Genomic DNA, 57,671 nt, shown 5'->3' on the forward strand with positions numbered 1-57,671 from the left:
CGCGGCGCTCCGGGCCTACCCGGACGATCCGGCGGGGGTGCGCGCGGCGGGCTTCCCCGAGGGCTCGGAGTTCCTGTGGCCCTACCATTACGCGAACTTCTGGCAGCTCACGGCGCGGATCTATCAGCAGGAGATGGACCCCTCCTACACGGGGGATCCGGCCGACTACGACTATCACGCGCGCAAGCCGTACGCGGCGGTGGCGAAGATCGCGCTGACGGGGCGGATCACCAAGCCGCTGATCACGTTGCACGGCACGCTGGACTGCCTGCTGCCGATCTCCAAGGACTCCGACCAGTACGCCGAGATGGTGGGGCCGAATCGCCCGTTCCGGTATCACCGGATCGAGGGTGGCAACCACTTCGACGGTCTGGTGGACAGCTACCCCGACGGGCTGAGGCCCATGGTGCCGGAGGTGCGTGACGCCCTGGTCGAGCTGGAGCAGTGGGTCGGGGCGCGTTGACTCAGCGATTGGGGTCGGCGATGAGGTTCACGTACGGTGCGCGGACCTCGCGGCTGGAGGCCGCCTTGAGCTGCTCGCGCAGTGACCCGCCCGCCTGCTCCCCGACCTGCTCGATCAGCTCGCGCACGCGTGCCAGCGCCGTCGTCGCCGCGTCCTTGTCGACGGCCTCGTGCAACATGAGCAGGGTCTGCGCTTCGAGCAGCGGGGTGCGCATCTGGCGGAACAGGGCGGCCGCCTTCTGCAGGCGGGTGGCGGCCTCGGCCGGCTCGCCCGCCGCGAGCGCCAGCTCGCCGAGACCGGCCAGGCAGTGCGCCTCCGCGAGCCGGTGGCGGGAGCGGTCGGCCAGGGTGAGCGCCTGGCGCAGCAGCGGCTCCGCCACCTGGAGCTTGCCCTGCCGCAGCCGGGCCACCCCGCCGCCGTGCAGGGCGAACGCCTCTCCGATGATGTCGCCGATCTCCTGCACGACGGAGAGCGACTCCTCGAACGCGCCCGCCGCGATGGCGATCTCGCCCGCCAGCAGGTGGACGTGGCCCATCCGGTGCAGCACCTGGGCGGTGACCCGCCGGTTGCCGCCGAGCTTGCTGCGGACGAGCGCCTCGGCGAGCAACATCTTGGCGCCGTCGATGTCGTCGGAGTCGGCGCGGATCTGGGCGAGGTTGTGCAGGGTGTGCGCGGCGGCTATCTGGTCGCCGATGGTGGAGAAGATCTTCAGCGACTGTTCGAGATGGCCCATCGCCGCGTCCATCCGGCCGTTCATCCGTTCGAGGACGGCGATGTTGCGGGTGGTCCTGGCGATCTGCAGCTCGTCCCCGACCTCCTGGAACAGGGCCAGCGCCGACTCGAAGTCCCGTGCGGCGTCGTCGAAGTGCTGCTCGGTCAGCGACAAGGAGCCCCTGGCGTACAACATCTCGGCCTGGCCGCGCTTGTCGTCGCCGGAGCGGGCGGCCTCCAGGGCGATCTCGTGAGTCTCGCGCCAGTCGTCCAGGTAGACGCGCAGCTCGAAGAAGGCTTCCGCGTTCATCGCCAGCCGCCAGCACAACTCCACGAACCCGGCCTGCGCCGCCTGCCTGATGCCGGCGAGCAGGACGTGACGCTCGCGCTCGAACCAGGCGATCGGCTTGGCGACCAGCCGCTCGACCAGTTCGTCCGGCAGCGGCGACTCCATCTCGATCGGCGGGTACGACGCGGGCGACGGGCCGTACTCGCGCCGCCGGGCCGCCTCGGTGAGCTGGAGCAGCGCGCTGAGCATGCGGGCCAGCGCGTCGGCGCGCATGGCGGGCGTCTCCTCGGCGGCCAGGCGCTCGCGCGCGTACACGCGGATGAGGTCGTGGAAGCGGTATTGGACGCCGGCGTTCCTGCCGGTGTTCACGACGTCGACGAGCTGGGCGTCCACCAGGTCGTCGAGCAGGTCCTGTACGTCGAGGAGCGGCTGGTCGAGCAGGGCGGCGCTGATCCAGGCGGAGACGATGTGGGCGTCGAGGATCGCCAGCCGGCGGAAGAGGCGGCGCGCCGGCTCGCTGATGCCCTCGTAGGTCAGCGACAGGCTGGCCCTGATCCCCATTTCGCCGTGCATCAGCTCGTCCAGCCTGCGGGCCTCGTCCCTGAGCCGCTCCACGAGCTGCTCGACCCCCCAGTGCGGGCGGGCGGCCATGCGGGCGCCGGCGATGCGCAGGGCGAGGGGCAGACGGCCGCACAGTTCGGCGAGCGCGGCGGCCATCTCGGGCTCGGCCCACACCCGATCCGTCCCCGCGATGCGGGAGAGCAGGTCGATGGACTGGGCCGAGTCGAACAGGTCCACGTCCACCTGGGTCGCGCCGGCCAGCCCGCCGAGCCTGCTGCGGCTGGTGACGATGACGGCGGAGGCCGGGTTGCCCGGCAGCAGCGGCATCACCTGGCTCTCGGAGCCCGCGTCGTCGAGCACGATGAGCATGCGGCGGTCGGCCAGGAACATGCGGTACATCTCCGCCCGCTCCTCCAGGCTTTCCGGCAGGGCGCTGCCGGACACGCCCAGTGCCCGCAGGAACCGTTCGAGCACCTGCATCGGGCTCGCCGGGCGGGAGGCGCCGTGCATGTCGGCGTAGAGCTGCCCGTCGGGGAATTGGGCCGAGACGCTGTGCGCGGAGTGCACCGCGACGGTGGTCTTGCCGATGCCGGCCCGGCCGGAGATGGCCACGATGGGTACGGCGAAGCGGGCGGCGCCGTCGGGCGGTTCCGTCAGCCTCTTCTTGATCTCGTCGATCTGGCTCTGACGGCCGATGAAGTCCGCGATCCCGGCGGGCAACATGCCGGGGACGGAGGTGTAGGTGAGCCGCTGGTCGAGGACGATCTGCGTGGGCGGCGGAGGGGCGTCGAGGCTCTCGTCAGCCGTGAGGATGGCCGATTCGAGCTGTTGTAACTGCTCGTTGGGCTCGATCCCCAGCTCTTCGATCATCATGCGCCGCGCGTCGCGATAGACCTGGAGGGATTCGGCCTGCCTGCCGGAGCGGTAGAGCGCGGTCATGAGCTGGGCGATGAGCCTCTCACGCAGCGGGTGGAGGCTGACCAGACCGGCGAGCTCACCGACCAGCTGGTGGTGGAGGCCGAGGTCGAGTTCGAGCTGGATGCAGTCCTCGTTGGCGGTGATGCGCTGCTCGGTGAGCCGGCCCGCGATGGCCTGCAGCAGCCTGCTCTCGATGCCCTCCAGCGCGGGACCGCGCCACAGCCCGAGCGCCTGCCGATAGTGCTGGATGGCCTCGTCGAGGTTGCGGCTGTCGCGCTGCTTGCGGGCCTTGGCCAGGAGATGCTCGAAGACGCGGGCGTCGATCTCGTCAGGCTCCGCGTGAAGTTCGTATCCCTGGGGTTTGGTCACGATCCTGTTCGGGTCTCCATGCGCCTCGAACAGGCGTCGCAGCCCCGAGATGCAGATCTGCACCTGGGCGCGGGAGGTGGCCGGAGGTTCGTCGTCGTAGATGGCTTCCATCAGGCGGGACAGCGTGACCGGCCGATCCGCATTCAGTAAAAGGGTCGCCAAAGTGATTCGTTGCCGCGTGCCCCCGAGTTCAATACTTACTCCACCCACGGTGGCTTCAAGTGCCCCCAGCAGACGAAACTCCACGCGCATCTCCTTGATGAAGCCGCCGCCCTCTCGCGAACCTCACGCCCCCTAGCTGAATGAGGCAGGACGGCATTAGGCAGACACCGTAATCGAGATTATGGTCCCTAAGTACCTTGGTGGGATGCTTCTATCCTACAAGATCAGCGTGCTTCGTGATGATCTTCCCCCCTGTGTCGGTCCTTGAGAAGTTCGACCGATTTGGGGGTTAGACTACAGTGTTGGTCGAAGTGTGGCCACTGCGTATTTTCCGCGCCGCCCTGTCACCTAGCAGGTGCCGGCCACTTATGCACTCCGTGATAACGCAAAACGGCCGGGATGGCAATCGCCGGCCGTTTCGCTTCTGACCAGGAGATCCTCAGCCCCAGGGGTCGCCGTGCATGGTCGCCTTGCCCCACGGGTCGCCGTCGTCGTGCTGGTGGCCGAGACGGCCCCAGGGGTCACCGAAGCCATTGACGGGTCCCGCGCCCCAGGGGTCGCCGTCGTCCTGCATGGTGCTCACGGGGGAGGCGGTGGCCGCCAGTGCGGCTGGGCTCATTGCGACGAGAGTGCCGGCGGCAAGGGCCGCGACGATGATCGACTTGCGGATCCTGCCGGCCGTGCTGGCGATGGTCGAGCCCATGGTGCCTACCTCCGGTGTGGTCTTCGCGGCGTCGTCTTCACCGCTCGCCACAGACGCTCACATCGGCCGCCATCAGGCCTTTATCGGCGCGCTTCCGGCCCACCATTCACGCAGGTCAATGGCATGGCCGGCCGATCTTCCCGAGAAAATCGAGCACGCTGCGATAACAGGCCCATCCGATCCCCCGATGCCACGATGGCGGGCCGATAGCGAGCCGAAGGCGTGGCGATAACCGGCCGCGATAACCATGACGTGAGCCCGGGTGGCGCGCGTATACGCCGGGCCACTCGGGTGGCCAACACATGAACCGGTAAACGACAGGTGGCGTTACATGGGCATTGACGTGCAGGCGTTGGACAGCGTCTACGGCCGCCCGGCGGCCAGCGTGGACGTGCGTCTGGACCGTGCCGACAACGGCCAGTGGGTGATGGACGCCCGAGCGGTGACGGATCACGAGGGGCGCGTCAAGGAGTGGCTCGAGCACAGGCTCGATCGCGGCCTTTATCGAATCGTGTTCGGCAGTGATCGTTACTTCGTCGGCCTGGGACTGAGCGCCGCTTATCCGGAGATCGTCGTCGTTTTCCGCATGATCGACGAGACCTGTACTTATCAAATTCAGGTTCTGCTTTCGCCGCACTCATATTCGGCCTATTTCGGCTCGTTCAACTGAGTACGACGCGCGAACAGTGAGGGATCCGCCATGAAGATCAATCGCTACGCAGCATTCCCGATGGTCTCACTCGACGACCGCGCCTGGCCGGCCGCCACGATCACCGCCGCGCCCCGCTGGCTCTCGACCGACCTGCGCGACGGCAACCAGGCCCTGGCCCGGCCGATGAGCCCGGAGCGCAAGCTCGCCATGTTCGAGCTCCTGGTGAGCGTGGGCTACAGGGAGATCGAGATCGGCTTCCCGTCGGCCAGCCAGGACGACTACGACTTCGTCCGCCTCCTCGTCGAGGAGGACCGCATCCCCGACGGCGTGCGCATCACGGCGTTCGCGCCGGCGCGCGAGGAGCTCATCGAGCGCACCATGGAGAGCCTGCGCGGCGCGCCCACGGCGACCCTGCACCTCTACAACGCCACCTCGCCGGCGGTCCGGCGGCTGGTGTTCGGGATCGACCGCGAGCAGTGCCGGGACCTCGCCGTCCACGGGACCCGTACGGTCATGGCGTACGCGGACAAGCTCATCCCCGACTGCGACCTGGCGCTGCAGTACTCGCTGGAGCACTTCAACGACACCGAGCTGGACTTCTCCCTGGAGGTCTGCGAGGCGGTCATGGACGTGTGGGAGCCAGGCCACGACCGGCCGATCATCCTCAACTTCCCCACGACGGTCGAGCGCTCCATGCCCAACGTCTTCGCCGACCAGATCGAGTGGATGCATCGCAACCTGTCCAGGCGCGAGCACATCTGCCTGTCGGTGCACCCCCACAACGACCGGGGCACCGGGGTGGCGTCGGCGGAGCTGGCCCTGCTGGCCGGGGCCGAGCGGATCGAGGGCTGCCTGTTCGGGAACGGCGAGCGGGCCGGCAACGTGTGCCTGGTCACGCTCGGGATGAACCTCTTCACGCAGGGCATCGAGCCGGGCATCGACTTCTCGGACCTGGACCGGGTCCGCCGGGTCGTGGAGAGCTGCACCGGCATCGCGGTGGCCCCGCGGCACCCGTACGGCGGGGACCTGGTCTACACGGCGTTCTCCGGCACGCACCAGGACGCGATCAAGAAGGGCATCGACGCGATGGAGCGGGAGGCCGCGCGCGTCGGGCTGCCGGCGTCCGAGCTCCCGTGGGACGTGCCCTACCTGCCCATCGACCCCAGGGACGTGGGGCGGACCTACGAGTCGATCGTGCGCATCAACAGCCAGTCGGGCAAGGGCGGCCTGGCCTACCTGATGCGCTCCAGGCACGGGCTCACGCTGCCCAGGCCGCTGCAGATCGACTTCTCCCAGGTCGTCCAGGCGCTGGCGGAGGCCGAGGGCGGGGAGATCGGGGTGGACCGGATCAGGGAGGTCTTCGAGGACACCTACGTCGTCGCGCAGGGGGCGCCGACGGTGGAGGGCGCCTCCATCGAGCTGTACATCGACGGCCCCGAGTACGGGGCGAGCCCCGCCTGGACCGAGACCCTGAAGACGCTGCGCTCGGTGCTGGCCGTCAAGGGCTTCGAGGTGCGCGCGGTCCACCACATGGGCGGCCGGCCGGGCGACCGCGAGGAGACGGCCGTCTACGTCCAGTGCACGCTCGGAGACCGGACCGCGTGGGGCGCCGGGATCCGGGCCGACCTCGCGAGCGCCGCGCTGGCGGCCGTCGGGTCGGCCGTCGTCAGGGGATTGCCGGAGCCCACGGTGCACCAGCCCGGCCGCGTGCGCCCGCCCTCCGACGCCGAATGCCGCCGCCAGCGGCAGCGGGCGCGGGCGGTGATAGCCGGGCGATAAAGAGGCGATGGCCCCGCGGCATAGCGTTCGAAGCAAGCCGATGAGGGTGAGAGAGCGCAACACCACACTCGTGACGGCTTCCGCGGCAAGTCGAGAGGAGACAGCCATGGAACTCATCGAACGACAGGAGGAACTGGCTGCTCTTGAGTCGCTCCTCACCAAGGCGGTGCAGAGCAGGGGCAGGATCGCTCTGATCAGCGGCGCTGTCGCGACGGGCAAGAGCTCGCTGCTGCGATCGGTGGCCGAGCAGGCCATCGAGCTGGGCGCGCTGGCCGTGTCCTCGACCGCCTCGCTCATGGAGCGCGATCTGCCGCTGGGCGTGCTGCGCCAGCTCATCCAGGACGCGCCGCTCGTGGAGACCGAACGGGAACGCGCGATAGCGCTGGTCGAAGAGGGTACGCGAGCCGTGATCGACTCGGGGGCCGACCAGCTCATCGACCCGCAGATCGTCCACTCGTTGTGCACGGTCCTGCTGGACCTGTCCGAGCGCTGCCCGCTGGTGATCATCGTCGACGACGTGCACCATGCCGACCGCGCTTCGCTCCTCTGTCTCGCCTACCTGGCCCGGCGGGCCAGGAACGCCCGGATCGTGGCCGTGTTCGCCCACTCCGACCGGATGCGCTACACCGACGCCTACTTCGAGACGGACCTGCTGCGCCAGCCCCACTGCCGCAGGCTGCGGCTCTCGCCGCTGTCGCGCCAGGGCATCGAGGAGCTGATGACCGAGCGGCTGGGCATGGAGGCGGGCGGGCGTTTCGCCAAGGAGTGGTACACGCTCAGCGGCGGCAACCCGCTGCTGGCCGGAGCCCTGGCCGAGGACTACACGCAACTCCTGCGCGCCGTGGGCGAGCCGCCCGCCGAGCCCGTCGCGGGAGACCAGTTCGGCCAGGCCGTGCTGTCCTGCCTGCAGCGCGGCCACCCGCAGACCATGCAGGTGGCGCGCGGGCTGGCGGTGCTCGGCGAGAGCGACGACCTCGACCGGCTGCTCGACATCTCGGCCATCGACATCAGCAGGGAACTGCTCTCGCTCAGCTCGGCCGGCCTGGTCGCGGGCCGCAACTTCCGCCACGAGTCCATCTGCCGCGCGGTCCTGGCGGGGACGGACCAGGAGGAGCGGATGGCCCTGCACCACAAGGCGGCCCAGGTGGCCCACGACGCGGGCATGACGCCCTGCGTGGTCGCCGACCACCTCCTGCTGGCCTCCAAGGTCGAGGCGCCCTGGGTGCTGCCCACCCTGGAGGAGGCGGCCATGAACGCGCTGCGCGGCGGTCAGGTCGAGTCCGCGGTGGCGTACCTGCGGATGGCCTGGCGCGAGTGCACCGACGAGAACCGCCGCCTGAAGATCACGACGATGCTCGTACGCGCGGAGTGGCGGATCAACCCCGCCGCGCCCACCGGGCACCTGGCCGAGCTGGCCGAGGCGGTGAACCGGGGCAGCCTGCGCGGCGGCGACGTCATCGTGCTGGCCCGCGCCCTGCTGTGGCACGGGCGCTTCGACGACGCCCGCGACGTGCTGGAGCAGCTCGGCGACGAGGGCGACGTCGTCGACCACGAGACGCTGGCCGAGATGGTGGTGGCCCAGCTCTGGCTGCGCGTCACCTACCCGCCCCTGCTGGCGGGCGCGCCGCGCCCGGCCGGTCGGCGCGCGCTGGCCGGCATGGTGTCCGTGGCCGTCAACCGGCGGGTGGAGGCCACGCTCGCGCTGGCCGAGGTCCTCACGCGCGGCCCGCGCGAGGAGAGCCTGAACGCGGTGGAGCGCATCCTGGAGGACGCCCATCTCGACGAGATGTCGATGGACACCGTGGAGAACGCGCTGCTCGCCCTGACGTACGCGGGCCGCTTCGAGTGCGCGCTCCCCGCGTGCGACATGTTCAGCGCCGAGGCGATGTCCAGGCAGGCCCCCAGCAGGCAGGCCAGGCTCGCGGCGATCCGCGCCGAGATCGCGGTCAGGCAGGGCGACATGCCCGCCGCCGCGCACCACGCCCGCATCGCGCTCGACACCATCCCGATGAGCAGCTGGGGCGTGGCCATCGGCGGGCCGCTGAGCAGCCTCATCATCGCGCTCACGGCGATGGGCAGGTACGACGCGGTACGCGAATACCTCGACAGACCCGTGCCCGAGACCATGTTCCAGACCCGCTACGGCCTGCACTACCTGTACGCCCGAGGCCGCTACAGCCTGGCGAGCGAGTACTTCGCGCTGGCGCTGCGCGACTTCCAGCTCTGCGGCGAGCTGATGGTCACCTGGAATCTCGACACGCCGGGGCTGATCCCGTGGCGCGCGGACGCGGGCGAGGCCTGCCTGCGCATGGGCCACGTCGAGGAGGCGAGGGAGCTCATCGAGACCCAGCTCGCCCGCTGCGGCGCCGACAGCCGCAGGACCAGAGGCATCGCCCTGCGGCTGCAGGCCGCCGTCTCCGAGCCCGCGCGGCGTCCCGCGCTGCTGCGGCAGGCGACCGAGTACCTGCAGATGGCCGGCGACAGGTACGAACTGGCCAGAGCGCTGTTCGACCTCGTCGAGGCATATGACTCGCTCGGCGAGTACCGCAGGGCCAGGACCATCGCCGGCCGCGCCCAGACCGCGGCGCGCGAGTGCCGGGCCGAGCCGATGATCAGCGCGCTGAGCCGGGCCGACGACCCGACCATCGTGCCGACGCCGCTGCCGAGCGAGCTGATCAGCGAGCTGAGCGACGCCGAACGGCGGGTGGCCGCGCTGGCCGCGGCCGGATACGCCAACCGAGAGATCGCGGCCCGGCTCTACATCACGCTCAGCACGGTCGAGCAGCACCTGACCCGCACCTACCGCAAGCTGAACATCAGCCGGCGGGTCGATCTGCCGCTGGTCGTGGAGTTCGACGACCAGGTCGAGCACTGAGGCTCGACCAGGTCGAGCACTGAGGCTGTCTGCCTCATCCGCATTTGTGCTCTTCGTGGGGAATCCGCAATCTGCGAAAAGCCCTCTCCCGTCACCGAACGCATCCTGGTGAGACGCCCGCGCCGTCGGTTGGTGAGGAGAGGTCCACAATGTCGACGTTTTTAGGTTCGCTCCGAAGGCTCGTACTCGCGCCGTCCCTGACCGAGGTGACCTTCGCGGGGCGCGGCTTCCCCGTCGTCCCGTCCGCGGAGACGGAGCTCCTGGAGGCGATCCCGCAGGCCGTCGTCTGCGGCTTCGAGTGGGGCATCGACGCGCGTGACCAGTGGGAGGTCGAGCGCAGGCTCGACATGGTGCGGACCGACCTGCGCGGCTTCGCCTACGAGGGCGTGACCATGGCCTTCACCGTGCTCGACGCCATGGCCGGCGGACGCGGCAAGCGGACGCGTGAGCTGCTGCTGGGCCCCGGGCAGCCGCACATCTTCCTCGCCTACATCGGCATCGGCTTCGCCATGGCCCGCCTGCCCAGGGTCCTGTGGAAGAAGGTGCTGCCCGATCTGACCGGCTCGCCCTACCACCCCGTGATGAGCTGGCTCGCGATCGACGGCTACGGCTTCGACCTGGCCTACTTCCACACCCGTCAGTACGTGGACGAGCAGCGGGTGCCCGCGGCGTACCCGTGGCGGGGCCGTCCCAACTACTTCCCGCGAGCCGTGGACCAGGGCATCGGTCGCGCGCTGTGGTTCATCCACGGAGGCCGGGTGACGGACGTCGCCACCGCCGTGCGCCGCTTCGCCCCCGAGCGGCAACCGGACCTGTGGAGCGGCGTCGGCCTGGCCGCCACGTTCGCGGGCGGCGGCGCGGTGGACGCGCTGGCCCTGCTGCGCCAGGAGTCCGGGGAGCACAGGGACGAGCTCGCGCAGGGCTCCGTGTTCGCGCTCAAGGCCCGCCACTACTCCGGTCACGTGCCCAAGCACAGCGAGGCGGCCGCGAGCGTGCTCACCGGTATGTCCGTCGCCGGCGCGGTCGCGCTGGCCGACGACACCGCGGTCGGGCCGGACACCTCGGGCGACGTCCCGGATTATGAGTTGTGGCGCCGGCGGGTGCGCCTGCATTTCGCCGCGGAAAACGCGCGTCGCTGACCTCTCGAATCGCCCCACATTTACTCCGGTAATTCTCGGCGGTGGCTTCGCCGTGGCCTGAATACGCCGTTCTGATGAGCACTACCGGAGTTGTGTCGACATTCGGCCTCATGTGTCAATGGGATCAGAATATCCGCTGGTTGAGTGGTGAAGGGTTGCTATGGCCGGCTTGCTGCGATCGCTGAGAAGGCGAATACTTACCCCGAATATCGCGGAGACGAAGCTCGCCGTCCGCGGTTTCCACGTGAAGGACGAGGCCGCCCGCGAGTTGCTGGAGAAAATTGGCGAGATATTCCTCACCGGCTTCGCGTACGCGGTCGAGTCCGGCACCACGGCCGAGGCGGAAGAACGGCTGGAACAGATTCCGGAGCGATTCCGCGGATTCGCCTACGAAGGCGCGGGAATGGGATTCGCCATTCTCGACTGCGTTACTTTCGGCGATCTGCGCAGAGTGCGGAGCCTGCTCGCCGGCCGCGGCGAACGTCACAACTACATGATCTACGTCGGGATCGGGTGGGCCATGGCCAGGCTGCCCAGGTTCCTGTGGCCGAAGAGCGACACGCTCGACCCGCTGCTGCTCTGGCTGGTCCACGACGGCTACGGCTTCCACCAGGCGTATTTCCACACCGATCGGTACGTCCGTCAGCAGCGGCCGGAGACCGGCTTCGGCTGGCCCGCCGGGCAGGAAGCGTACGCGCGGCGCGCCATCGACCAGGGCATCGGCCGCGCCCTGTGGTTCGTCGGCGGCACCGACGCGGAGCAGACGGTCAAGCTGATCGAGAGCTTCCCGCGCGAGCGCCACGCCGACCTGTACGCGGGCACCGGCCTGGCCACCACCTACGCGGGCGGCGCCACCGAGGACGAGCTGCTGTGGCTGCGCCACCAGGCCGGCGCCCACCTCCCCCAACTGGCCCAGGGCAGCGCCTTCGCCGCCGAGGCCAGGATCAGGGCCGGGCTCCTCGTGCCGCACACCCGTCAGGCCACCCAGATCATCTGCGGCGCCACGGCGGAACAAGCCGCCGAGACCTGCAGCAAGACCCGCCCCGACTCGTCACTGCCGGGTGAGCTGCCCGCCTTCGAGATCTGGCGGCAGCGCATAGCCGACGCATTCGTCTCCCTTGGAGGTGTTACCCCGTGACCACGGTAGCCACCTGGCTGCGCAGGCAACAGGCGGGAATCGTCGCCCTCGTGGTGATGGCCGCCCTGTTCGCGGTAGGCCGCCCGTCCTTCGCCTCCGACGAGGCCAAGGCCGAGCTGGCAAGCGCGTACTCGTTCCAACCCCTGAGCATCGCGCTGCCGGCGAACTACCCGCAGCAGACCGTCCGCAAGGTGAACCAGCGCTATAAGCACATCGACGCCTGGATCTCCTCCGTCGGGGCCGGGATCGCGATGAACGACCTCGACATGGACGGCAGGTCGAACGACCTGTGCGTCACCGACCCGCGCATCGACCAGATCGTGGTGACCCCCACCCCCGGAGAGCGCTCCGACAGGTATCAGCCGTTCGCGCTGAACCCGGGGACGCTGCCGATGAACGAGGCCATCGCCCCCATGGGCTGCCTCGCGGGTGACTTCAACGAGGACGGCCGCACCGACATCCTCACCTACTTCTGGGGCCGCACCCCGATCGTCTACCTGGCCAAGCCCGGCGTCACGGCACTGGCCAACGACGCGTACGTGCCCACCGAGCTGGTGCCGAACAAGGGCGGCGCCACCTACGACGGGCCGCAGTGGAACAGCAACACCGCCACCAGCGCGGACTTCGACGGTGACGGTCACCTCGACATCTTCATCGGCAACTACTTCCCGCACGGCCCCGTGCTGGACGACAAGGTCAACGGCGGCGTCGAGATGAACGACTCGATGTCCCACGCGGTCAACGGCGGCGAGAACTACTTCTTCCGCTACACCGGCGTCACCGCCGGCGCCCCCGCGGCGCCCACCTTCGCCAAGCTCGACAACGTCTTGGCCACCAACGTCTCCAAGGGCTGGGAACTGGGCGCCAGCACCGCCGACCTCGACGGCGATCTGCTCCCCGAGCTGTTCCTGAACAACGACTTCGGGCCCGACCGGCTGCTGTACAACCAGTCGACACCGGGGAAGATCGCGTTCAAGCTGGTCGAGGGCGTCTCCTCGCCGTTCGTGCCCAAGTCCAAGACGCTCGGGCACGACTCCTTCAAGGGCATGGGCTCCGACTTCGGCGACCTGGACGGCGACGGTCTCTACGACTCCTTCGTCAGCAACATCACCACCTCGTTCGGCATCGAGGAGAGCAACCACGCCTTCTTCAACACCGGCAAGGACAAGGCCGACGTCCGCGCCCAGCTCACCGATGGTGTGGCGCCCTTCACCGACCGCAGCGCGCAGACCCGTACCGCGTGGACCGGGTGGGGCTGGGACGTCAAGATCGACGATTTCGACAACAGCGGCGTGCCCGCCATCGTCCAGGCGACCGGATTCGTCAAGGGCGAGGTGAACCGCTGGCCGCAGCTCCAGGAGCTGGCCACGGCCAACGACGGCGTGCTGCGCAACCCGCACTCGTGGCCCGTGGTCAACGCGGGCGCGGACATCGCGGGCAGCCAGACGCTCGCCTTCTTCACCAAGGAGAAGAACGGCGCCTACGCCGACGTGGCGCACGAACTCGGCCTGGCCATTCCCGTGCCGACGAGGGGCATCGCGACCGGTGACGCCAACGGCGACGGGCTGCTCGACCTCGCGGTGGCCCGGCAGTGGGACGCCCCGGTCTTCTACCAGAACCAGAGCAAGTCGGCCGGATCGGCCATCACGCTCCAGCTCACCCACGAAAGCGGCTCGCCGGCGGTCGGCGCCGAGGCGGCGACGTCCGTCGACGGGCGCACCGTGATCGGGCGTGTGGACGGCGGCAGCGGCCACTCCGGCCGCCGCAGCCACGAGGTGCACCTCGGCCTCGGCAAGAACGTGACCGGACCGGTGACGGTCAACCTGCGCTGGCGTGACCGCACAGGACAGGTGCGCGAGCAGGATCTTCAGCTCTCTCCGGGCAGGCACGCCATCCAGCTCGGCTCGCAAGCGAAGGAGAAGTGACGTCATGGCCGCTGAGAAGACCGCCGCGGCGAGCGGGCCGGCGAAGGCCGGCGGCCCGCCGCGCCACGACCCGAAGGTCATCACCGCGTTGCGCAGGTTCGCCCTGTCGATCACCGTCTTCAACATCCTCGGCTACACCGTCCTGGGCTTCGAGCAGCCGTGGACGTGGCCGCTGATCGCCCTCGCGACCGCTTACAGCGTCGAGATCGGCCTCGAATGGATCGGGTCCCGCGCTGAGGGCCGCCCGGCCCGCTTCCTCGGGAACGGCCCCCGCGGGCTGATGGAGTTCCTCTACCCCGCGCACATCACCGCCATCGCGATGAACATGCTGATCTACGTCAACGACCAGGTCCTGGTGATGATGTTCGGCATCACGGTCGCGGTCGGGGCCAAGTGGGTGCTCAGGACCCCGGTGCGTGGCCGCCTGCGGCACTTCATGAACCCCTCCAACTTCGGCATCGCCGTGATCCTGCTGCTCATCCCCTGGGCCAGCATCGCGCCGCCGTACCACTTCACCGAGCACGTGACCAACCCGATCGACTGGCTCATCCCCGTCATCATCATCGCCGCGGGCACGATGCTCAACGGCAAGCTCACCAACCGCATGTGGCTCATCGTCTCCTGGGTGAGCGTCTTCGCCCTCCAGGCGGTCGTACGAGGCCTCATCCTCGACGACGTCTCCATACTCGGCGGGTTGTCCATGATGACCGGCGTCGCGTTCGTGTTGTTCACCAACTACATGATCACCGACCCGGGAACCAGCCCCTCCAAGCCGCTCTCGCAGATCGCCTTCGGCGCCGGCGTGGCCGTGACCTACGGGGTGCTGACCGGCATGAGCATCCCGTACGGGATCTTCTTCGCCACCGCCATCGTCTGCCTCATCCGCGGTGGCTTCCTGTGGTCGCTGCGGATCGTGGAGCTGTCCCGCGAGCGGGACGCGGCCCGTGTCACCGCGGCCGCCGTCGCGGCGGTCAAATCCGCTGACAAAGAGGTCGCGCGGGCATGAGCAGGATCGCGATCGTCGGGCTGGCCTGCCGGTACCCCGACGCGGACACGCCTCGCGCGTTGTGGGAGAACGCCATCGCCGGACGCAGGGCCTTCAGGCGACTTCCTGATGAGCGCATGCGGCACGACGACTACTGGGATCCAGATCCCACCACGCCCGACCGCTTCTACGCCAAGACCGCCGCCGTCATCGAGGGCTACACGTTCGACCGGGTAGCACACCGGATCGCCGGCAGCACCTACCGCTCGGCCGACCTCACCCACTGGCTCGCCCTCGACATGGCGGGCCAGGCCCTGGCCGACGCCGGGTTCCCGCGGGCCGAGGGGCTGCCGAGGCAGCGCACGGGCGTCGTCGTGGGCAACACGCTCACCGGCGAGTTCAGCCGGGCCAACGCGCTGCGGCTGCGCTGGCCGTACGTGCGGCGCACGCTCGCGGCCGCGCTCAGGGAGCAGGGCTGGGACGACGCCAAGCTGGCCGGCTTCCTGTCCGGCTACGAGGCCGCGTTCAAGAGCCCGTTCCCGCCCGTGGACGAGGACACCCTCGCCGGCGCCCTGGCCAACACGATCGCCGGCCGGATCTGCAACCACTACGACCTCAACGGCGGCGGCTACATCGTCGACGGGGCGTGCTCGTCGTCGCTGCTGTCGGTGATGACGGCGAGCAGGTCGCTGGTCGACCGCGACATCGACGTCGCGATCGCCGGCGGTGTGGACCTGTCCATCGACCCGTTCGAGGTGATCGGGTTCGCCAAGACCGGGGCCCTGGCCAAGCACGACTTCCGGCTCTACGACCGGCACTCCAACGGCTTCTGGCCGGGCGAGGGCTGCGGCATGGTCGTGCTGATGCGCGAAGAGGACGCCGTGGAGTCCGGGCGCCGGATCTACGCCACCATCGCAGGATGGGGCATGTCCTCCGACGGCCGGGGGAGCATGACCAGGCCGGAGGTCAGCGGCTACAAGCTCGCGGTGAGCAGGGCGTACGAGATGGCCGGGTTCGGCATCGACACGGTCCCGCTCTTCGAGGGCCACGGGACGGGCACGGCGGTCGGCGACGCCACGGAGCTGACCGCGCTGTCGCAGTCCAGGGCCGAGGCGGACCCGTCGGTCACGCCGGCCGCCATCGGCTCCATCAAGGGGATGATCGGGCACGCCAAGGCCGCCGCCGGGGTGGCCGGTCTGATCAAGGCCGTCATGGCGGTGCACGAGCAGGTGCTGCCGCCCACCCTCGGCTGCGTCGATCCGCACGAGGTGCTCACCGGCGACTCCGCGACGCTGCGCGCGCTGCGGGTGGCCGAGCCGTGGCCCGACGGGGCTCCGCTGCGGGCCGGCGTCAGCGCCATGGGCTTCGGCGGCATCAACTCGCACGTGGTGATCGAGAACAGCGCGCCCAGGCGGCGCGTGGGGCGTCGTACGAAGCTGCTGGCCTCCTCGTTGCAGGACGCCGAGCTGCTGCTGTTCGACGGCGGCTCGCCCGAGCAGCTGCGCGAGCGGGTGGCGCGGCTGCACGACTACGTGCCCGTCGTGTCCTACGCCGAGCTCGCGGACCTCGCCGACACGCTCCAGGGCGAACTGCGCGGCCTGCCCTACCGGGCGGCCGTCGTCGCCTCCTCTCCCGAGGAGGCGGAGCGGCAGCTCGCGCGGCTGCTGGAGGCCATCGACTCGGGCGAGGACAGTCTGCTCACCCCCGACGGCAGGGCCTTCTACGGCCACGCCGCCGGACCCGCCAGGCTGGGCTACCTCTTCCCCGGACAGGGGTCGGGGCGCGCCACCGGCGGCGGGGCGCTGCGCAGGCGCTTCGCCGACGTGGACGAGCTCTACGCCGAGGCCGCGCTGCCCACAGGCGGTGACGTGGTGGCCACGGCCGTGGCCCAGCCGCGCATCGTGACCGGCTCGATGGCCGGGCTGCGGGCGCTGTCCATGCTCGGCATCGAGGCGGAGGTCGCGGTCGGCCACAGCCTGGGCGAGCTCTCGGCCCTGCACTGGGCCGGGGTGATGGACGAGGACGCGCTCCTGCGGCTGGCCACCGGCCGCGGCCAGGCCATGACCGAGCACAGCGAATCCGGCACCATGGCCGGTCTGCGTGCCGGGCCCGACGCCGTGCGGGCACTGATCGGCGACCTGCCGGTGGTGATCGCGGGGTACAACGGCCCCGGCCAGACCGTCATCGCGGGCTCCGTCGAGGCGGTCGAGGAGGTGGGGCGGGCGGCCAGGGCGGCCGGCGTGAGCTGGACCAAGCTGAACGTCTCGCACGCCTTCCACTCGCCGCTGGTCGCACCCGCGGCCGAGGCCCTGTCGCCGTACCTGCGGCAGGAGTCCTTCGGCAGGGTCGGCCGCCGGGTCGTCTCCACGGTCACGGGCACCGCGCTCAAGCCGGACGCCGACGTCTCGGCGTTGTTGCGGGAGCAGATCACCGCCCCCGTACGCTTCACCCAGGCGGTCGAGCAGGCGGCCCAGGGCCTTGACCTGCTCATCGAGGTCGGTCCAGGGCGGGTGCTCAGCGGGCTGGCGGCCGGGGTGACGGACGTCCCGGCGATCGCGCTGGACACCGATGACGAGTCACTGACCGGGCTGCTGCGCGTGGTCGCCGCCGCCTACGTCGCGGGCGCGTCCATAGCGCACGAGGAGCTGTTCTACGGGCGGCTGACCAGGCCGATGGAGATCGGGGCCGAGCTCTCGTTCTTCACGAGCCCGACCGAGCAGGCGCCGCGGATCACGGTCGGGCAGGTGAGCGTGAAGCAGGCCGAGGAGCCCGCAGGCGCGCCGCCCGCCGCGGCCGCGGAGCCCGGCGAGTCCACCACGGACCTGCTGCGCCGCCTGGCCGCCGCCCGCGCGGAGCTGCCCATGGAGATGGTCACCGAGGACAGCAAGCCGCTCGACGAGCTGCACCTCAGCTCGGTCACCGTCATGCACATCATCGACCAGGCCACCCAGGAGCTCGGCCTGTCGGCCGGGCAGGCGCCCACCAACCTCGCCACGGCCAGCCTGCGCGAGCTCGGCGAGGCGCTGGACAGACTGGCGGCGGAACCGGGCAAGCGGGCGGTGACCGGAGTGACGGGCTCCGCCCCGTGGGTCCGGCCGTTCGCCGTCGATCTCGACGAACTGCCCCTGCCGGCCAGGACCGCCGCCGAGGCGGCCGGGACCTGGCAGGTGTTCGCCGACGCGGACTCGCCCCTCGCCCAGCCGCTGCGCGAGGCACTCGAACGGGGGAAGGTCGGATCCGGTGTGCTGGTGTGCCTACCGCCGCAATGCGGGCTCGATGACGTCGAGCAGGCACTGCTCGGCGCCAAGGCCGCCCTGGCGGGCGGGCCGGGCACCCGGTTCGTCCTGGTCCAGTACGGGCGGGGCGCCGCCGGCCTGGCCAAGACACTCCACCTGGAGACCGGAGTCCGTACTACCGTCGTGCACGTACCTGCGCTACCGGAGGCGGCCGGCTGGGTAGCCGCCGAGGTGGCGGCCACCGACGCCTTCACCGAGGCGCACTACGACGAGCACGGCACGCGCAGGGTGCCCACCATGCGCGCGCTGCCCGTACGCCCCGCGCGTACGGAGCAGCCGCTGGGCCCCTCCGACGTCCTGCTGGTCACCGGCGGCGGCAAGGGGATCACGGCGGAGTGCGCGCTGGCGGTGGCCGCCGACGGCGGCGCCGCGCTGGCCGTGCTGGGCCGCTCCGACCCGGCCGAGGACCAGGAGCTCGCCGCGAACCTGCGGCGCATGTCCGAGGCGGGGCTGGCCGTGCACTACGCCAGGACCGACGTCACCGACGCCGCCCAGGTGCGGCGCGCGGTGGAAGAGGCGGAGCAGGCGCTCGGTCCCGTGACGGCGGTGCTGCACGGCGCCGGCCGCAACGAGCCCGAGGGGCTGGCCAGGCTCGGCATGGACGCCTTCCGCCAGACCTTCGCCCCGAAGGTCGACGGTCTGCGCAACGTGCTCGACGCGGTGGACGGCGACAGGCTGCGCCTGCTGGTCGCCTTCGGCAGCATCATCGGCCGGGCGGGCCTGCCGGGCGAGGCCCACTACGCGACGGCCAACGAGTGGCTGGCGGAGCTGACCCGCGAGGTGGCCGAGCGGCACCCGAGCTGCCGTACCGTCTGCATGGAGTGGTCGGTCTGGTCCGACGTCGGCATGGGCGAGCGGTTGTCGGTCATCGAGCGGCTGGCTAACCAGGGTGTCACGTCCATCCCCGCCGACCAGGGCGTGGAGATCATGCGGCGGCTCGTCGCCGACCCCGACGCGCCCAGCGTCGTGGTCATCAGCGGCCGCACCGAGGGCATCCACACCGTCCGCTACGACCTGCCCGAGCTGCCCCTGCTCCGGTTCGTCGGCAAGCCGCTGATCCGCTACCACGGCGTGGAGCTCGTCACCGAGATCGAGCTGAACGACGGCACGGACCTCTACCTGGCCGACCACCACCTCGACGGCAACCTGCTGTTCCCCGCCGTGTTCGGGATGGAGGCCATGGCCCAGGCCGCGCTGGCCACCACCGGGCGGGACATCACGCCGATCATCGAGGGCGCGGAGTTCCTGCGCCCGATCATCGTCCCGCCCGGCGGCAGCACCACGCTGCGCGTGGCCGCGACCGTCACCGAGGACGACGACACCCTCGCCCTGAGCATCCGCAGCGCCGACACGGGCTACGACGTGGACCACTTCAGGGCCGTGCTCCGCCTGACCGGCGACGGCGCCCCCGCGGGGCCGCCCGAGCAGGTCGAAGACGGTCTCGCGGCCGTCCCGCTCGACCCGGCCTCGGAGTTGTACGGCGACGTGCTCTTCCAGGGCAAGCGGTTCCAGCGGCTGGCCCGCTACCACCGGGCCGCGGCCCGCGACGTCGACGCCGACGTGGCGGTGCTGGACACGGGTGACTGGTTCGCCGCGTTCCTGCCGGGTGAGCTGCTCCTGGGCGACCCCGGCATGCGCGACGCCCTGATGCACGGCAACCAGGTCTGCGTCCCCGACGCCACCCTGCTGCCGACCGGCGTCGACCGGATCTACCCCGGTGGGCCCGCGCTCGCCTCGGAGGAGCGGCTGCGCTACTGCGCGACCGAGCGCGACAGGGACGGCGACACCTACGTCTACGACATCGCCGTGCGCCTGCGGGACGGGCGGGTCGTGGAGCGCTGGGAGGGGCTGCGGCTGCAGGCCGTGCGCAAGAAGGACGGCCGGGGACCCTGGGTGGCGCCGCTGCTCGGGCCCTACCTGGAGCGGACTCTCGAGGACGTGGCCGGCGTCAGGGTCGCGGTCTCCGTCGAACCGGGGCAACAGGGCGAACAAGCCCGTGAGGCCCTGGCCGTCGCCCGCGTCGCGGGACGAGGGGACACGGTCGCCACCGCCCACATGGACGGCCTGACGCTGTGCGTGGCGGGCTCCGGCACCCTCGGCTGCGCGATCGCTCCCGTAGGTGAGGTGCGGGAGCCGGTGGCACTCGCCGAGCGGGTGGCGGCGGAGACCGGGGAGCGGGCGGACACCGCGGCGGCCCGCGTCGCGGCCGCCGTGCGCTGCCTGCGCGAGGCCGGGCTCGGCGACACCGAGCCGCTCACGGTCACCCCGGGGGAGCGCGACGCGTGGGTGGTCTTCGCCTCGGCGGGACTGCGCGTCGCGACGCTCGTGACGGCCGTGCGAGACCTGCCGGACCCCGTCGTCATCGCGGTAGTCACCGAAGGACGGTCACAACCATGAGCAAGTACTTCGAGTACGTCCACACGGTCTGCTTCGAGGAGACCAACATCGTGGGCAACGTCTACTACGTCAACTACCTGAGCTGGCAGGGCCGGTGCAGGGAGATGTTCCTGAAGGAGCGGGCGCCCGACGTGCTCGCCGACCTTCAGGACGATCTCAAGCTCTTCACACTCAAGGTCGATTGCGAGTTCTTCGCGGAGATCACCGCCTTCGACGAGCTGTCCATCAGGATGCGGCTCACCGAGCTGGCGCAGACACAGGTCGAGTTCGGCTTCGACTACCTGCGGCTGAACCAGGACGGGAGCGAGACGCTCATCGCCCGTGGCAGGCAGCGGGTGGCCTGCATGCGCGGGCCCAACACCAGGACGGCACCCGCCAGGGTTCCCGAGTCGCTGGTCAGGGCGCTCGAACCGTACGCGTCCTAGAACGGATCCAGGAGGTTTGCGTGCAACTCCACTCATCCACCACACAGCCCGAGCCGTCGGACGACACCAAGGCGCTGCGGCGCGCGTTCGGGACCTTCGCCACAGGCGTCACCGTGGTGACGACCGGGGGAGATGTGCCGCATGCCATGACGGCCAACTCCTTCACCTCGGTGTCCCTCGACCCGCCGCTGCTGCTCGTCTGCATCGGCAAGGGCGCGGTGATGCACCAGTGCCTCACCATGACGGGCACCTTCGGCGTGTCGGTGCTGGCCGCGAACCAGGAGGACGCGGCCCGGCACTTCTCCAACCGCTACCGGGCGCTCGGCGCGGCCCAGTTCGAGGAGATCGACGTGGTGAAGGGCGTGCTCACCGGGGTGCCGCTCGTCAAGGGCGCCATCGCCCGCTTCGAGTGCGAGGTCTGGCGTTGCTACGACGGGGGCGATCACTCCATTTTCATCGGCAAGGTAGTCGCCCTCTGCGAGGAGGGCGACGTCGACGGGCTGATGGTCTACCGGGGGCAGTTCAGGGAGATCGTCTCCAACCTACGCGAGGTGCTGGCATGACAGCCGTGGAGACACGGGTCCCGGCGCGGAAGGTCCCGGCGGTCCCGCCGGGGCCGTCCCCCCTGGCCGCTCCCGTGCTGTTCCGGCGGCTCGTCGCCGACCGGCTCGGGCTGCTGTCCAAGGCCGCCGAGGAGTACGGCGACGCCGTCAAGATGACCATCGGTCCCAAGTCCATCTACCTGTTCAACCATCCCGACCACGCCAAGCACGTGCTGGCCGACAACAGCGGCAACTACCACAAGGGCATCGGCCTGTCCGAGGCCCGCCGCGTCATCGGCGACGGCCTGCTGACCAGCGAGGGCGAGCTGTGGAAGCGGCAGCGCCGCACGATTCAGCCGCTGTTCCAGAACAAGCGGATCGCCCAGCAGGACACGGTCATCGGCGAGGAGGCCGGGCGGCTGGTCGAGCGGCTGCGGGCGCACGTGGGCGGCGGGCCGGTCGACGTGGCCAGGGAGATGACCGGGCTCGCGCTCGGCGTGCTCGGCCGCACCCTGCTCGACGCCGACCTCGGGGCGCACGCCTCGATCGGGCACTCCTTCGAAGGGGTGCAGGACCAGGCGATGTTCGAGATGGTGACGCTGGGCATGGTGCCGCTGTGGTTACCGTTACCGCTGCACCTGCGCTTCCGCCGTTCGCGCCGGGCCCTCTACCGCGCGGTCGACCTGCTGGTGGCCGAGCGGCTCAGCCGCCCGACCGACGGCGGCGACCTGCTGTCCATGCTGGTCGCCTCCGTCAAGGAGGAGGCCGATCCGCGGGCCGCCCGGCAGCGGCTGCGCTCGGAGCTCGTCACCGTGTTGCTGGCCGGGCACGAGACCACCGCGAGCACGTTGTCGTGGGCCTTCCATCTCCTCGACCGGCATCCGGAGGTCTGGGAGCGGCTGCACGACGAGGTGGTCTCCGTCCTGGGGGATCGGCCGCCGACGTATGAGGATCTGCAGCGGCTCACGTACACGACGATGATCCTGCACGAGGTCATGCGCCTGTACCCGCCGGTGTGGGCGCTGACCCGGGTCGCGCGGCAGGATGACGAGGTGGGCGGCTACCGGGTGCCGGCCGGGGCCGATGTGCTGATCAGCACGTACACGTTGCATCGGCATCCGGAGTACTGGGAGGAGCCTGGACGGTTCGATCCCGGCAGGTTCGACCCGGAACTGCCGTCCGTACGGCCCCGATACGCCTACATTCCCTTCGGCGCCGGGCCGCGGTTCTGCGTCGGCAACCACCTGGGCATGATGGAGGCCACGTTCGTGCTCGCCATGGTGGCCCGCGAGCTCAAGCTGACCGGGTTGCCGGGGTTCCGCGCGGTGCCCGAGGCCATGTTGTCGCTGCGGGTGCGCGGCGGGCTGCCGATGACGGTCAGCCAGGCGTGAGAAAACGATCCGCGGGTGGTGAGATTCTCACCGCTCGCGGATCGTTGTGTCAGTGTCAGTCTCAGTGGCCGTTGGAGCTCGACGAGAGCAGGTCGCGCAGCGCGAGCAGGATCGGCGGGTCGAGCGAGCTCATGGGCTTGAGCCGGATGTCGGCGTGTTGCGGTCCGCCGTCGGAGCCGACCACGACCGGCCCGAAGCGCGCGATGCACAGAGCGTCGTCGCCGAGGGGCGGCTGATTGATGGAGTCCTCACGGCCGGCGGCCACGGACTGGGCGATCAGGTGCCAGCGGCCCTCTGGAACGTTCTCCAGCACGAAGGGCCCAGGGCGGCTGATCACGGCGAAACTGACCGGTCGTCCTTCGAGGATCTGGTCGGGGAACAGGCCGGTGAAGACCGGCTGCTCCTCATGTGGAGAGACGATGGTGCCGCTCAGAGTCGTCGTCGTGGCGACCGGCTCGGGCTCCCGCCCGGCCGCGAGCACCTGCTCCGTGATGCTCATGTGCTGGCGGTACTTGCTGGGCGGCAGGCCCACGCTGTGCGTGAAGCGCGAGCTGAAGGTGCCGACACTGGAGTAGCCCACCTGGTGGCTGATGTTGGTGATGCTCAGCGAGGTCGTGGCGAGGAGCCGCTTGGCCTCGCGTAACCGCACCGCCGACAGGAACCGGCCCGGCGACAGCCCCGTGACCCGCTGGAAGACGCGGGAGAAGTGGAACTTGCTGAACATCGCTGTGCGCGCCATGTCGTCGATCGTGAGCTGCTCGCCGAGGTTCTCCTGCATGCTCTCGATCACCCGCATGACCGCTCGCTCGATGACGTCGTCCATTTGTCCTCCCGGGTTAAGGAGGGGGTCGAGCAATCTCGGATGAAATCGCCCCCGATTGGCGGCCGAATTCTGATCCTGGATTGCGACGATTCCTCTGTCACCCTGGTTGGTGCGCATTCTCGGCATTCGCGATCGAAAATAATTCGGCTGCCTACTGCTACACGCGGCGAACGTGGCGGAATGCTGCATTGGGCATCGACTCATTCGAAAGAAATTTTGAGTGATCGGGCGATCGCGCTGAGTTGCGACGTCGGTGACTGCTTCGCGGGCGGCGAACTGGCACTGTCGAGCCTAGGCTCGTACGCAGGTCACACCGCGCGCACGCATGAGAAATAGGGGTCCCGGCACGCACAATAGGGGTACCCGGGACACCGCATCACCACGGTGCCCCCAAACTTCAACGCCGGCTGAATTCCCACAACTCCAGGCATCGAAAGAAGGGGTCATAAGACCGAGAATAGGGGTGGGCCGCGAATAAGGGCAGCCGGGCGGCGGGTAGGGGTTGTGACGCCTCTATGCAAGGTTCAGTTTGTGGGAAGGCTGGCAATTTCGAATGCGACAACGCCGACCCACCTGGGTGGGCGCCCTTGGAGTGTGAACAAAATGACTCAGGCGCGAGAGGACGGGGATTTCGCGCGCTTCGTCAAAAGAACCAGACCGGCCCTGCGGCGCACCGCCTTCCACCTGTCACGCGACTGGTACGAGGCCGACGACCTGGTCCAGCGCACGCTGATCGCGCTCCACCGGCAGTGGGACACGCTCGAAGGCCGCGACAGGATCGGGCCCTACGCGCGCCAGGTCATGCGACGCCTGTACATCAGCGACCGCAGGAAGATGCGCTGGTCGCGCGAGGTCCTCATCGGAGCGGTGCCCGAGACGGCCGTCTCCGACGACCCCTACTTCCTGGTCAGCGAGCGCATGGCGCTGATCGACGCGCTCGCCGGGCTCGGCCCGCGGCAGCGGGCCACCCTCGTCCTGCGCTTCTGGGAGGACCGCAGCGTCGAGGACACCGCCCGCGTCCTGGGCAACGAGTCCTCCACCGTACGCAGCCAGACCGCCCGAGCGCTGAACGCCCTGCGCGAGGCGCTCGACGCCACCGGCGCGGACGGCGCGGCCACGACCTCTGATCCCGATCCGAACCGCATCTAGGCAGGGAACGCACATGGGCCCACAGACGCCAGACGAGTACGAGCACAGGACCACGACGCTGGAAGCGTTCGCCGACACCATCATCCCCGGGGAGAAGCGGTTCGCCGGCGACAGGGCCGTCGCCGGCGTCAGCGAGGGGGGCGGCGCCGTCCAGGCCGGCGCCATCGAGCTGCTGGAGTGGGACGCGACCGGCCTCAGCGGCGGGCTGGACGACTTCGCCGCCGCGCTCAACCGGCACGCCGCCGCGTACGCGGCCGAGCACGGGATCGCGCCCGACGAGGACGTGCCGCCGTTCGTGTCGCTCCCCTACGAGGACCGCGCGGCCATGGTCCGGTGGCTGACCGCGCCCGGCCACCCGGAGAAGGCGCTGTGGGTCAGCCTCGCCCTCTTCTGCAACATGTCCTACGACTCCGCGGCCCACATGAGCACCGTGGACGCCCTCGCGGCCGGGCATCCAGGACTGACCTCGATGGGCCTGGCCCTGCCGGACGCCGACGGCCTGTGGAGGTTCAGGTCCTGGTCCTACGGCCGGCCGCTGGCCGACGTCCACCCCGCCACCACGCCCTCCGGGAGCCCCGCATGAACAACGTCGAGAGCACCGACGTGCTCGTGATCGGCAGCGGCTTCGGCGGCGCGATCACCGCCTACCACCTCGCGGCGGGCGGCGCGAAGGTCACGATCCTCGAACGCGGCCCGTGGCTGACGAGCGAGGACTACGAGCACGACTACAAGCTCGGGTCCTCCTACACGCGGATCTTCGACTTCGTGGTCGGCGACGGGATGAGCGTGCTCGGCGGCAACTGCGTCGGCGGCGGCAGCGTCGTCTACTTCGCCGCGATGCCCCGCGCGCCGCGCTTCGTCTTCGAGCGGCGCGGCAGCATCAACAGGCGCATGTGGCCCGCCGCGATCGACCGCGACACGCTCGACCCCTGGTACGACCGGGTCGAGGAGTCGATCCCGATCACCAAGCAGGGGTGGGAGGACGTCTCGTACGCGGGCGGTCTGTGGGCCGCCGCCTGCCGCCACTCGGGCCGCACCGCCAACCCCGTACCGGCCGCCGTGGACACCTCCACCTGCGTCAACTGCAACTGGATGATGGCCGGCTGCAAGTTCGACGCCAAGCAGTCACTGCTGTTCAACTACCTGCCCGCCGCGCTCTCGCACGGGGCCGAGATCAGGCCGCTGCACGAGGTGCAGAGCATCTCCAGAACCGACGACGGCGGCTACCGCGTCCACTACCTGCACGTCAACGACGAGGACTACCGCATCACCGAGGGCACGGGGACGATCGACGCCAAGGTGATCGTGCTCGCCGCCGGCACCGCGGCCACGCCCGTCATCCTGCAGCGCAGCGAGCCCGCGCTCGGCCCGATGCCGCACGGCGTGGGCCGCTACTTCTCCGGCAACGGGGAGCGGCTGAACACCGCGGTGATCAACGAGGACCGGGTCCGCGACGTGCTCGGCCTCGACCGGGGCGACGGTCTCGCGTACGCCGCCAACCAGATCGGCAAGGGACCCACGGTCGCCAACTGGGACAGGCTGGACGGGTCACTGCCCGAGTACACCCGATACTCGCTGGAACAGCTCTACTTCCCGCCCGGCCTCGGCACCATCCTGGCGCTGACCGACGGGCCGGAGGCGTCGTGGTTCGGCCCGCGCAAGAAGGAGATGCTCAAGCACTGGCAGTCGTGGCTGATCATCTTCCAGATGATCGAGGACGACAACGAGGGCGTCTTCGGGCCGCCGCCTGAGCGCGGCAACGCCGACCGGCTCTCCCAGCAGATGCTCGGCATCGGCCGCCTCAGCTACAAGCCGACCGCCAACACCTCCGGCGCCTGGGCGATGGCCGACGCCGAGTGCAAGGAGATCCTCGAACGCGACGGGCTGGCCACCGTGACGCCGTGGACCAACGACCTGGTCGGCGCCTACACCGTCCACCCGCTGTCCTCCTGCCGCATCGGCGACGACCCGCACACCTCAGCCCTCGACGACAGGAACGAGGTACGCGGCCACCCCGGCATCTTCGTCACCGACGGCTCCGCCGTGCCCGGCGCGCTGACCGTCAACCCCGCCATGACCATCTCCGCGCTGGCCGAGCGGGCGATCCCCGGCATCGTCAGGGCCGCCCAGGAGCGCGGGGTCGAGGTCACGTACGGGGCGCCCGCGCCCGACGGCTCCACCAGCGGGCGGCGCGGCGCGGCGCACCTGGTGCCGTCCCTGATGCGCCGATGAGCACGCTGCTCACCCGGGTGACCGCGCCCGGCACGATGGCCCAGGTCCGCCACGTCTCCCCGGTACGGCCCGGCGCGGCGCGCGGCCTGGTGGCCGAGGTGTACGCCCAGGTGGAGCGGGACTTCGGCATGCTGGCCCCGCCCGTGATCATGCACTCGCCCGCGCCGGAGACGATGGCGGCCTGCTGGCTGCTGCTGCGCGAGTCGCTGCTCGCCTCGGGAACGGTCAGCAGGGTGCACAAGGAGGTGGTGGCCACCGAGGTGTCCGCCGGGAACTCCTGCCCGTACTGCGTGGACGTGCACCAGGCGACCCTGCGCGGCATCTCCCGCCGCGCGGACCCCGGCCTGGAGCGGGTGGCGTCCTGGGCACGGTCCTCCGGGGTCAGGGAGACGGCGGAGCGGCATCCCCCGCCGCTGCTCACGGGGCACAGCAGGGAACTCGTCGCGGTGGCGGTGACCTTCCAGTACCTCAACCGCATGGTCAACGTGTTCCTCGGTGACTCGCCGCTGCCGCCCGAGGTGCCGCAGGGGGCTCGGGGAGCCGCCTTACGGCTGTTCGGCCTGGTCATGCGGCCTGCCGCGCGGCGGTCGTGCCCCAAAGGGGACTCGCTCTCCCTGCTGCCCGCCGCGCCGCCGCCCGCCGATCTGGCATGGACCCGGGGATCGGGGCACCTGGAGGGGGCGTTCGCCAGGGCCGTCGAGGTCGTCGAGGAAGGTGGCCGGCGCCGGTTGCCCGAATCCGTCCGCGAACTGGTCGCCGCCCAGGTGGCCGCCTGGGAGGGGCATCCTCCGCCCGGGCTCGGCCGTGGCTGGGTGGAGGGGGTGGTCGCCGGGGTGCCTGAGGGGCAGCGGGCCTCCGCTCGTCTCGCGTTGCTCACCGCGCTGGCGTCGTACCAGGTGGACTCCGCTGTCGTGGCCGATTTCCAGCGGGGCGAGCCCGACCAGGGGGCGCTGATCGAGGTGACCTCCTGGGCCGCGCTGACCGCGGCCCGGCGGGTAGGCGCCTGGCTGCCACTCACCCAGTCCGCCCACACGTGACCCGCCCCTGACCTGACCCGCCTCGGACCTGACCTGATCTGACCTGCCCGGGCCTGATCCCCTCGGATCTGACCGCCTGCATCTGATAGCTCGCACCGAGCGAACCGATCTCTGAATGAGAGGACAAGCCATGACCGATCTCGAGGTCGTGCTCAGCGACCTGACCGAGGATGGCGAACAGCTCGACCGTCTGGTGTCCGGCCTGGCCGCGGACGACTGGAAGCTGCCCACGCCCGCCCCCGGCTGGACGATCGCCGACCAGATCGCCCACCTCACCTTCATCTTCCGGATCGCCACCGCGGCCGCGACCGATGCCAAGGCGTTCGAGACCCTGACGTCAGGAGCGCAGCAGAACTTCGACGGCGCGGTGAACGCCGCGCTCAAGGACTACGAGAACGACACGCCCGACCTCCTGCTCAGCAAATGGCGTACCCAGCGCTCCGTCGTCGTCGAGGGGCTGGCCGCCGTACCGCCGGGCGAGGTCGTGCCGTGGCTGGTCAACCCGTTGCCGCCGATCGTGCTGGCGTGCGCCGGGATCATGGAGCAGTTCGCCCACGGGCAGGACATCGCCGACGCGCTCGGTGTGGATCTGGAGCGTACGGACCGGCTCCGGCACCTGGTGGTGTTCGCGGTCCTCACCCAGGACTTCGGCTACCAGTCCCGCGGCCTCACCCCGCCGGGCGTCCCGTTCCGCTTCGAGATCACCGGCCCGTCCGGCGAGGTGTGGGCCTACGGGCCCGAGGACGCCGACAACCGGATCGCGGGCCAGGCGAACGACTTCTGCCTGCTGGTCACCAGGCGGCGGCACCGCGACGACGTGGCGGTCACCGCGGTCGGCCCGGAGGCGGACCGGTGGCTGGACATCGCCCAGGCCTACCGCGGCCCCGCCGGCGCCGGCCGCCGCCCCGGCCAGTTCGTGACCGTTCCCCAGTAGGAGGTCTGGCCGTACCGGCCCGCCTGCCCTTCGGGCCGGTCGGCCTGGCCCGCCCCCCAGCACTCGCGGGGCGGCGGGCTGGTCTGCTGCCCAGCCTTGTCGGGGTGGTCCCGCGCACCTGACCGGTAGGCCGCGCGTCTCCGTATGTGAGGCGAGCGGCCTACCGGCCTCTCCCATGTCCGAGATGCCTTGTCGTGGGTGCTGTTGCCGGGGTGGTGTCGTCGCGTGCGCGTGGTGGTGTCCTTCTTGGGGATTGCTGGATGGTGGCCCGATCGTTGACGCCCCGGCAGGGCCGCGACTGTACTGGTCGGGAGTCAGCGTCCGGAGGAACTCCCCGATGCTGGCCGGTGGGGAAGCTCGGCCCGCGGTCCGCCCAAAGTCGGACCCCCTCCGTATCCGCCCGAGCGAGGCGGCCGCGGTGCCGATGACCTCACGCCGGGCCTGCCCCGGCCGGGGATGAGCGCGGAGGAGAAACGATGGCACCCACGCCTGCGGGCTCGCAATCGGCGAAAGCGGTGCCCGGGGTGGTGGCGGAACTGGCCGACTGCCTCGGGGGAACCGTGCATCTGGCGTACGCGCAGGCTTCCGGCCTGGACGTCGTCGTCGCCGGTTTCGCGCGGTACGAGGCGCAGACCAGGGCCAGGGCCATCGCCCGGGCGACCGCCCTCGACCGCCTGCACCGGCTGCCCCACCACGCCAGTTCCCCCAAGGCACCCGCGTCCAACAGGCGGGGCGCCTCACGTGATGGCTTACCCGCGTCCGACCTGCGGGGTGCCTCACGTGATGGTTTACCTGCGTCCGACCTGCGGGGCGCTTTACCCGCGTCCGGCCTGCGGGGCGTCTCACATGATGGCTCGCCGACGCCCGACCCGCGGGGCAGGGAGTTGCGGTTGTCCGACTTTCTGAGCGACCCCCCGGAGGCGGTGGGGCTTTTCGTGCCGGGTACGGGTCTGGTGAGCGGGAACCGGTACCAGCTTCCCGCGGAGGTCGTGTGGCTGGGTGAGCGTGAGACCCAGGTGGAGGCGGCCATGACCGGTGTCGTGGACCTCGGGATCGCCGAGGCCATCGCCGAGATCATCGCCCATGACGTGGTCGCGCGCTGGTGGGCCCGTCCGTCCCAGCAGCCGCTCCTGCGGCTCTCGGCCCAGCTCGACCGCCTGCTCCCCACCGGCGTGATGGCCGCGGCCACCGGGCTGGGGCTGCGGGTGTCGGCGTTCGCGCTCGCCGTGCCCGACCTCAGGATCGCCATGGTGACGGTCGGCGGCGAAGGCGCCACGCTGGGGGTCGCGGCGGGTCGTACGGTCAGGAGCGCGATCGGTGAGGCCTTCTTACGCGCGATGGCGGCCAAGGCGCAACCGTGGGCCACGCTGGCACTGCCCGAGGCCCTGCGCCGCTTCGCGGTCTGGCACCGCGAGGGCGACTACGCCGCGCACCTGGAGCGGCTGGGCGTGGACGCCGAGCCGTGGCTCATCGGCGAGCCGGGCGACCTGCGCCCCGCGAGCTGGCCGGAGATCGCCGCCCGCCGGTTCGGCCACGAGCCCGTGGCCGTCGAGTCCGGCGGCACCGGCACGATCGTCAAGGTCGTGTGCCCGGGAGCCGCGTGCTACCGCGCCACCTCCGCCAGGCTGCCGTGCCCCGTTCCTTAAGAGCCCGTGCGACCACAAACACAGGCGGTGCCCCTGTCTCTGGCGGCGGCAACCGCCTACGCGGTCGGCGGCAACCGCGCTATTGCTCAGTTGAGCACGACGCAAGAGGTTCTGAGCCGACCAAATGCCGATAATTGACTTTATGCGGGATAAAAACGGACAAAGATCGCATATCCCGCGAGAACGACACGCCGGCGGCCGGGAGGTGGACTATGGACCTTACAGTCATCGGTATCACTCCGGAACTGGAGGAGATCTACCGCTACTTCCTCCGGCACCCGGGCGAGGGCGTCGGCTCGCTTCCGGAAAGCCTGTCGATGGACCCCGACACCGTCGAAGCCGCCGTGGAGACGCTCGGTAAGCTCTCGATGCTCGACCTCACCGATCGGCACCGCGTCCTGGCCACCGAGCCGCGCGTCGCCGTCGAACGGCTGGTGGAAAAGCGCCTCGACGAGCTCAACGCCGAGATCCGCCGGGTCTTCGGCGCGCGCGACGCCATAGCCGGCCTCCTGGAGGACCTTCAGGAGGGCGAGCGCGCCGGCGCCGCGCTCGACATCGAACGGGTGGAGAGCGGCGCGCGGGTCCGCCAGCGGCTGGACGACCTCGCCTTCTTCTCCTACAAGGAGACGCTCTGCCTGCACCCGGGCGGCCCGTTCAACAAGGTGATGATCGAGTCGGCGTTGCCGCTCGACACCCGCTCGCTGCGCCGAGGACTCTCGATCAAGGAGATCTTCCACCCCTCCGCGCTGGAGGACCCGCACATGGTGTCCTACCTCCGCGAGCTGATGAGCCTGGGCGGGGAGGTGCGCGTCACCGAGCAGCCGATGGACCGCATGCTGATGTACGACCGCAGCGTCGCCGTCGTCCCGATCGACCCCAAGCAGAACTCCAAGGGCGCGCTCCTCGTACGGGAGCCCGGCCTGGTCTCGCAGTTGTTCATCTACTTCGAGGGCCTGTGGAACTCGGCCGTGGACCTGCGTACCTACATCGACCCGCCGGAGGACGCGCCGGCGCTGACGGACATGGAGCGCCGGGTGCTGGAGGTGATGGCCACGGCGGACAAGGACGAGATCGCCGCCCGCGAACTGGACGTCTCGGTCCGCACCTACCGCCGCTACGTGGCCGACCTCATGGCCCGGCTGGGAGCGGTCAACCGCTTCCAGGCCGCGCTGCGCGCCAAGGAGGAGAACTGGATCTGATCTTTTCTGCTGTGCCGTCCGGGCACAGCGTGAACCCCGCGACCGGTGGTCGCGGGGTTCTTTTTGTTTGTCCTGTCGTCCTTGTCGCTCCTTTCCTGAGTGGCGTGCGGGTAATTCAGTTTCCGTCGTCGTTTCTCCTTCCTGGATTAAGTTCGGCCCAATTCATGAGGTAGTCAGGCGCTCGGCCAGGTGTTGTCGGGGTCGTCAGCCGGAGGGGCGGGCCAGGTGTTGGCGGGGTCGTCCAGGGCAACCGGGGCGGGCCAGGTGTTGTCGGGGTCCTCGGCCGGCGGCGCCGGCCAGGTGTTGTCGGGGTCGTCCTGGGTGACCGAGGTGCCGGGCCAGGTGTTCTTGGCGAGCGCCGTGCCGCCGGAGAGGCCGAGGGCGGCGGCACCAGAGGTGAGGATGGCAATCGCGACGGCCCACTTGGTCACATTGGTGAAAATCTTCTGCATTTTCGTCGAGTTCGCCATCACTCTGCCTCTTTCTCAATTTTGGTGTTTTGTTTTCGCGTTTTCCTTCGCACCTCCAACTTTGCTAGTCGGCAAGGCCGCAAACCAGGCTTTTCCCAGGCAGCAAGCTGCACGCCCGTTTCCGCTTCCTGCCACGAACACGCCTCCCCGCACAGCAGGAGGTGACAGCAAACGGCCACTGACCATTGACTGGATGCACTGAACAGGGGATCCGAGGGAGGGAAGATCATGAGCATCTCGGAACTCGACATCGCCGTGGAAGCCCTGGACGAGGCGGTCAAGTCGCCGCCCCCGTCCATGAACCAGCTGCGTGAGGAGCACGAGCGCCTGCGTGAGGAGGTCGCCGAGGGGCGCCCGCAGGCCGTGGCCAGGCAGCGCTCGCTCGGCAAGCGCACCGCGCGCGAGCGGCTGGAACTGCTGTTGGACGAGGGGTCTTTCCTGGAGCTGGACATGCTCCGCAGACACCGGGCGCAGGGCCTTGGCATGGAACGGCAACGTCCGCACACGGACGGGGTGATCGCCGGCTCGGGGACGATCGACGGCCGCAGAGTCTTCGTCTACGCGCAGGACTTCACGGTGTTCGGCGGCTCACTCGGCGAGGCGCACGCATTGAAGATCCAGAAGGTGATGGATCTGGCACTGTCCACCGGTTCCCCGTTCATCGGGCTGAACGACAGCGGCGGCGCCAGGATCCAGGAAGGGGTGATGTCGCTCAACGGGTACGGGGGCATCTTCCAGCGCAACGTGGCGGCATCGGGCGTGATCCCCCAGATCAACGTCGTGCTCGGCCCGTGCGCGGGGGGAGCGGCCTATTCCGCGGCCCTGGCCGACTTCACGTTCATGGTGCGGGACACCGCCCAGCTCTATCTGACGGGTCCTGACGTGGTGGAGGCGGTCACCGGCGAGCGGGTCACCCATGCCCAGCTCGGCGGCGTACAGGTGCACGGCACCCGGTCGGGGCTGGCCGCGTTCGTGCACGACGACGAGGAGAGCTGTCTGGCCGACGTCCGCTACCTCGTCTCGATGTTGCCGAGCAACAACATGAGCCGCCCGCCGGCCCTGCCCGCGCGCGACGCGGTCCACGACGTGCGGCCCAGGCTGGCGGAGATCGTCCCGGTCGAGCGGAACAAGCCGTACGACATGCGCCAGGTGCTGGCCGAGCTCGTGGACGACGGCGACTACCTGGAGGTGCACGCCGCCTGGGCGCCGAACGTGATCTGCGCGTTCGCCAGGATCGACGGCGAGGTCATCGGCGTCGTCGGCAACCAGCCCCTGGTGCTCGCGGGCGTGCTCGACGTGGCGGCCTCGCAGAAGGCCGCGCGCTTCGTCAGGTTGTGCGACGCGTTCGGCATCCCGCTGCTGACGCTCGTGGACGTGCCCGGCTTCCTGCCCGGCACGGACCAGGAGCACGCCGGCGCCATCAGGCACGGGGCCAAGCTGCTCTACGCCTACTGCGAGGCGACGGTCCCGCGCATCCAGGTCATCGTCAGGAAGGCGTACGGAGGGGCGTACATCGTGATGGACTCCCGCTCCATCGGCACGGACCTGTCGCTGGCGTGGCCCACCAACGAGATCGCCGTGATGGGCGCCGAGAGCGCGGTGAACGTCATCTACCGCAGGGAGCTGGCCGCCGCGAGCGACCCGGACATGTTGCGCGCGGACCTCGTGGCCCGCTACACCGGCGAGCTGCTCCACTCCACGTACGCGGCCGAGCGCGGGCTGGTCGACGACGTGATCGATCCCGTGGAGACGCGCTCGGTCGTCGCCCGCGGGCTGGCCATGCTGCGTGACAAGCGCAAGCACGCGACCCCGCGCAAGCACGGGAACGTCCCCCTGTAGAAGGACACCGCACAGAAAGCCCCGCAGGCCACGCCCGCGGGGCTTTCGCATGTCCGGCGGCGTTGTCAGCATGCGGCTGCCCACGTGCAGCTTCCTGCCTTCCAGAGCCCTGGTTCCCCTGTCGTGCAGGTCGCACAGTGGGAAGTGCGACAAAGACGACCATCGCTGGGAGGTGGGACACGAACAGCCTGGCCGACCACACAAGGACGGAGACCGCCGAATCATGCTGATCCAGCTGACGATGCGCAAGGCCGATGGCCTTCCCGTGCCCGGTTCGCCGGTGGACGGGATCCGCATCATGGCGCTACTGCCGAGCCGCTGGCACAAGGACCTCACCCAGGCGACCGGGGACATCGTCATCCGGGTGCGCACGGACGGGCCCACGACGAGCGCACAGGTGCGCGACGTGGTCACGGAGGTCCTCACCAACCCCGAGATCGATGACTGGGAGCTGGTGACCTGCCGGACGCTGCTCGCGAGAAATCACGAAGAGGACGCCATCGAAGGAGGACATCAATGATCGCTTCCCTGCTGGCCCCCGGAGAATGCCGTGTCTGGTGGGCCACACCCGGGCACCGGACCGTGGAGACGCTGTCCGCGGTGCTCAGTGAACCGGAACTGGGCCGGGCCGCCAAGTTCCGGCGAGACCCCGACCGCCGCCGCTTCCTGACCGGGGCCTGGCTGCTGCGTACCGCGGCGGCCACCCAGCTCGGGGTACGGCCGGAGGACGTGGTGGTCGACCGGAGCTGCACGGACTGCACCAGGCACCACGGCAAGCCGTTCATCAGGGCGTCGGGCCGCCGGCTGCACGTCTCGGTCTCCCACTCGGGCGACCGGGTAGCGGTGGCCATGACGAGTGTGGGAGCGCTGGGCGTGGACGTCGAGGCGGTTCCCTCGACACCCGTGGACGACCTGGCCCGGTGCGCGCTGACACAGAACGAGTTGCGGGCCATGGACGGATTGCCGCCGGAGGAGAGATACGAGGCTTTCACCAGAGTTTGGACACGAAAGGAGGCGGCGCTCAAAGCCACCGGGCACGGCCTGCGCATCTCGCCGGACAAGCTGGAGGTCAGCGGTCCTGAGGAGGCTCCCAAGCTGCTGAGCTGGCCGTTGGAGATCCCGCCGGGTGACATCCGCTTCTTCGACCTGGACCCGGGCGACGGGTACGTGGCCGTGGTGGCGCTGATCGCCGGCGACCAGCACGTCGACGTCGTGGAATCCAGGGTGTTCGGCCATCGACCGGCCGACGACACCCGGGAGCGCGTACTGCAGGCCGCCTGACCTATGGACACCGTGGAAGAGCCTCGATCAGATGGAAGGGAAAGGAGGTGACCGTCGGTGAAGAGAGCGCTCGTCCTGCTCCCGGGCCCCTGGATGGGGGCCTGGGTCTGGGAGCCGGTGGCACGCCGGCTGCGTGCGCGCGGTCACGACGCCCACGCGGTCACCCTGCGCGGCCTGGCCGCCGGCGAGGATGACGTGTCGGAGGTGGGCCTGGAGACCCACGTGAACGACGTCCTGACGCTGCTGGACGAGCACGATCTACGCGACGTCGTGCTCGTCGGGCACAGCTACTCCGGCCTGGTGGCCGGGCAGGTGGCCGACCGGGCGCGCGACCGGGTCGCGCACACGGTGTTCGTCGAGGCGTTCCTGCCTCATGACGGCAAGTCGATGTTGCACGCGTTCCCCGAGCGCCAGCGGACCCAGGAGTTGCGGCTCATCGCCGACAACGAGGGCCGCTGGCCCGCCCCCGACGCGACGATCGTGGGCGACGGGCAGGGGCTGACCCACACACAGGCGCGGTGGCTGGCGCAGCGCCTCGTGGGGCACCCTGGGCGCACCATCGCCGAGCCGGCCGTGCTGACCCGGCCGCTGGAGCGGCAGCGGGCCAGCTTCATCGTCTGCACCATGGAACACTTCGCCGGTCGGCTGGCGGACGACGTCACCGCCATGCGGACCGTGCCGACCTGGGACTTTCACACGCTGGAGACGGGACACTGGCCGATGATCTCCGCTCCGGGCCAGCTCGCCTCCCTCCTGGCCCGCATCGCCGTCGAGGACTCCTGAACCCGGCGCGGGCGCTCCAGGCATGCGGAGTTCGCCGCGACCGGGCCACGAGAGCAATTCAGGAGATGCGCGCCGCGTCGCACGCGGTGAGTATGAGGCCGTAGAAGCACCCTGACCGCTGGTCGCAGGGGGCCTTCCGCCGCGGGAGGCGGAGGGTCCCACCTCAAGGACCGGGTCCACCGGTGATCACGCCCGGGCCGGACCCGGTCCTCGCATGCCGTCTCCCGCGACGTCGAAAGGAAAGCGCCACATGACGCCAGCAGGAACCTGGGGCAGGAGGCTGACGCGCGCCGCCGCGTCCGCCGCCCTGGCCGTGGTGATGCTCGCCACGACCGCCGCCGCGTCGTCAGCCGACGGTACGCAGGTCGATGGCCTGTCCGGTTTCACCCAGGGCAACGTCGCCGTGGACGGCGGCACGGTCCACTACGTCAAGGGCGGGTCGGGGCCGGCCCTGCTGCTTCTGCACGGCTGGCCGGAGACCTGGGAGATGTGGCGCGCCGTCATGCCGGACCTGGCGCGCAAGCACACCGTCATCGCCCTGGACCTGCCCGGCCTGGGCACCTCCTCCATCCCGTCCGGCGGCTACGACAAGGTCACCACGGCGCACCGGGCCCGCCAGGCCGTGCGCGCGCTGGGTCACACCAAGGTCGGGATCATCGGCCACGACCTGGGCGTCCTCGTGGCGTATCCGTACGCGCGGGACTTCCCCGCCGAGGTGAGCAAGCTCGTGATGGTCGAGAGCCCGCTGTCCGGCTTCGGCCTGGAGGACCTGTACGGGGTGAGCTTCCACTTCAGGTTCAACTCCTCCCCGGCCCCCATCCCCGAGCGGATCATGGACAACGAGGACGTGCCCACGTACCTCGGCATGATCTTCGACTTCAGCTTCCGCAAGGACGCCATCAAGCGCGACACCTACTACGCCGCGTACGCGAGCCCCGCCAGGCGCACGGCCGGCTACGAGTATTACCGGGCCTTCGCCGCGGACGCCGTGAACAACCAGGCCAACGCCGCCAGGCGGCTGGCCATGCCGGTGGCGGCCGTGGGCGGCCAGTACTCCTTCGGCCCCGGCGTCGCCGCCTCCTTCAACCAGGTGGCCGACGACGTCAGGACCGTGGTCGCGCCCGACGCGGGGCATTTCGTTCCTGAGGAGAACCCCGGGTTCCTGAGCGGCTGCGCGCTGCTGTTCTTCGGTCCCACAGGCACGACCCCCGGCCCCGGTCTCAGCGACTGTGCTCCATAGCACCCGGCAGGTCGCGTTCCCCGTCCCCGTCTCACGGGGGCGGGGACTTCGCGCGACCACCCCCAGACAGGAGGGAAGGTTGGCATGAGCCAGCAGTACGTGCATGAGGACACGTCCCCGATCCAGGGCGAGGAGGCGGCCGTGCGGCGGCTGCGCCGCGACGTCGAAGGGGCCGTTCACGTCCCGCTCGACCGCGCCTACGACAGGGAGCGGCAGGCGCCGTACTCCGACATAGACCCCAGGCCCGCCGCCGTGGTGATGGCCGCGGGCGCCGACGACGTGCTGACGGCGCTCACCACCGCGCGCGAGCACGGCCTGCCCTTCGCCGTCCAGGGCACCGGTCACGGCACCCACGCCGCTTCCGACGGCGGCATCCTGGTGAAGACCACGCAGATGGCCGGCGTCCTGGTGGACCCGGTGCGCAAGGTGGCCCGCGTCGGCGCGGGCGCCGTGTGGGAGCAGGTGATCGCCGCCGCCGAGCCCCTCGGTCTGGCGCCGCTGGCCGGCTCGCACCAGACGGTCGGCGTGGCCGGCTACACGCTGGGCGGCGGGCTCGGCTGGTTGTCGCGCGCGTACGGCTTCGCCGCCGACAGCCTGGTGCGGGCCGAGGTGGTCACGGCGGACGGCAGGTTGCTCACGGCGAGCGCCGGCAGCCATCCCGACCTGTTCTGGGCGATCCGCGGCGGCGGCGCCAACTTCGGCGTCGTCACCTCGCTGGAGTTCCGGCTCCACCCGGTCGCCCAGGTCTTCGCGGGCGCGGCCGTCTTCCCCGGGGAGCGCGCCGCCGACGTGCTCGTCCGCTACCGCGACTGGGTCGACTCGGCGCCCGACGCGCTGAGCACCGCGATCCTGCTGACCCGGCTGCCGCACGACCGCTCGGTGCCCGCCCCGCTGAGGGGTAAGCGGACCGTCGCGGTCCAGGCCATGTACGACGGCCCGGGCGGGGACGTGGGCGGGCTGCTCGCGCCGCTGTTCGAGGCGGCGGGCCGGCCGCTGTTCGACACCTTCAGGACGGGCCCGTTCGGCGTGATGGAGATGGGCGGCACCGGCCCCGGGCACGTGAACCTGCTCGACTCGCTGCCCGACTCCGTGATCGAGATCCTGGCGTCGACGGCCGCCCGGCCGAACGCGCCCGGCGTGGAGATCCGCCACTGGGGCGGCGCGATGGGCCGCCCGGGGCCGGACGCCGGTCCCGTGGGGCACCGCACGGCGCACCTCAGCGCCATTCTCGACGCGCGGCTGCCGGAGGTGGAGGCGGTGATGCGGCCCCACACCGGAGGGCGGGCGTTCCTCAACTTCCTGCACGATCCGGACAACGCCGTGGCGGCCTACGCGCCGGCCGACTACCGGAGGCTGCGTGAGGTGAAGAGGGCTTACGATCCGGACAACTTCTTCCGGCTGAACTACAACATCCCCCCTGCCTGACCGTGACACGTCTGTCGCCCGAGACCGGTCCGGTCTCGGGCGACATTGGTTCGGGGTCACAGTTCGACGCGCACGCCGTACAGGGTGACCCAGGTGTTGAACTCGATCAGCCGCTCGATGACGGCGCGGGCGCTCCACGGGCCGCCCATGCTGTAGGCGCCCTGCGGCGCGTCGAGCAGCGTGCGGATCTCCGCCTCCGACGCGAGCTGCAGCACGGGGCCGCCCTCGGCGACGATGTCCCCCAGCTGCTCGCGCAGCGCCTTCTCGTAGCCGGTGTCCTGGGTGGAGGGGTACGGGTTCTTCTTCCTGTCGAGCACGGAGTCGGGCAGCACGCCTCGCATGGCGGCCCGCAGCAGGCTCTTCTCCCTTCCGTCGAAGTTCTTCATCGCCCACGGGGTGTTGTAGACGTACTCGACCAGCTTGTGGTCGGTGAACGGGACGCGTACCTCCAGGCTGGCGGCCATGCTGATCCGGTCCTTGCGGTCCAGCAGGAAGTTCTCCCAGCGGGTGAGGTTGAGGAAGGTCAGCTCGCGCATGCGAGCCTCCAGCCCGCTCTCGCCGGGCAGCCGCGGCACCTCCTCCAGCGCCTGGGTGTAGCGGTGCTTGACGTACGCCTCCAGCCCCAGCCGCTCCCACAACCCGATGTCGCGCAGCGCGCCGATGCCGCCGGCCTTCCTGAACGGCGAGTGCCAGGGGAAGGTGTCGGACTCGACGGCGTCGCGGTCGTGGAACCAGGTGTAGCCGCCGAAGAGCTCGTCGGCCGCCTCGCCCGACAGGGCCACCGTCATCTCCTCCTTCAGCGCCCGGCACAGGACGAGGAGCGAGTACTCCATGTCGCCGGTGGAGACCGGGAGGTCCTGGGCGCGCAGCACCGACCGCCTGACCTCGGGGTCGAGGATCTCGGTGTTGTCCAGCTCGACGATGATGTGCTCGGCGCCGACGTGCTCGGCCACCTCGACCGCGAACGGGGTGTCCGGGTCCTCCCACTGCACGTTGGCCTGGAAGCGTGTCTCGTGACCCTTGAAGTCCACGGAGAACGCCTTGAGCGGCTGCTCGACGCCCTTACGGGCGAGAGCGGCGGCGGCCAGCGCGGTGATCGCGCTGGAGTCGAGCCCGCCGGACAGCAGCGTGCCCACGGGCACGTCGGCGACCAGCTGCCGCTCCACGATGTCCGCCAGGAGCTCGCGCACGGTGGCGATCGTCGTGTCCAGGTCGTCGGTGTGCTCCTTGGCCTCCAGCCGCCAGTAGCGGTGCTCGGTCCTGCCCTCGCGGGAGAAGCGCATCACCGTGGCGGGCCGCACCTCGTGCATGCCGCGGAAGACGCCGTGGCCGGGCGTCTTGACGATCGTGAAGATCTCGCGCAGGCCGTCGGCGTCGATGACCGCCTCGGCCTCGTCGTGCGCCAGGATGGTCTTCGGCTCCGAGCCGAACAGCACGCCGTCCCGCGTCGGGTAGTAGTAGAGCGGCTTGACGCCCATCCGGTCGCGGACCAGCAGCAGCTCCTCGGTGCGCGGGTCCCAGATGGCCAGCGCGAAGATGCCGTCCAGCCGGTCCGCGAAGTCCTCACCCCACTCCAGGTATGCGCGCAGCACCACCTCGGAGTCGCTGGCCGTGCGGAACTCGTGCCCGAGCTCCCGCAGCTCCTCGCGCAGCTCGCGGTAGTTGTAGACCTCCCCGTTGTAGGTCATGACCGGCAGGCCGTCGTCCCCCGCGGCCATCGGCTGCCTGCCGCCCTCCAAGTCGATGATCGACAGCCTCCGGTGCCCGAGCGCCGCGCGGACGCACGTCCACACGCCGCCCGCGTCGGGCCCCCGGTACTCCAAGGTCGCGGTCATCGCCGTGATCGTGTCCCGTTCGCCGGTCAGATCGCGGTCGTAACTCACCCATCCAGCAATCCCGCACATAGTGATCCCTTCGGTGCTCTCAAAGTCCTGTCTCGGAGAAGTCGCGGGCGCCGTGCAGCCACGCGACCTTGTCATGCAGCTCGTCCGCGGAGAACGCGGACAACATCCGGTTCCTGGCGAGCGCGTCGGGGCCGGCCGGGTGGTAGAGCCGCCGGCCCATCTCGCGGGAGACGAGCTGGGTCCTGGCCGTGCGCGCCCGCCGTACCGCGTTGTACTTCTCGAACCGCTGGGGGAACTCCCCGGGCCCGCAGTCCGCCAGCTCGCCCAGCGTCACCGCGTCCTCCAGCGCCATGCAGGCGCCCTGGGCCGCGTACTGGAGCATCGGGTGCGCCGCGTCGCCGAGCAGGACCACGCGGCCGTCGGTCCAGTCGCCCACCGGGTCCCGGTCGCACAGCACCCACTCCCGCCACTCCTCGCCCAGCTCCAGCAGCCGCCCGGCGGTCGCGCCGAGGCCGGGGAAGGCGCCGAGCACCGTCTCGCGCGCGGCCGGCCGGCCGGTCACGACGTCGGCGGCGCCGTCGTCGCGGGTGGCCGCCAGGTTCAGGTACGCGCCGCCGCCGATCGGGTAGTGCACGAAGTGCCACTTCGGACCCGCCCACAGGGTGACGGTGTTCCAGCGCAGGTCCTCGGGCACCCGCTCCATCGGGATCACCGAGCGGAAGATGGTGTGCCCGGAGATCCTCGGGCCGCCGTCGCCGACGAGCCTGGCGCGTACCGAGGAGTGCAGGCCGTCGGCGCCCACCAGCGCGTCGCCGCGCAGCCGCGATCCGTCGGCGAGCAGCGCCAGCACGCCGCCGGAGTCCTGCTCGTAGCCGATCACGTGGCTGCCGCCGCGCAGCTCGACCAGCGGGTCGTCGTGGCAGGCGGCCAGCAGCGGGCCGTACAGGTCCACCCGCTGGACCACCGCGTACGGGTTGCCGAAGCGGGCCCGGTAGCCGCCGGTGAGCGGCATGCTCGCCACCCGCTCACCGGTCGTGCCGTCCATGAACCGCAGCTCGTCGATGTAGACGGCCAGGTCGCGCACGGCCTGGCCGACACCGAGCCGGTCCAGGGCGGCGAAACCGTTGGGGCCGATCTGGATGCCGGCGCCCAGCTCGCTGAACTCCTCCCTTCGTTCGAGCACCACGGCCCTGTGGCCCTGTCTCGCCAGGCCGATGGCGGCGGCCAGCCCTCCGATGCCGCCTCCGGCGATGAGTACGCTCGCCATGCGTCCCTTCCTGTTCGCGGGCCTGTTCATTGGCGTACCGGCAGCCGGTCGATCGCCGTCAGCAGGGCGTCGCGCAGGATGCCGACCCCGTCCGCCGTGAGCACCGATTCGGCGTGGAACTGCATGGAGGTGAACCCGGGGCCGCGCAGCGCGTGCACCTCGCCCGTCTCCTGGTCGCGGCTGACGGAGACCGGCCCCGGCAGCCCGGCCGGCTCGATCTCGTCCGCCTCGGCGTGCGCGGCGAAGGTGTTGTAAAAGCCCACCCTGGCCCGGCGGCCGAACAGGTCGATCACCCGCTGCACGCCCTGGTTGGGCACCTTCCTGCGGCGCACCGGCAGGCCGAGCGCCCCGCTGAGCACCTGGTGGCTGAGGCACACGGCGACGAACGGGATGCCGGAGCCGAGCAGCCGTCCCGCGGCGTCGCGCAGGTGGGCGATCTTGGGATGGCCCAGGTCGGCGGGATCGCCGGGGCCTGGGCCGAGCACCACCAGGTCGTGCTCGGTCAGCTCGTACGCCTCGTCGAACCTGCGCACGCTCACCTGCAGGCCCAGCGAGCGCAGTTGATGGGCGATCATCGAGGTGAAGGTGTCCTCGGCGTCCACCACCAGCGCCCGGCGGCCGATCAGGTCGGGCGTCCAGAAGGTGCGCTCGGCCGGTTCCGCCCGCCAGAACCCGGAGATGTCCTCGTTGCGCTCCTCCAGCGCGCCGCGCACGTCGGGGTGCTCGGCGAGCTGCTCGGGCGGCTCGGCGCACAGGGCTTCGAGCAGCCCGGCCGCCTTGGCCGCGGTCTCCTCCACCTCCGAGCCGGGGTCGGAGTGCCTGACCAGGGTGGCGCCGACCCCGATGCGCACCCGGCCCTCGGTGTCGATGTCGGCCGTGCGGATCAGGATCGAGGAGTCGAGCGTGCGCCCGCCCGCCTCGTCCCTGCCGATCAGCGCGGCGACGCCGCTGTAGTAGCCTCGTCCCTCCTTCTCGTAGCGGCCGATCACCCGGCACGCGTTCTCCAGCGGGCTGCCGGTGACGGTCGGCGCGAACAGCGTCTCGTGCAGGATCTCCCGCACGTCCCGCGAGGTCCGGCCCTCGATGTAGTACTCGGTGTGCGCGAGCCTGGTCATCTCCCTGAGGAACGGGCCCGTCAGACGGCCGCCGGAGTCGCAGATCCTGGCCATCATCTTGAGCTCTTCGTCGACGACCATGTACAGCTCGTCGGTCTCCTTCTTGTCGCCAAGGAAGCTCATGAGGGCGTCGACGGTCGGCCCTGACGGGGGATAGCGGTAGGTGCCGCTGATCGGGTTCATCACCGCGGTGCCGTCCGAGAGGCTGATGTGCCGTTCCGGTGAGGCTCCGACGAACGTCCTGTCGCCGGTGTGGATGATGAACGTCCAGTACGTGCCCGTCTCCCGCGTGACGAGCCGGCGGAAGAGGGTGAGCGCGCTGAGCGGGGTGTAGTCGGTGATGTCGGCCAGGAACGAGCGCTTGATGACGAAGTTGGCGCCCTCGCCCCGGCCGATCTCCTCCTCTATGACCGTGCGGACGATGCCCGCGTATTCGTCGTCGGGGGTGTCCACACTGCGGTTTCTGGCCTGGATGCGGCGGTCGGGGATGCGGGCCAGGGCGACGGGCAGCGACAGGCTGCCGTGACCGGTGACGCTCATCGCGATGAGCGGGGCGCCGTCGTCACGTGCCTCGAAGCCCCGCTCGGCGATCTGCCGGTACGGGATGAGCACGAGCAGCTCCGGCCCCTCGCCGCCCAGCTCGTCGGAGAGCGGGAGCTCGCCCAGCGTGCCGACCGTGGCGACGTCGCCCACCAGGACGTCGAGCGTCCCTTCCCGGCCCGCCCCCGGCCGGTGCAGCAGCGCGAACGCGGGCGGCTCCGGGGACAGGATCTCGTCGAGGAGGCGGTGCGCGCTCATGCCGGCGCCTCCGCGGGGAGGTCCGTCAGGACGTGCTTGGTCGTCGTGACCACGCCGCAGCGCTCGGCCACGTACCGGAGGGCCAGGTGGTGGTCCTCGGCGGTGAAGTCGGCGATCGCGTCGGCCACGAGGAACGGCTGGACGTCGTGGGTGAAGGCGTCGACGGCCGTCATCATGATGCCGATGTGCGCGTAGACGCCGGCGATGACGAGCTGGTCCCGCCCCTGGTCGCGCAGCCATTGGAGCAGAGGGCTGCGGTGGAAGGCGCTGTAGCGCCACTTGGGGATCAGCAGGTCGCCCGGTCTGGGCGCCACCTCGTCCACGACCTTGCGCTGGGACTCGTCCGTCGTCATGCCGGGGCCCCAGAAGTCCTTGAGCAGCCCCCGCTGCTCGTCGGTCATCCCGCCCGGCTGCCGGGTGTAGGCGACCGGGATCCCCAGGGCCGCGCATCGCTCGCGCAGGGCCTGCGCGTTCCTGACGAGGTCCGCCACGGGGGCCTCGCCGGCGGGGAAGGCACGCAGAAAGAAACTCTGCATATCGTGCAACAGAAACACGGCCCGGGCCGGGTCGAGCTGCCATTGTGCGGTGTTCTCAGGAAGTTCGCCGGAGTCCGGCATCGGATATGGCGTTATATGAGGGATTCCCATTTCGCCCTTTCTCAATATTCAGGCGCCCAAAGTGGCGCCGCCGTCCACCGTGAGGTGCTGGAGCGTGATGTGATTCGCCTGGCTCGAAAGCAGGAACGCGACCGCGTCCGCGATATCGGCCGGCCTGGCGACCTTGCCGAGCGGGATGCCGGTGCGGTACATGCCGGGGTTGCCGTCGATCGACGACCGGAGCGCCCGCTCGGGATCGCTCCACAACGCCGAGAGCATCGGGGTGTCGGTCGAGCCGGGGGCCACCACGTTGCAGCGGATCCCGTAGGCGGCCACCTCAAGGCCCAGGGTCTTGGTGAAGGCCGTCGCCGCGGCCTTGGACGCGGCGTAGGCGGACATGTCCATGCGGGTGGTGAGCGCCGCGTTGGACGCGACGGTGACGACCACTCCCGTCCGTCGCGGCACCATCCTGCCCACGACCGCTCTGGAGACGTGGAAGACGCCGTTGACGTTGACCGCGAACGTCGTCGCCCAATCCTCGTCCGACAATGTGAGCGCCCGGCCCGTGCGGAGCACCCCGGCGGCGTTGACCAGCTTGCCGATCGGCCCGAGCCGCTGCTCCACCTCCTCCACCACGGCTTCCACCTGGGTGCTCGATCCGACGTCCACGGGGAACGCGGTCACCCGCAGACCGTCCGCGGTCAGCTTCCCCACCAGCTCGCGCAGGCCTTTCTCATCCCGGTCCAGGGCGGCGACCGAGGTGCCCTCCTCTCCCAGTCTTCGTACGATCGCCGCCCCGATACCGCCCGCCGCGCCGGTGACCAGTGCCACCATCAGCCGCTCCCAGAAGTAATGAGCGTCATGAATTCAACTGCCTTTCTCCCGGTGCGTGGGATGTAAATTCCGTGGGTTTCTCTTATTCCCCTAGAGTGCGGCCCGGAATTGCCCGCAACAAGGCGCGGCGGTGGCAGCAAGTTGCCCCGGCCCGTCGTTTCCTGCCAGCCGGGGGCAACGCAGCACGTCAAGAGATGCCCCGTACGGCGCCCCGAGCTGACGATGTCGAGGTGAGGAAGTCCGGTATTAAGAGAGCGGCGACCTCGTGGCTGCAGGACCAGGCCTGGTTTCTGCAGAAACTGGTCCCGGATTCACCCGCGTACACGATGCTCCGCGCCTACCGAACGACCGGCGAACTCGACGTCGCCGCTCTGGGGGACGCGTGGCGGAGCGTCGTGCTCCGTCACGAGATCCTGCGGACGACCCTCGTCGAAGCCGGCGGGCTCCCCGTGCAGGAGATCGCCGCAGACTGTCACCCGCACGCCTTCACCGAGGTCGACGCGCCCGGCTCCACGCCTGAGGAGATCTGCGCCGACCTCGCGCGCACCCCGCTCGACCTGGAAGAGGGGCCGCTCGCCTGCCTCACCGTGGCACGGCTGGGCCAGGACGACCACCTGCTCGTGCTGCGGCTGCACGAGGCCGTCGCGGACGAGTGGTCCGTCGCGACCCTGCTGGACGAGATCTCCGACTGCTACGCCATCCAGGAGTCGCCGCCGCCCGCGGAGCTCCAGTACTCCACCTACGCCCGCTGGCAGCGCGACCAGTCGCACACCTCGGAGGTGCACCGCCTGCTCGGCTGGTGGACCAGGGCACTGAGCCCGGCGCCCGCGTCGTCGGCGCCACCCGCCGACCGGCCCAGGCCCCCGGGACCGTCGTTCGACGGCGGGGCCGTCCGGTTCGAGTGGGCGCCCGCGCTGGGACACGCGCTGGGCGAGGTGGCGCGCGAAGAGGGGGTCACCCGCGCGACGGTCATGCTGGCCGCCTTCCTGTGCCTGCTGCGCAGGCACACCGGGGAGGACCGGGTGGCGGTCGGCACCCCGGTGAACGTGCGCCCCGCCGTCCAGGCGACCGGCGCTCTCGTCGGCCCGTACCGCAACCACCTGGTGCTCTGCGCCGACCTCTCGGGAGGGATCACCTTCCGTCAGGCCGTCCGCCGGACGGCACGGGTGGCGAGGGAGGCGCACAAACACCGCGCCCTGCCCTTCGACCGGCTGGTGCAGTCGCTGGCGCTGGAGCGGGACCCGCGCAGGATCCCGCTGTGCGACGTGATGTTCGACTACCGCGGCGACGCCGAGCCCGTGCCCCTGCTGGGCGCGGCGCAGGCCCGCCCCGAGCGGCCGCGCTCCTGCGCGGCCAGGACCGACCTGTTCCTCGCGGTGGAGCAGGCGGGCTCCACGCTGGCCGGATCGCTGACCTACCGCGACGGCCTGTACGAGGAGGGGTCGGCCGCGCTCCTGCTCGACCAGCTCCGCACGTTCCTGGCCATCGCCCTGCGCGCGCCGGACCTGCCCGCCGACCAGATCCCGCTGGAGGACTACACGCGCACGCACAGCAGGGTGAGCGAGGCCGACCAGACGGCGGTGCTCGACCCGCTCCTGCCCTCGGCGCCGGAACTCGTCCGCGCCTGGGCCGGGCGGGCGCCGGACACGATCGCGCTCGACTTCCAGGGCGATACCCTGACCTACCGCGAGCTGAACGGGTGCGCCGCGGCCGTCACCGCCGCGCTCGGCGAGGTCGGCGGCGCCTCCGTGGTCGTCAGGATGTCCCCGGGGGTGGCCCAGGTCACCGCCGCGCTGGGCGTGCTCGGCGCGGGAGCGCACCTGACCTGCCTCGGCGCCGGCGACGTGGGCGAGCGCGGCAAGGCCGTGCTGACGGAGCTGCGACCCACGTACCTGCTGGTGGAGGACCAGGGGGACGACCTGAGCCGGTGGTTCGAGGAGGAGCTGGGCGGCACGGTCATCGACGTCGGCGCCCTGGACGCGCAGGCTTCCGCGGGGCTCGTCATCCCCACGACCAACGCGCCCGCCTACATCGCCTACACCTCGGGCTCGACCGGCAAACCCAAGGGCATCGTCCAGTCGCACGGCAGCCTGGCGCAGTTCGCCACCTGGCTGGCCACCGAGTTCCGGATGCGGCCTGGCGCCAGGGTGGCCCAGTGGGCCGCGCCCGGCTACGACGCCGCGTTGTGCGAGACGTTCGCCGCGCTGGTCGGCGGCGCGACGTTGTGCCCCGTGCCCGAGCGCATCAGGGCCAATCCGGACAAGATGGTCGGCTGGCTCGCGGACGAGCGCATCACCCTGCTGCAGACCGTCCCGAGCTTCGCGGCCAAGCTCCTCGACGCGATCAAGGCCGAGGGCGCCACGCGGCGGCTCTCGCTCACCTGCCTGCTGCTCGCGGGGGAGCCGTTGCCCGGGGAACTGGCCAACGACCTGCACGCGAGCCTGCCGGCCGTGCGGCTGGCCAACCTGTACGGCGCCACGGAGACGATCCTCGCGACCTGGCACGAGATCACCGGACCGGTGCGGGGCATGACCCCGATCGGCCGTTCCATCCCCGGCCGGCAGGTCGTGGTGCTGGACGACTGGGACCGGCCCTGCCCGCAGGGCGTCACCGGGCACATCGTGGTCAGGAGCCCGTACGTCGCGCTGGGGTATGTCGGTGAGGACTCGGAGGCGTTCGAGCCGGTCTACCACCTCCAGGCGCGCGGGTCCGGCTACGGCCGCTTCTACCGCACGGGCGACCTGGGCCGCACCCGCTGGGACGGCCTGCTGGAGTTCCGCGGCCGCGGCGACTCCCAGATCAAGTTCCACGGCACCCGCTTCGAACTGGCCGAGGTAGAGGCCGTGCTGAGCCGGCACGAGTCGGTGGCCGAGTGCGCGCTCGTCCCGGTGAGCGGCGCCGACGGCTGGGTCACCCGCCTGGTGGCCTACGTGGTGCCGCGGAACACGCAGGCGGAGGTGAAGGCCGCGGACCTGCGGGCCACCCTGCGCGCCCGGTTCGGGAAGAGCACGCTGCCGCTCTCGGTCAGGACGGTGAGCGCCCTGCCGCGCAACGTCGGCGGCAAGATCGACCGGCGTGAGCTGTCGGCACTGGTGAGCGACGGGCCGCGCGGCGCCACGCGTACACCGGTGGAGATCGAGGTCGCCGCCATCTGGACAGACGTTCTGGGGGCCGAGCCGGACTACGACGGCGACGCCTTCTTCACAGCAGGCGGGCACTCGCTGATGGTGCCCCGCCTGCTCGACCGCGTTCGCGAGAGGTTCGGCGTCGAGGTGCCGCTCTGGGAGTTCTTCGCCAACCCGACGCTGAGCGGCCTGGCCGCTCAGGTCGGCGCGCACGCCCCTTCCACCGATGCAGTCAACCGATCTATGGCGGGTGAGTGATGTGACACTGCTTGAGACCTCAACGTCAGTCGACTTCGATGGGGAGAGCCTGGATGTCCCGACAGTACGGCTGATCGCCGAGAACGAGGTCACCTGTGGCGTCGCCCCATCCGCCCTGGTCAAGGCCGCGGCCAACAGGCGGCAGTTCGAGGACATCATCGCGAGCGGCGTCCCCGTCTACGGCGTGACCACCGGCTACGGCGAGATGATCTACATGCTCGTCGACACCTCCAACGAGGTGGAGCTCCAGACCAACCTGGTCCGGAGCCACAGCGCCGGAGTCGGCCCGATCTTCGCCGAGGACGAGGCCAGGTCCGTCCTGACCGCCCGGCTGAACGCCCTGTCCAAGGGCTACTCGGCGGTGCGGCCAGAACTGCTCGAACGCCTGGCGCTCTACCTCAACCTGGGCATCACGCCCGCCATCCCCGAGATCGGGTCGCTGGGCGCCAGCGGTGACCTGGCGCCGCTCGCGCACGTCGCCTCGACGCTGATCGGCGAGGGGTACGTGCTGCGTGACGGGCGGCGTACCGAGACCGGGCCGGTGTTGCGCGAGCACGGCATCGAGCCGCTGCAACTGCGGTTCAAGGAGGGGCTGGCGCTGATCAACGGCACCTCCGCGATGACCGGGATCGGCTGCCTGCTGGTCACCCGGGCCCTGGACCAGGTGCGGCAGGCCGAGATCGTGACCGCGCTCATCTGCGAGGTCCTGCAGGGCTCGACCAGCCCCTTCGTGGCGGACGGGCACGACATCGCCCGCCCGCACCAGGGGCAGATCGACGTCGCCGCCAACATGCGGACCCTGCTGAGCGGCAGCGGCCTGGCCGTGGAGCACAGCGAGCTGCGCCAGGCGCTCAGCGTCGACCCGTTGCGCCTGTCGGTGCTGCGGGACAGGGAGCAGGCGCGGCCCCGTCGCAAGGACGAGGCCGAGTCCGAGTCCGCGGAGCACGGCGTCCACAGGACCGAGGTCTACCTGCAGAAGGCGTACACGTTGCGCGCCATCCCGCAGGTCGTCGGCGCCGTCAGGGACACCGTCTACCACGCCGCCAAGACGCTGCGCATCGAGCTCAACTCCTCCAACGACAACCCCCTCGTCTTCGAGGGCAAGGAGGTCTTCCACGGGGCGAACTTCCACGGCCAGCCGGTCGCGTTCGTCATGGACTACCTCACCATCGCGCTCACCCAGCTCGGCGTCTTCTCCGAGCGGCGGATCAACCGGCTGCTGAACCGGCATCTCAGCAACGGCCTGCCCGAGTTCCTCGTCGCCGGCGACCCCGGCCTGAACAGCGGCTTCGCCGGGGCACAGTACCCCGCCACGGCCCTGGTCGCGGAGAACAGGACGATCGGTCCCGCCAGCACGCAGAGCGTGCCGTCCAACGGTGACAACCAGGACGTCGTCAGCATGGGGCTGATCGCCGCCCGCAACGCGCGCAGGGTGCTGCAGAACAACACCAGGATCCTCGCGGTGGAGTTCCTCGCCGCGGCTCAGGCCGTGGACCTGTCGGGCCGGCGCGACCGGCTCAGCCCGGCCGGTCTGGCCACGTACGAGCGGATCCGTTCGCTCGTGCCGACCCTGGACAGGGACCGGTTCATGTCGGACGACATCGAGCTGGTGGCGGCCGCGATCTCCCGCGGGGAGTTCCTGGCCGCCGTCGAGCAGCAGGCCGACATCGCCCTGCGCTGATCCTCAGCCCGTACGAAAGGCGCCCCCGGGGAAACCACCCCGGGGGCGCCTTCGTGTCTTCCACGGCCCGCCCGACGTGTCTTCCACGGCCCGCCCGACGTGTCTTTCACGGCTCGTCTCGACTCTCGACGCGTCTCCCGCGGCCGCTCTCGACGACGAAAGGCGCCGGGAGGTTCGCCTCCCGGCGCCTTTCTCCGCGGTGGCGGGTGTCAGAAGTCGCGCAGCCCTTCCCTGGCCTGCCGCAACTGCTCGAACGACGACAGGTCGGGCACCGTCCAGCCGTCGAGGTCGTATTCGTTCAGGCACTGCTCGACGAACGCCTTGTAGCCGTCGATCTGGCCGCTGGCCGTCTGGGCGGAGAGCAGCTCCACGCGCGTGTTCTCGTGGTTGCCCGCGTAGTTGCGCTCGTACAGCTCGTGCCGGCCGCCGAACTCGGTGCCCACGGCGTCCCACAGCAGCTTCATCACCTTGACCCGCTCGACCGAGTCGACGCCGCCGGAGCCGCGCAGGTACTTGTCCAGGTACGGCCGCACGTCGGGGTTCTTGAAGTCCTCGGCGCTGGAGTTGATGTAGATCAGGCCGCTGGCGATGTCCTGCTGGATGATCTCCTTGACCCGGGGGTAGCCGATCTGCATGAACCAGCGGTAGGCCAGGCCGTACTCGGGGTTGGGCAGCACCGCGCCGTTCTTCCACGGCACCGGGTTGCGCGCGGCCGCGTCCGACAGCCCCCAGAACAGGTTGCGCCAGGCGAGCACCTCGCCGATGCGGCTCTGCACGCCCCTGAAGTCCTTCGTGCCGGTGATCTCCACCGCCTTGGCCAGCAGGCCCGCGATGAACTCCAGCTTCACGGCCAGGCGGGTGCACCCGTGGAAGGTGAACCGCTCGGGGAAGCCGGAACGGCCGGTGAAGAGCTGGACCTTGCCCAGGTGGCCGTAGATGAAGACGTTCTCCCAGGGGATGAGCACCTTGTCCAGGACCAGGATCGTGTCGTTCTCGTCCAGCCGCGAGGACAGCGGGTAGTCAAACGGGCTGCCCATGACGGTCGCCGTGGCGGAGTAGGAGGGCCGGCAGATCAGCTTCAGCCCGGGGGAGTCCATCGGGATGGTCGCCACCAGGGCGAACTTCCTGTCCTTGATCGGCAGGCCGTAGTGGGCGATGAAGTTGTAGTGGGTCAGCGCCGAACCCGTCGCCACCACCTTCGCCCCGCTCACGATCAGGCCCGCGTCGGTCTCCTTCTCCACGTGGACGAAGACGTCGGCGACCTCGTCCGGCGGCCGGCCGCGGTCCACGGGCGGGTGCACGATCGCGTGGTTCCAGAACAGGACCTTCTCCTGCGACTCCCGGTACCAGCGCCGCGCGTTGTCCGCGAACGGCTCGTAGAACTCGGCGTTGGCGCCGAGCGTGCCGAGGAAGGCGGCCTTGTAGTCGGGGCTGCGGCCCATCCAGCCGTAGCTCATCCGCGCCCACGCGGCGATGGCGCGCTGGTTGGCCACCAGGTCCTCGGCGCTCTTGGGGGTGGTGAAGAAGCTGTGGGTGAAGCCCTCGCCGCCGGTGTCGGTGGGCGCCACGAGCACGTCGCGCCGCTCGGGGTCGTGCAGCGAGTCGTACAGCCTGGCGGTCATCCTGATCGGGTTGTGGAAGGCCGGGTGCGCGGTCACGTCCTTGACCCGGTCTCCGTAGAGGTAGATCTCCCGGTCGTCGCGCAGGCTCTCGATGTACTCGTCGCCGGTCATGGGCCGGGTCGCGGGCCGGGCGGGCTCGACGGGCGGTGCGTCCTGAAGGTCTGTCATGGGATTTCCTCCGCTATCCGAGTCCGCTATCCGAGCCCGAAACGGGCCTTGGCCAGATCGCGCTTGGCGATGGTGGCGAGGAACGTCGAGACACCCGCGTGGGTGACGAACATCGACATGTCCCGCCATATGCGCTCGATGCGCTCGCCGCTGCGGACGGCGCTCGACCCTGCCGTGGGGAACAGGTACGACTCGACCGCCCGCCAGCACAGGGCGACCGCCTCGCTGCAGATCCCGGCCAGGCCCAGCTCGTGCTCGCGGGTGACGGCGTCCGCGCCGGCGGCGCTCACCTCGCGCCACTGGCGGGCCACGTCCAGGGTCGCGGCCTCGGCCGTGGCGATCAGGCCGGCGGCCTTGCCGTACCTGAGCTGGAAGTCCGGGTCCTCGGTGCGCGACACGATGGGCGGGAACGGCGTCGTACGCGTCCGCATGAGCTCCTCGTACGCGTCCAGCGCGCCCCTGGCCATGCCGACCGCGAGCAGCGCGTCCTCCAGCACCATGAAGGCGAGTTGCCCGCCTCCGTACTCGGGGCCGTGCAGCGCGCGCCCCGGAGTGCCCTCGGTGACGTCGATCTGGCTCATGTGACGCTTGAGGGTGTAGCGGTCGGGGATCCGGCCGTTCACCATGCGGATGCTGTGCGACCCGCTGCCCTTCAGCCCCAGCGCCTTGCCCCAGTCGTCCAGCCGGGTCCACTCGCTGCGCGGGGCGATGAACATCATGGGCTCCGGCGGGCCGCCGTCGTCGGGGGTGGCCATCGCGTGCCCCATGAAGTGCGAGGCGTACGGCGAGCCCGAGCAGTAGCCCCAGGTGCCGTTGACCAGCCAGTCCCCTTCAGGGGTGCGCTCGGCCGTCCCGCCGGGCATCACGGTCGCCGGGCAGATGAACTCCCCGGAGGCGAAGATCTCCGCCTGCGTATCCTCGTCGAAGATCGTGGCGGCCGGCAGCGCGTGCGCGGCGCCCAGGCAGAACATCCACCCCGCCGACGGGCAGCCTCTGGTGAGGTTGATCGCCACGCGGACGAAGGTGTCGATGCCGAACTCGAGGCCGCCGAACCGGCGGGGCACCAGGATCCGGTAGAAGCCGGCCCTGGAGAACTCCTCGTGGACGTCCTCGCCGTAGAACGTGCGCTGCTCGGTCTCGGCCTGGCGCTCGACCAGCGCGGGAATCATGGCCTCCGCCCTGGCGACCACGTCCTCAGGGGTGAGGCCAGGCTCGGGCGGGGCGGCCAGGCGGTGCTCGAAAACAGTGGTGTCGACACCCATGGCTATGCGAGTCCTCACGGTTTCGTGGACCAATAAGGCATGTGATCAGCGTCACATGCAGGCATTTTCGGCGCATCTCCCGGCGTGCTGATTCGGAACGGCGCCTGTCCTGCGTCTTTGATCAGGCGTTCACGACCGTCACGGGGACGGCGTTGAAGACGGCGTTGCCCGAGACCGGGTCGATGACCGACTCGTCGGTCAGCGCGTTGGCGCTGACGCCCGCGTTCCGCACCGCCACCGGCTGTCTCCCGCCCGCGTGCCCCCACCCGTGCGGCAGGCTGACCACGCCGGGCATGATCGACTCGGTGGGCTCGACCGGCACGACGACCTCGCCGGCGGCCGAGCGTACGAGCGCGTTCTCACCCAGCCCGAGCCTGGCGATGTCGTCGGGGTGCACGTGCAGGGTGCACCGGTTGGACCCGCCGACCAGCGTGGGGACGTTGTGCAGCCAGCTGTTGTTGGAGCGCAGCTGGCGCCGCCCGATCAGCAGGATCTGCGAGCCGGGCAGGGCGAGCCGCGCGCGCAGCCGGCGCGTCTCCTCGACCATCGCCGCGGGCGCCAGCTCCACCCGTCCCGACGCCGTGCACACCAGCTCGCCGAGCCGTGGCTCCAGCGGGCCCAGGTCGATGCCGTGCGGCTGGGCCAGCAGGTCCTTCAGCGACAGCGCGTACGCGCCGAAGCGCAGCAGGGCGTCCAGCATCAGCTCTGGCCCGCTGTCCCCGCTGAGCTCGGCGCGCATGCCGGCCGCCTCGCCGAGCACCTGGCCGACGATCATCTCGTCGAGCCCGGCCGGGTCCGCCTGCGCGCCCTGGCCGGCGGCGATGAGCGTGAGCCTGGCCATGATCTCGGCCTCGGACCGCTGGTCGGGGTCGAGCGGGAGCACGGCGGGGGAGAACCGGGCGTAGTTGCGCACGGTCACGGTGGACAGCAGGAAGTCGTAGTGCGGCATCTGCAACATCCGCGGCGGCGGCAGGATGACGTCGGCGTGCTTGGTGGTCTCGTTGAGGTACGGGTCCACGCACACCATGAAGTCCAGCTCGGCCATCGCCCGGTCCAGCCGCGGGCCGTTGGGCGCGGACAACACGATGTTGCCCGCCACCGTCACCATGGCCCTGACCTGGCCCTCTCCCGGCGTCTCCAGCTCGTCGGCGAGCGTCGCGACCGGCAGTTCGCCCATCACCTCCGGCAGGTCGCGCACCCGGCTGCGCCAGCTCCCCATCTTGAACGGCTCGCGCGGCCTGAAGATCTCCGCGATGGCGGGCCGGGTGAACATGACGCCGCCCGGACGGTCGAAGTTGCCGGTGAGCACGTTGACGACGTCGACGAGCCACTGCGTGAGCGTGCCGAACTCCGAGGTGCAGGTGCCGATCCTGGTGTAGACGGCCGCCGAGGGGGCGGAGGCCAGGTCGCGGGCCAGCGCGGTGATGCGGTCGGCGGGCACGCGGCAGATCTCCGAGGCCGCCTGCGGCGTGTGCGCCGACACCGCCTCGCGCAGGTCGTCCAGCCCGTTGACCTCGATGTCGATCGAGGTCAGCTCCTCGGCCAGCAACGTGTGCACGACGGCCAGCAGCAGGTGGGCGTCGGTGCCGGGGCGGACGAACAGGTGCTCGTCGGCCATGGCGGCGGTCCTCGTGCGCCTCGGGTCGGCCACGACCAGCCTGCCGCCGCGCTTGCGCAGCGCCTTGAGCCTGCCGGGGAAGTCGGGGGCCGCGCACAACGAGCCGTGCGACTCGGCCGGGTTGGCGCCGATGACCAGCAGGAAGTCGGTGCGGTCGAGATCGGGTACGGCGATCGCGAAGGGGTCGCCGAGCATGAGCCCGCACGCCACCTGCTTGGGGATCTGGTCGATGGTGCTGGCGGAGTAGACGTTGCGGGTGCCGAGCGACTGGGTCAGCGGGATCCGGTACATGAACCCGGCCATTGTGTGAAATGTCGGGTTGCCGAAGTAGACGCCGACGGCGTCGCGCCCGTGCTCCGAGGTCACCCGCCCCAGACCGCGCTCGACCGCCTCGAAGGCCTCCTCCCACGACGCCTCGCGCAACTCGCCGTCCTGGCGGACGAGCGGATGACGCAGGCGGGAGGGGTCCTCGTCGAGCGCGCCGAGGCTGGCGCCCTTGGGGCAGATGTAACCCCGCGAGAACGGGTCGTCGGTGTCCCCCTTGACTGAGAGGACGTGACCCGTATCGTCCAGCCGCAGACGCAGGCCGCAGACGGCGTCGCAGATGGGACAGGTTCTGTGCGCGATGGTCATGGGCACCTCACAGGACGTCGAAGTCGATACGCACGCGGGCGGTCACCGGCACCGCCTGGCAGGTCAGGATGTTGCGGGCGGCACGGTCCTGCTCGGTGAGGGCCCACGTGCGCTCCATGCGCACCTCGCCCTCGACGACGCGGGCGCGGCAGGTGCCGCAGACGCCGGTCTGGCAGGAGTACGGCACGTCGGGGCGGGCCGTCATGACCGCGTCGAGCACACTGCGCCCTGGCTCCAGGGGCACGGTCGTGACCCGGCCGTCCATGACGACACTCACCTCAGAGGCGAAACCCGAAACGCCGTCGGCGGAGTTCGCTGGGCTCTCGCGAGGGGGCTCGTCCAGGTGGAACAGCTCGGTGTGGATGGCAGCCGGGTCGACCTCGTGGCCGGCCAGTGCGGCGCCGGTCTCGGCCACCATGCCCGCCGGGCCGCACACGAACCACTCGTCGATCTCGGCCGGCCTGATCAGGCCGGCGAAGAGCACGTCCAGGGTGGCGCGGTCCAGGCGGCCTTGGGGCAGGCCGACCCTGGGCTGCTCGCGGGAGAACAGGTGCACCAGGTGCAGCCGTCGCGGATGGCGGTCCTTCAGGTCGCTCAGCTCGTCGGCGAACATCGTCGAGGAGGCGGCGCGGTTGCCGTACAGGACCGTGAAGCGGCTGTCCCGCTCGGTGTCCAGCGCCGTGGCGACGAGCGAGAGCATCGGCGTGATCCCCGAGCCCCCGGCCACGGCGGCGTAGTGGCGGCGGCGCGCGGGATCGAAGCGCACGCCGAACGTGCCGACGGGGGACAGCAGTTCTAGCTGGTCGCCCGGGGCCAGGTCCCTGGCCGCGTGCGCGGAGAAGGCCCCGCCGGGCAGGACGCGTACGCCGAGGCGCAGCCGGCCCAGGCTCACCAGCTCGCGCGGGGTGGAACAGAGCGAATAGGCGCGGCGTATCTGCCGGCCCTCCACCGGCAGGCGCACGGTGACGTGCTGGCCCGGGGTGAAGGCGAAGGCGTTCGTCAGCTCGCGCGGGACCAGGCAGGTCACCTCGACCGCGCTGCCGTCCGCGGCTACCCGCGTGACCGACTCCACGCGGACGCGGTGGAAGCGCGGTCTGGCCATCAGTGCGCCTTCAGGTGTTCGAAGGGCTCGCCGCAGCCCGTACAACGCCGCAGCGCCATGCAGGCGGAGGAGCCGAAGCTGGCCAGCTCCGAGGTGTCGGGGAACGCGCACCGCGGGCACCCCGGCTCCAGCAGCGGCAGCGACATCCGCGCGGGCGGCGCGATGCCCGCGTCGGCGAGCTTGGTGCGCGCGGTCTCGCTCAGCCAGTCGGTCGTCCACGGCGGCGACATGGAGATCTCCACCGTCACCCGCGTCGCGCCCGCCGCCCGCGCCGCCGCGGCCACGTCCGCCTTGATGAGCTCAAGCGCCGGGCAGCCGAGATAGGTGGGGGTGACGGTGACGACGGCGGTGCCGTCGTCGTCCACGCTCACCTCGCGCACCATGCCCAGCTCGCCGATGGACAGCACCTGCAGCTCGGGGTCGAGCACCGCCGCCACCGCCGCTTCCACTTGTGCCTTCACCATCGTGCCCCCTCATGCGCTCGGTGGACGGACTGCATCTCCGCCAGCAACGGGCCGAACCACTCGGTGTGCCGGCCGTGCCGGCCCCCCGTGGCCGCCCATCCGTCCTGTGGTCTGGGCAGCGTCGCCTCGCCGAGCACCCGCTCGACGATCTCCAGCCACCGCCCGCGTAACGTGGCCGGGTCGAGGCCCGCCTCGGGCGCCGACCACGGCTCGAACAACTCGTGGGTGTACGGCCACACCTCCTCGACCGCGTCACGCATCCGCCGGTGCGACAGGGGTGTCCCGTCACCCAGGCGGACCGTCCAGACGGAGGCGTAGCTCACGTGGAAGGAGCTCTCCTTGGCCGCCTTGGCGGCGATGCCGGCCAGCCGGGGCTCGGCCGTGCGGCCCAGCCGGGTGAAGAGCAGGTTCTGGTACGCGGCGAGGAACAACGTCTTGGCCACGGTCGTGGCGAAGTCGCCGTTGGGCAGCTCGACGAGCTGCGCGTTGCGGAAGTCGTGGGCGTC

Annotated in this window: 42 protein-coding genes (2 of these 42 only partly in view); 27 read left to right on the forward strand and 15 right to left on the reverse strand. The window is 70.5% G+C overall.

The window, feature by feature from the left end:
• Positions 1 to 463, forward strand: partial view of an alpha/beta hydrolase family protein gene (locus ACFPZ3_RS24400; protein ID WP_379516527.1) — the 3' portion only. It extends 695 nt beyond the left edge of the window; the window shows 463 of its 1,158 coding nt (coding positions 696-1,158); its start codon lies beyond the left edge, outside the window; it ends in the stop codon at positions 461 to 463.
• A 1-nt stretch (position 464) separates the two neighbouring features.
• Here ACFPZ3_RS24400 and ACFPZ3_RS24405 read toward each other — a convergent pair whose 3' ends face one another.
• A complete protein-coding gene (locus ACFPZ3_RS24405; protein WP_379516528.1) occupies positions 465 to 3,563 on the reverse strand; it encodes an AfsR/SARP family transcriptional regulator in 3,099 nt (1,032 codons plus the stop codon).
• A gap of 349 nt (positions 3,564 to 3,912) precedes the next feature.
• Complete coding sequence (locus tag ACFPZ3_RS24410) at positions 3,913 to 4,176, reverse strand: hypothetical protein (protein WP_379516529.1); 264 nt, start codon at positions 4,174 to 4,176, stop codon at positions 3,913 to 3,915.
• Positions 4,177 to 4,507: 331 nt separating this feature from the next.
• On the opposite strand from ACFPZ3_RS24410, the gene ACFPZ3_RS24415 reads away from it, so the two are divergent.
• The 11 genes from ACFPZ3_RS24415 to ACFPZ3_RS24465 all read left to right on the forward strand — a co-directional run bounded on the left by ACFPZ3_RS24415 (position 4,508) and on the right by ACFPZ3_RS24465 (position 22,720).
• Positions 4,508 to 4,846 (forward strand): hydroxyisourate hydrolase, encoded by a 339-nt coding sequence (locus tag ACFPZ3_RS24415; RefSeq protein WP_379516530.1) that lies wholly within the window; start codon positions 4,508 to 4,510, stop codon positions 4,844 to 4,846.
• A gap of 30 nt (positions 4,847 to 4,876) precedes the next feature.
• Positions 4,877 to 6,607 (forward strand): 2-isopropylmalate synthase, encoded by a 1,731-nt coding sequence (locus ACFPZ3_RS24420; RefSeq protein ID WP_379516531.1) that lies wholly within the window; start codon positions 4,877 to 4,879, stop codon positions 6,605 to 6,607.
• Between the two features lie 106 nt (positions 6,608 to 6,713).
• Complete coding sequence (locus ACFPZ3_RS24425; protein ID WP_379516532.1) at positions 6,714 to 9,482, forward strand: AAA family ATPase; 2,769 nt, start codon at positions 6,714 to 6,716, stop codon at positions 9,480 to 9,482.
• Positions 9,483 to 9,631: 149 nt separating this feature from the next.
• Positions 9,632 to 10,621, forward strand: a complete 990-nt coding sequence (locus tag ACFPZ3_RS24430; RefSeq protein WP_379516533.1) for a DUF1702 family protein — start codon at positions 9,632 to 9,634, stop codon at positions 10,619 to 10,621.
• Between the two features lie 160 nt (positions 10,622 to 10,781).
• The gene (locus ACFPZ3_RS24435; protein WP_379516534.1) at positions 10,782 to 11,759 is read left to right on the forward strand and encodes a DUF1702 family protein; all 978 of its coding nucleotides are present in this window, start codon (positions 10,782 to 10,784) and stop codon (positions 11,757 to 11,759) included.
• A complete protein-coding gene (locus ACFPZ3_RS24440; protein WP_379516535.1) occupies positions 11,756 to 13,684 on the forward strand; it encodes a CRTAC1 family protein in 1,929 nt (642 codons plus the stop codon). The genes ACFPZ3_RS24435 and ACFPZ3_RS24440 overlap by 4 nt, the downstream gene beginning before the upstream one ends.
• A gap of 4 nt (positions 13,685 to 13,688) precedes the next feature.
• Positions 13,689 to 14,690: an enediyne biosynthesis protein gene (locus ACFPZ3_RS24445; RefSeq protein WP_379516536.1), complete on the forward strand. Its 1,002-nt coding sequence runs from the start codon at positions 13,689 to 13,691 to the stop codon at positions 14,688 to 14,690.
• Complete coding sequence (locus ACFPZ3_RS24450) at positions 14,687 to 20,362, forward strand: type I polyketide synthase (RefSeq protein ID WP_379516537.1); 5,676 nt, start codon at positions 14,687 to 14,689, stop codon at positions 20,360 to 20,362. Before ACFPZ3_RS24445 ends, ACFPZ3_RS24450 begins: the two co-directional genes overlap by 4 nt.
• Entirely contained in the window at positions 20,359 to 20,787 is a 429-nt protein-coding gene (locus tag ACFPZ3_RS24455) for an acyl-CoA thioesterase (RefSeq protein ID WP_379516538.1), read from the forward strand. The genes ACFPZ3_RS24450 and ACFPZ3_RS24455 overlap by 4 nt, the downstream gene beginning before the upstream one ends.
• 20 nt (positions 20,788 to 20,807) lie before the next feature.
• Positions 20,808 to 21,350 carry a flavin reductase family protein gene (locus tag ACFPZ3_RS24460; RefSeq protein ID WP_379516539.1) on the forward strand — a complete coding sequence of 181 codons (543 nt, stop codon included), beginning with the start codon at positions 20,808 to 20,810 and terminating at the stop codon, positions 21,348 to 21,350.
• Positions 21,347 to 22,720 (forward strand): cytochrome P450, encoded by a 1,374-nt coding sequence (locus tag ACFPZ3_RS24465; RefSeq protein WP_379516540.1) that lies wholly within the window; start codon positions 21,347 to 21,349, stop codon positions 22,718 to 22,720. Before ACFPZ3_RS24460 ends, ACFPZ3_RS24465 begins: the two co-directional genes overlap by 4 nt.
• A 61-nt stretch (positions 22,721 to 22,781) precedes the next feature.
• Here the strand turns inward: ACFPZ3_RS24465 and ACFPZ3_RS24470 are convergent, their stop codons facing one another.
• Positions 22,782 to 23,543, reverse strand: coding sequence for a helix-turn-helix domain-containing protein (locus ACFPZ3_RS24470; RefSeq protein WP_379516541.1), 762 nt, complete (start codon positions 23,541 to 23,543; stop codon positions 22,782 to 22,784).
• 603 nt (positions 23,544 to 24,146) lie between these two features.
• On the opposite strand from ACFPZ3_RS24470, the gene ACFPZ3_RS24475 reads away from it, so the two are divergent.
• From ACFPZ3_RS24475 to ACFPZ3_RS24505, 7 genes are all read left to right on the forward strand, one after another.
• Positions 24,147 to 24,692: a SigE family RNA polymerase sigma factor gene (locus ACFPZ3_RS24475; protein ID WP_379516542.1), complete on the forward strand. Its 546-nt coding sequence runs from the start codon at positions 24,147 to 24,149 to the stop codon at positions 24,690 to 24,692.
• Positions 24,693 to 24,705: 13 nt separating this feature from the next.
• Entirely contained in the window at positions 24,706 to 25,275 is a 570-nt protein-coding gene (locus tag ACFPZ3_RS24480; RefSeq protein ID WP_379516543.1) for a DUF5987 family protein, read from the forward strand.
• On the forward strand, positions 25,272 to 26,924 hold the full coding sequence (locus tag ACFPZ3_RS24485) for an FAD-dependent oxidoreductase (RefSeq protein WP_379516544.1): 1,653 nt from the start codon (positions 25,272 to 25,274) through the stop codon (positions 26,922 to 26,924). Before ACFPZ3_RS24480 ends, ACFPZ3_RS24485 begins: the two co-directional genes overlap by 4 nt.
• The gene (locus ACFPZ3_RS24490) at positions 26,921 to 27,961 is read left to right on the forward strand and encodes a carboxymuconolactone decarboxylase family protein (protein ID WP_379516545.1); all 1,041 of its coding nucleotides are present in this window, start codon (positions 26,921 to 26,923) and stop codon (positions 27,959 to 27,961) included. The genes ACFPZ3_RS24485 and ACFPZ3_RS24490 overlap by 4 nt, the downstream gene beginning before the upstream one ends.
• A gap of 130 nt (positions 27,962 to 28,091) precedes the next feature.
• Positions 28,092 to 28,895 (forward strand): TIGR03084 family metal-binding protein, encoded by an 804-nt coding sequence (locus ACFPZ3_RS24495; RefSeq protein WP_379516546.1) that lies wholly within the window; start codon positions 28,092 to 28,094, stop codon positions 28,893 to 28,895.
• A 476-nt stretch (positions 28,896 to 29,371) separates the two neighbouring features.
• Positions 29,372 to 30,541: a hypothetical protein gene (locus ACFPZ3_RS24500; RefSeq protein WP_379516547.1), complete on the forward strand. Its 1,170-nt coding sequence runs from the start codon at positions 29,372 to 29,374 to the stop codon at positions 30,539 to 30,541.
• A gap of 212 nt (positions 30,542 to 30,753) precedes the next feature.
• Positions 30,754 to 31,740, forward strand: a complete 987-nt coding sequence (locus ACFPZ3_RS24505) for a helix-turn-helix transcriptional regulator (RefSeq protein WP_379516548.1) — start codon at positions 30,754 to 30,756, stop codon at positions 31,738 to 31,740.
• A gap of 173 nt (positions 31,741 to 31,913) precedes the next feature.
• Here the strand turns inward: ACFPZ3_RS24505 and ACFPZ3_RS24510 are convergent, their stop codons facing one another.
• Positions 31,914 to 32,171 (reverse strand): hypothetical protein, encoded by a 258-nt coding sequence (locus tag ACFPZ3_RS24510; protein WP_379516549.1) that lies wholly within the window; start codon positions 32,169 to 32,171, stop codon positions 31,914 to 31,916.
• Between the two features lie 267 nt (positions 32,172 to 32,438).
• Here ACFPZ3_RS24510 and ACFPZ3_RS24515 point away from each other — a divergent pair, with 267 nt between their 5' ends.
• The 6 genes from ACFPZ3_RS24515 (at position 32,439) to ACFPZ3_RS24540 (ending at position 38,778) form a co-directional block, all read left to right on the forward strand.
• Positions 32,439 to 34,049 (forward strand): acyl-CoA carboxylase subunit beta, encoded by a 1,611-nt coding sequence (locus tag ACFPZ3_RS24515; protein ID WP_379516550.1) that lies wholly within the window; start codon positions 32,439 to 32,441, stop codon positions 34,047 to 34,049.
• Between the two features lie 223 nt (positions 34,050 to 34,272).
• Complete coding sequence (locus ACFPZ3_RS24520) at positions 34,273 to 34,569, forward strand: hypothetical protein (protein WP_379516551.1); 297 nt, start codon at positions 34,273 to 34,275, stop codon at positions 34,567 to 34,569.
• Positions 34,566 to 35,330 (forward strand): 4'-phosphopantetheinyl transferase family protein, encoded by a 765-nt coding sequence (locus ACFPZ3_RS24525; protein ID WP_379516552.1) that lies wholly within the window; start codon positions 34,566 to 34,568, stop codon positions 35,328 to 35,330. The genes ACFPZ3_RS24520 and ACFPZ3_RS24525 overlap by 4 nt, the downstream gene beginning before the upstream one ends.
• 57 nt (positions 35,331 to 35,387) lie before the next feature.
• Complete coding sequence (locus ACFPZ3_RS24530) at positions 35,388 to 36,113, forward strand: alpha/beta hydrolase (RefSeq protein ID WP_379516553.1); 726 nt, start codon at positions 35,388 to 35,390, stop codon at positions 36,111 to 36,113.
• 250 nt (positions 36,114 to 36,363) lie between these two features.
• Positions 36,364 to 37,353 carry an alpha/beta fold hydrolase gene (locus ACFPZ3_RS24535; RefSeq protein WP_379516554.1) on the forward strand — a complete coding sequence of 330 codons (990 nt, stop codon included), beginning with the start codon at positions 36,364 to 36,366 and terminating at the stop codon, positions 37,351 to 37,353.
• An 84-nt stretch (positions 37,354 to 37,437) separates the two neighbouring features.
• Positions 37,438 to 38,778, forward strand: coding sequence for an FAD-binding oxidoreductase (locus tag ACFPZ3_RS24540; RefSeq protein ID WP_379516555.1), 1,341 nt, complete (start codon positions 37,438 to 37,440; stop codon positions 38,776 to 38,778).
• Between the two features lie 56 nt (positions 38,779 to 38,834).
• On the opposite strand, the gene asnB is transcribed toward ACFPZ3_RS24540, so the two are convergent.
• Genes asnB through ACFPZ3_RS24565 form a run of 5 tightly spaced genes read right to left on the reverse strand, consistent with a single transcriptional unit; the run spans position 38,835 to position 45,232 of the window.
• Positions 38,835 to 40,682 carry an asparagine synthase (glutamine-hydrolyzing) gene (asnB, locus tag ACFPZ3_RS24545; RefSeq protein WP_379516556.1) on the reverse strand — a complete coding sequence of 616 codons (1,848 nt, stop codon included), beginning with the start codon at positions 40,680 to 40,682 and terminating at the stop codon, positions 38,835 to 38,837.
• 19 nt (positions 40,683 to 40,701) lie between these two features.
• Positions 40,702 to 41,889, reverse strand: coding sequence for a 3-hydroxybenzoate 6-monooxygenase (locus ACFPZ3_RS24550; RefSeq protein WP_379516557.1), 1,188 nt, complete (start codon positions 41,887 to 41,889; stop codon positions 40,702 to 40,704).
• 26 nt (positions 41,890 to 41,915) lie between these two features.
• On the reverse strand, positions 41,916 to 43,802 hold the full coding sequence (locus ACFPZ3_RS24555) for an anthranilate synthase family protein (RefSeq protein WP_379516558.1): 1,887 nt from the start codon (positions 43,800 to 43,802) through the stop codon (positions 41,916 to 41,918).
• Positions 43,799 to 44,449 carry an isochorismatase family protein gene (locus ACFPZ3_RS24560; protein WP_379516559.1) on the reverse strand — a complete coding sequence of 217 codons (651 nt, stop codon included), beginning with the start codon at positions 44,447 to 44,449 and terminating at the stop codon, positions 43,799 to 43,801. Before ACFPZ3_RS24560 ends, ACFPZ3_RS24555 begins: the two co-directional genes overlap by 4 nt.
• An 18-nt stretch (positions 44,450 to 44,467) precedes the next feature.
• Complete coding sequence (locus ACFPZ3_RS24565; protein ID WP_379516560.1) at positions 44,468 to 45,232, reverse strand: 2,3-dihydro-2,3-dihydroxybenzoate dehydrogenase; 765 nt, start codon at positions 45,230 to 45,232, stop codon at positions 44,468 to 44,470.
• 230 nt (positions 45,233 to 45,462) lie between these two features.
• On the opposite strand from ACFPZ3_RS24565, the gene ACFPZ3_RS24570 reads away from it, so the two are divergent.
• Both ACFPZ3_RS24570 and cmdF read left to right on the forward strand, forming a co-directional pair.
• Positions 45,463 to 48,615, forward strand: coding sequence for a non-ribosomal peptide synthetase (locus ACFPZ3_RS24570; protein WP_379516561.1), 3,153 nt, complete (start codon positions 45,463 to 45,465; stop codon positions 48,613 to 48,615).
• Position 48,616: 1 nt separating this feature from the next.
• Positions 48,617 to 50,296, forward strand: coding sequence for a tyrosine 2,3-aminomutase (cmdF, locus tag ACFPZ3_RS24575; RefSeq protein ID WP_379516562.1), 1,680 nt, complete (start codon positions 48,617 to 48,619; stop codon positions 50,294 to 50,296).
• 209 nt (positions 50,297 to 50,505) lie between these two features.
• Here the strand turns inward: cmdF and ACFPZ3_RS24580 are convergent, their stop codons facing one another.
• The 6 genes from ACFPZ3_RS24580 to paaC all read right to left on the reverse strand — a co-directional run.
• Positions 50,506 to 52,086: a 4-hydroxyphenylacetate 3-hydroxylase family protein gene (locus ACFPZ3_RS24580; RefSeq protein ID WP_379516563.1), complete on the reverse strand. Its 1,581-nt coding sequence runs from the start codon at positions 52,084 to 52,086 to the stop codon at positions 50,506 to 50,508.
• Positions 52,087 to 52,112: 26 nt separating this feature from the next.
• Positions 52,113 to 53,348, reverse strand: coding sequence for an acyl-CoA dehydrogenase family protein (locus tag ACFPZ3_RS24585; protein ID WP_379516564.1), 1,236 nt, complete (start codon positions 53,346 to 53,348; stop codon positions 52,113 to 52,115).
• Between the two features lie 121 nt (positions 53,349 to 53,469).
• Positions 53,470 to 55,599: a molybdopterin-dependent oxidoreductase gene (locus tag ACFPZ3_RS24590; RefSeq protein ID WP_379516565.1), complete on the reverse strand. Its 2,130-nt coding sequence runs from the start codon at positions 55,597 to 55,599 to the stop codon at positions 53,470 to 53,472.
• Between the two features lie 7 nt (positions 55,600 to 55,606).
• On the reverse strand, positions 55,607 to 56,701 hold the full coding sequence (locus tag ACFPZ3_RS24595) for a 2Fe-2S iron-sulfur cluster-binding protein (protein ID WP_379516566.1): 1,095 nt from the start codon (positions 56,699 to 56,701) through the stop codon (positions 55,607 to 55,609).
• Positions 56,701 to 57,165, reverse strand: coding sequence for a 1,2-phenylacetyl-CoA epoxidase subunit PaaD (gene paaD, locus ACFPZ3_RS24600; RefSeq protein ID WP_379516567.1), 465 nt, complete (start codon positions 57,163 to 57,165; stop codon positions 56,701 to 56,703). The genes ACFPZ3_RS24595 and paaD overlap by 1 nt, the downstream gene beginning before the upstream one ends.
• Positions 57,159 to 57,671, reverse strand: the 3' portion of a protein-coding gene (paaC, locus tag ACFPZ3_RS24605; protein WP_379516568.1) for a 1,2-phenylacetyl-CoA epoxidase subunit PaaC. It continues 219 nt past the right edge of the window; 513 of the gene's 732 nt are visible here — the last part of the coding sequence; its start codon lies off the right edge, out of view; it ends in the stop codon at positions 57,159 to 57,161. The genes paaD and paaC overlap by 7 nt, the downstream gene beginning before the upstream one ends.

Source organism: Nonomuraea insulae (assembly GCF_042656245.1).

Coding starts and splice junctions, on each gene's coding strand:
- ACFPZ3_RS24405 (WP_379516528.1), bottom strand. CDS start 3,563: ATGCGCGTGGAGTTTCGTCTGCTGGGGGCACTTGAAGCCACCGTGGGT.
- ACFPZ3_RS24410 (WP_379516529.1), bottom strand. CDS start 4,176: ATGGGCTCGACCATCGCCAGCACGGCCGGCAGGATCCGCAAGTCGATC.
- ACFPZ3_RS24415 (WP_379516530.1), top strand. CDS start 4,508: ATGGGCATTGACGTGCAGGCGTTGGACAGCGTCTACGGCCGCCCGGCG.
- ACFPZ3_RS24420 (WP_379516531.1), top strand. CDS start 4,877: ATGAAGATCAATCGCTACGCAGCATTCCCGATGGTCTCACTCGACGAC.
- ACFPZ3_RS24425 (WP_379516532.1), top strand. CDS start 6,714: ATGGAACTCATCGAACGACAGGAGGAACTGGCTGCTCTTGAGTCGCTC.
- ACFPZ3_RS24430 (WP_379516533.1), top strand. CDS start 9,632: ATGTCGACGTTTTTAGGTTCGCTCCGAAGGCTCGTACTCGCGCCGTCC.
- ACFPZ3_RS24435 (WP_379516534.1), top strand. CDS start 10,782: ATGGCCGGCTTGCTGCGATCGCTGAGAAGGCGAATACTTACCCCGAAT.
- ACFPZ3_RS24445 (WP_379516536.1), top strand. CDS start 13,689: ATGGCCGCTGAGAAGACCGCCGCGGCGAGCGGGCCGGCGAAGGCCGGC.
- ACFPZ3_RS24450 (WP_379516537.1), top strand. CDS start 14,687: ATGAGCAGGATCGCGATCGTCGGGCTGGCCTGCCGGTACCCCGACGCG.
- ACFPZ3_RS24455 (WP_379516538.1), top strand. CDS start 20,359: ATGAGCAAGTACTTCGAGTACGTCCACACGGTCTGCTTCGAGGAGACC.
- ACFPZ3_RS24465 (WP_379516540.1), top strand. CDS start 21,347: ATGACAGCCGTGGAGACACGGGTCCCGGCGCGGAAGGTCCCGGCGGTC.
- ACFPZ3_RS24470 (WP_379516541.1), bottom strand. CDS start 23,543: ATGGACGACGTCATCGAGCGAGCGGTCATGCGGGTGATCGAGAGCATG.
- ACFPZ3_RS24475 (WP_379516542.1), top strand. CDS start 24,147: ATGACTCAGGCGCGAGAGGACGGGGATTTCGCGCGCTTCGTCAAAAGA.
- ACFPZ3_RS24480 (WP_379516543.1), top strand. CDS start 24,706: ATGGGCCCACAGACGCCAGACGAGTACGAGCACAGGACCACGACGCTG.
- ACFPZ3_RS24485 (WP_379516544.1), top strand. CDS start 25,272: ATGAACAACGTCGAGAGCACCGACGTGCTCGTGATCGGCAGCGGCTTC.
- ACFPZ3_RS24490 (WP_379516545.1), top strand. CDS start 26,921: ATGAGCACGCTGCTCACCCGGGTGACCGCGCCCGGCACGATGGCCCAG.
- ACFPZ3_RS24495 (WP_379516546.1), top strand. CDS start 28,092: ATGACCGATCTCGAGGTCGTGCTCAGCGACCTGACCGAGGATGGCGAA.
- ACFPZ3_RS24500 (WP_379516547.1), top strand. CDS start 29,372: ATGGCACCCACGCCTGCGGGCTCGCAATCGGCGAAAGCGGTGCCCGGG.
- ACFPZ3_RS24505 (WP_379516548.1), top strand. CDS start 30,754: ATGGACCTTACAGTCATCGGTATCACTCCGGAACTGGAGGAGATCTAC.
- ACFPZ3_RS24515 (WP_379516550.1), top strand. CDS start 32,439: ATGAGCATCTCGGAACTCGACATCGCCGTGGAAGCCCTGGACGAGGCG.
- ACFPZ3_RS24520 (WP_379516551.1), top strand. CDS start 34,273: ATGCTGATCCAGCTGACGATGCGCAAGGCCGATGGCCTTCCCGTGCCC.
- ACFPZ3_RS24525 (WP_379516552.1), top strand. CDS start 34,566: ATGATCGCTTCCCTGCTGGCCCCCGGAGAATGCCGTGTCTGGTGGGCC.
- ACFPZ3_RS24535 (WP_379516554.1), top strand. CDS start 36,364: ATGACGCCAGCAGGAACCTGGGGCAGGAGGCTGACGCGCGCCGCCGCG.
- ACFPZ3_RS24540 (WP_379516555.1), top strand. CDS start 37,438: ATGAGCCAGCAGTACGTGCATGAGGACACGTCCCCGATCCAGGGCGAG.
- asnB (WP_379516556.1), bottom strand. CDS start 40,682: ATGTGCGGGATTGCTGGATGGGTGAGTTACGACCGCGATCTGACCGGC.
- ACFPZ3_RS24550 (WP_379516557.1), bottom strand. CDS start 41,889: ATGGCGAGCGTACTCATCGCCGGAGGCGGCATCGGAGGGCTGGCCGCC.
- ACFPZ3_RS24555 (WP_379516558.1), bottom strand. CDS start 43,802: ATGAGCGCGCACCGCCTCCTCGACGAGATCCTGTCCCCGGAGCCGCCC.
- ACFPZ3_RS24560 (WP_379516559.1), bottom strand. CDS start 44,449: ATGGGAATCCCTCATATAACGCCATATCCGATGCCGGACTCCGGCGAA.
- ACFPZ3_RS24565 (WP_379516560.1), bottom strand. CDS start 45,232: ATGGTGGCACTGGTCACCGGCGCGGCGGGCGGTATCGGGGCGGCGATC.
- ACFPZ3_RS24580 (WP_379516563.1), bottom strand. CDS start 52,086: ATGACAGACCTTCAGGACGCACCGCCCGTCGAGCCCGCCCGGCCCGCG.
- ACFPZ3_RS24585 (WP_379516564.1), bottom strand. CDS start 53,348: ATGGGTGTCGACACCACTGTTTTCGAGCACCGCCTGGCCGCCCCGCCC.
- ACFPZ3_RS24590 (WP_379516565.1), bottom strand. CDS start 55,599: ATGACCATCGCGCACAGAACCTGTCCCATCTGCGACGCCGTCTGCGGC.
- ACFPZ3_RS24595 (WP_379516566.1), bottom strand. CDS start 56,701: ATGGCCAGACCGCGCTTCCACCGCGTCCGCGTGGAGTCGGTCACGCGG.
- paaD (WP_379516567.1), bottom strand. CDS start 57,165: ATGGTGAAGGCACAAGTGGAAGCGGCGGTGGCGGCGGTGCTCGACCCC.